General features: G+C 67.6%; 47 protein-coding genes (2 of these 47 cut by a window edge). 21 read left to right on the top strand and 26 right to left on the bottom strand.

All coding sequences use genetic code 11. From position 1 onward, the window contains the following. Positions 1-157: the end of a hypothetical protein gene (locus ACEF39_RS00700; RefSeq protein WP_500286608.1), read on the top strand. It extends 284 nt beyond the left edge of the window; the window shows 157 of its 441 coding nt (coding positions 285-441); its start codon lies off the left edge, out of view; the stop codon is at positions 155-157. A gap of 48 nt (positions 158-205) precedes the next feature. On the opposite strand, the gene ACEF39_RS00695 is transcribed toward ACEF39_RS00700, so the two are convergent. The 8 genes from ACEF39_RS00695 to ACEF39_RS00660 all read right to left on the bottom strand — a co-directional run bounded on the left by ACEF39_RS00695 (position 206) and on the right by ACEF39_RS00660 (position 9,410). After that, complete coding sequence (locus ACEF39_RS00695) at positions 206-826, bottom strand: superoxide dismutase family protein (RefSeq protein ID WP_500286607.1); 621 nt, start codon at positions 824-826, stop codon at positions 206-208. A gap of 33 nt (positions 827-859) precedes the next feature. Then, positions 860-1,429 carry a superoxide dismutase family protein gene (locus ACEF39_RS00690; protein ID WP_229980014.1) on the bottom strand — a complete coding sequence of 190 codons (570 nt, stop codon included), beginning with the start codon at positions 1,427-1,429 and terminating at the stop codon, positions 860-862. A 93-nt stretch (positions 1,430-1,522) separates the two neighbouring features. Then, positions 1,523-2,971 carry a nitrogen regulation protein NR(I) gene (gene ntrC, locus ACEF39_RS00685; RefSeq protein ID WP_500286606.1) on the bottom strand — a complete coding sequence of 483 codons (1,449 nt, stop codon included), beginning with the start codon at positions 2,969-2,971 and terminating at the stop codon, positions 1,523-1,525. Continuing rightward, positions 2,964-4,025, bottom strand: a complete 1,062-nt coding sequence (locus tag ACEF39_RS00680; protein WP_099819524.1) for a two-component system sensor histidine kinase NtrB — start codon at positions 4,023-4,025, stop codon at positions 2,964-2,966. The genes ntrC and ACEF39_RS00680 overlap by 8 nt, the downstream gene beginning before the upstream one ends. Before the next feature lie 110 nt (positions 4,026-4,135). Further along, on the bottom strand, positions 4,136-6,181 hold the full coding sequence (locus tag ACEF39_RS00675; RefSeq protein ID WP_500286605.1) for a TonB-dependent receptor: 2,046 nt from the start codon (positions 6,179-6,181) through the stop codon (positions 4,136-4,138). Positions 6,182-6,264: 83 nt separating this feature from the next. Then, the gene (locus tag ACEF39_RS00670) at positions 6,265-6,567 is read right to left on the bottom strand and encodes a hypothetical protein (protein ID WP_108266494.1); all 303 of its coding nucleotides are present in this window, start codon (positions 6,565-6,567) and stop codon (positions 6,265-6,267) included. Positions 6,568-6,676: 109 nt separating this feature from the next. Then, the gene (gene mltA, locus ACEF39_RS00665; protein WP_500286604.1) at positions 6,677-7,834 is read right to left on the bottom strand and encodes a murein transglycosylase A; all 1,158 of its coding nucleotides are present in this window, start codon (positions 7,832-7,834) and stop codon (positions 6,677-6,679) included. Positions 7,835-7,901: 67 nt separating this feature from the next. Next, positions 7,902-9,410: an alpha/beta hydrolase gene (locus tag ACEF39_RS00660; protein WP_500286603.1), complete on the bottom strand. Its 1,509-nt coding sequence runs from the start codon at positions 9,408-9,410 to the stop codon at positions 7,902-7,904. Between the two features lie 127 nt (positions 9,411-9,537). On the opposite strand from ACEF39_RS00660, the gene ACEF39_RS00655 reads away from it, so the two are divergent. Together ACEF39_RS00655 and ACEF39_RS00650 are read left to right on the top strand one after the other, a co-directional pair. After that, the gene (locus ACEF39_RS00655; RefSeq protein WP_500286602.1) at positions 9,538-11,247 is read left to right on the top strand and encodes a histidine kinase; all 1,710 of its coding nucleotides are present in this window, start codon (positions 9,538-9,540) and stop codon (positions 11,245-11,247) included. Then, positions 11,235-11,936 carry a LytR/AlgR family response regulator transcription factor gene (locus tag ACEF39_RS00650; RefSeq protein ID WP_500286601.1) on the top strand — a complete coding sequence of 234 codons (702 nt, stop codon included), beginning with the start codon at positions 11,235-11,237 and terminating at the stop codon, positions 11,934-11,936. Before ACEF39_RS00655 ends, ACEF39_RS00650 begins: the two co-directional genes overlap by 13 nt. Positions 11,937-11,966: 30 nt before the next feature. Here the strand turns inward: ACEF39_RS00650 and ACEF39_RS00645 are convergent, their stop codons facing one another. From ACEF39_RS00645 to glnA, 4 genes are all read right to left on the bottom strand, one after another. Beyond that, on the bottom strand, positions 11,967-12,713 hold the full coding sequence (locus ACEF39_RS00645) for an N-acetylmuramoyl-L-alanine amidase (RefSeq protein WP_500286600.1): 747 nt from the start codon (positions 12,711-12,713) through the stop codon (positions 11,967-11,969). A gap of 233 nt (positions 12,714-12,946) precedes the next feature. Further along, entirely contained in the window at positions 12,947-14,377 is a 1,431-nt protein-coding gene (locus ACEF39_RS00640; protein WP_353098198.1) for an ammonium transporter, read from the bottom strand. Between the two features lie 22 nt (positions 14,378-14,399). Beyond that, complete coding sequence (locus ACEF39_RS00635) at positions 14,400-14,738, bottom strand: P-II family nitrogen regulator (protein ID WP_004134334.1); 339 nt, start codon at positions 14,736-14,738, stop codon at positions 14,400-14,402. Between the two features lie 350 nt (positions 14,739-15,088). Beyond that, entirely contained in the window at positions 15,089-16,498 is a 1,410-nt protein-coding gene (gene glnA, locus ACEF39_RS00630) for a type I glutamate--ammonia ligase (RefSeq protein ID WP_099819516.1), read from the bottom strand. A 219-nt stretch (positions 16,499-16,717) separates the two neighbouring features. Here glnA and ACEF39_RS00625 point away from each other — a divergent pair, with 219 nt between their 5' ends. The 3 genes from ACEF39_RS00625 (at position 16,718) to ACEF39_RS00615 (ending at position 19,043) form a co-directional block, all read left to right on the top strand. Further along, positions 16,718-17,512, top strand: coding sequence for an undecaprenyl-diphosphate phosphatase (locus ACEF39_RS00625; RefSeq protein WP_500286599.1), 795 nt, complete (start codon positions 16,718-16,720; stop codon positions 17,510-17,512). A gap of 73 nt (positions 17,513-17,585) precedes the next feature. Beyond that, positions 17,586-18,410, top strand: coding sequence for an META domain-containing protein (locus ACEF39_RS00620; RefSeq protein WP_500286598.1), 825 nt, complete (start codon positions 17,586-17,588; stop codon positions 18,408-18,410). A 168-nt stretch (positions 18,411-18,578) separates the two neighbouring features. Beyond that, positions 18,579-19,043 carry an META domain-containing protein gene (locus tag ACEF39_RS00615; protein WP_500286597.1) on the top strand — a complete coding sequence of 155 codons (465 nt, stop codon included), beginning with the start codon at positions 18,579-18,581 and terminating at the stop codon, positions 19,041-19,043. 110 nt (positions 19,044-19,153) lie between these two features. Here ACEF39_RS00615 and ACEF39_RS00610 read toward each other — a convergent pair whose 3' ends face one another. From ACEF39_RS00610 to ACEF39_RS00570, 9 genes are all read right to left on the bottom strand, one after another. Next, positions 19,154-19,765: a YbhB/YbcL family Raf kinase inhibitor-like protein gene (locus tag ACEF39_RS00610; RefSeq protein WP_500286596.1), complete on the bottom strand. Its 612-nt coding sequence runs from the start codon at positions 19,763-19,765 to the stop codon at positions 19,154-19,156. Positions 19,766-19,775: 10 nt separating this feature from the next. Then, positions 19,776-21,854 (bottom strand): tetratricopeptide repeat protein, encoded by a 2,079-nt coding sequence (locus tag ACEF39_RS00605; protein ID WP_500286595.1) that lies wholly within the window; start codon positions 21,852-21,854, stop codon positions 19,776-19,778. Between the two features lie 56 nt (positions 21,855-21,910). Further along, positions 21,911-22,945: a YheT family hydrolase gene (locus ACEF39_RS00600; protein WP_500288067.1), complete on the bottom strand. Its 1,035-nt coding sequence runs from the start codon at positions 22,943-22,945 to the stop codon at positions 21,911-21,913. A gap of 7 nt (positions 22,946-22,952) precedes the next feature. After that, the gene (locus ACEF39_RS00595; protein WP_500286594.1) at positions 22,953-23,744 is read right to left on the bottom strand and encodes a lysophospholipid acyltransferase family protein; all 792 of its coding nucleotides are present in this window, start codon (positions 23,742-23,744) and stop codon (positions 22,953-22,955) included. A 119-nt stretch (positions 23,745-23,863) separates the two neighbouring features. Beyond that, entirely contained in the window at positions 23,864-24,298 is a 435-nt protein-coding gene (locus tag ACEF39_RS00590) for a hotdog fold thioesterase (protein WP_089241726.1), read from the bottom strand. Between the two features lie 10 nt (positions 24,299-24,308). Then, positions 24,309-26,366, bottom strand: coding sequence for a phospholipase D family protein (locus ACEF39_RS00585; protein ID WP_500286593.1), 2,058 nt, complete (start codon positions 26,364-26,366; stop codon positions 24,309-24,311). Beyond that, on the bottom strand, positions 26,363-26,980 hold the full coding sequence (locus ACEF39_RS00580; protein ID WP_500286592.1) for a YceI family protein: 618 nt from the start codon (positions 26,978-26,980) through the stop codon (positions 26,363-26,365). Before ACEF39_RS00580 ends, ACEF39_RS00585 begins: the two co-directional genes overlap by 4 nt. 4 nt (positions 26,981-26,984) lie before the next feature. Continuing rightward, on the bottom strand, positions 26,985-27,461 hold the full coding sequence (locus ACEF39_RS00575) for a SixA phosphatase family protein (RefSeq protein WP_032977995.1): 477 nt from the start codon (positions 27,459-27,461) through the stop codon (positions 26,985-26,987). Positions 27,462-27,498: 37 nt separating this feature from the next. Next, complete coding sequence (locus ACEF39_RS00570; RefSeq protein ID WP_500286591.1) at positions 27,499-28,128, bottom strand: ParA family protein; 630 nt, start codon at positions 28,126-28,128, stop codon at positions 27,499-27,501. A gap of 124 nt (positions 28,129-28,252) precedes the next feature. Between ACEF39_RS00570 and ACEF39_RS00565 the strand changes: the two genes are divergently transcribed. Next, positions 28,253-29,737, top strand: a complete 1,485-nt coding sequence (locus tag ACEF39_RS00565; RefSeq protein ID WP_500286590.1) for an AAA family ATPase — start codon at positions 28,253-28,255, stop codon at positions 29,735-29,737. 569 nt (positions 29,738-30,306) lie between these two features. Here ACEF39_RS00565 and ACEF39_RS00560 read toward each other — a convergent pair. Further along, a complete protein-coding gene (locus tag ACEF39_RS00560; RefSeq protein WP_500286589.1) occupies positions 30,307-30,942 on the bottom strand; it encodes a tetratricopeptide repeat protein in 636 nt (211 codons plus the stop codon). A 172-nt stretch (positions 30,943-31,114) separates the two neighbouring features. Here ACEF39_RS00560 and ACEF39_RS00555 point away from each other — a divergent pair, with 172 nt between their 5' ends. Beyond that, positions 31,115-34,801 (top strand): indolepyruvate ferredoxin oxidoreductase family protein, encoded by a 3,687-nt coding sequence (locus ACEF39_RS00555; protein ID WP_500286588.1) that lies wholly within the window; start codon positions 31,115-31,117, stop codon positions 34,799-34,801. Between the two features lie 88 nt (positions 34,802-34,889). Here the strand turns inward: ACEF39_RS00555 and ACEF39_RS00550 are convergent, their stop codons facing one another. Beyond that, a complete protein-coding gene (locus ACEF39_RS00550; protein WP_500286587.1) occupies positions 34,890-35,504 on the bottom strand; it encodes a DUF938 domain-containing protein in 615 nt (204 codons plus the stop codon). A 764-nt stretch (positions 35,505-36,268) separates the two neighbouring features. Between ACEF39_RS00550 and ACEF39_RS00545 the strand changes: the two genes are divergently transcribed. From ACEF39_RS00545 to ACEF39_RS00505, 9 genes are read left to right on the top strand one after another with little or no spacing between them, the layout of a single operon-like run. Further along, positions 36,269-37,900, top strand: a complete 1,632-nt coding sequence (locus ACEF39_RS00545) for a TldD/PmbA family protein (RefSeq protein ID WP_500286586.1) — start codon at positions 36,269-36,271, stop codon at positions 37,898-37,900. 27 nt (positions 37,901-37,927) lie between these two features. After that, complete coding sequence (locus ACEF39_RS00540) at positions 37,928-39,562, top strand: TldD/PmbA family protein (RefSeq protein WP_500286585.1); 1,635 nt, start codon at positions 37,928-37,930, stop codon at positions 39,560-39,562. Between the two features lie 21 nt (positions 39,563-39,583). Then, a complete protein-coding gene (locus tag ACEF39_RS00535) occupies positions 39,584-40,918 on the top strand; it encodes a TldD/PmbA family protein (RefSeq protein WP_500286584.1) in 1,335 nt (444 codons plus the stop codon). Then, positions 40,918-41,625, top strand: coding sequence for a DUF4159 domain-containing protein (locus ACEF39_RS00530; RefSeq protein WP_025876014.1), 708 nt, complete (start codon positions 40,918-40,920; stop codon positions 41,623-41,625). The genes ACEF39_RS00535 and ACEF39_RS00530 overlap by 1 nt, the downstream gene beginning before the upstream one ends. A gap of 13 nt (positions 41,626-41,638) precedes the next feature. Continuing rightward, positions 41,639-42,622, top strand: coding sequence for an AAA family ATPase (locus ACEF39_RS00525; protein WP_500286583.1), 984 nt, complete (start codon positions 41,639-41,641; stop codon positions 42,620-42,622). Between the two features lie 7 nt (positions 42,623-42,629). Then, positions 42,630-43,526: a DUF58 domain-containing protein gene (locus ACEF39_RS00520; protein WP_500288066.1), complete on the top strand. Its 897-nt coding sequence runs from the start codon at positions 42,630-42,632 to the stop codon at positions 43,524-43,526. Continuing rightward, positions 43,523-44,644 carry a BatA domain-containing protein gene (locus tag ACEF39_RS00515; RefSeq protein WP_500286582.1) on the top strand — a complete coding sequence of 374 codons (1,122 nt, stop codon included), beginning with the start codon at positions 43,523-43,525 and terminating at the stop codon, positions 44,642-44,644. The genes ACEF39_RS00520 and ACEF39_RS00515 overlap by 4 nt, the downstream gene beginning before the upstream one ends. After that, positions 44,641-46,806 (top strand): hypothetical protein, encoded by a 2,166-nt coding sequence (locus ACEF39_RS00510; RefSeq protein WP_500286581.1) that lies wholly within the window; start codon positions 44,641-44,643, stop codon positions 46,804-46,806. The genes ACEF39_RS00515 and ACEF39_RS00510 overlap by 4 nt, the downstream gene beginning before the upstream one ends. Continuing rightward, positions 46,803-48,608, top strand: a complete 1,806-nt coding sequence (locus ACEF39_RS00505) for a hypothetical protein (protein ID WP_500286580.1) — start codon at positions 46,803-46,805, stop codon at positions 48,606-48,608. Before ACEF39_RS00510 ends, ACEF39_RS00505 begins: the two co-directional genes overlap by 4 nt. A gap of 121 nt (positions 48,609-48,729) precedes the next feature. Here the strand turns inward: ACEF39_RS00505 and ACEF39_RS00500 are convergent, their stop codons facing one another. Both ACEF39_RS00500 and ACEF39_RS00495 read right to left on the bottom strand, forming a co-directional pair. Next, a complete protein-coding gene (locus ACEF39_RS00500; RefSeq protein ID WP_500286579.1) occupies positions 48,730-49,404 on the bottom strand; it encodes a hypothetical protein in 675 nt (224 codons plus the stop codon). Positions 49,405-49,441: 37 nt separating this feature from the next. Beyond that, complete coding sequence (locus tag ACEF39_RS00495; protein ID WP_500286578.1) at positions 49,442-49,972, bottom strand: hypothetical protein; 531 nt, start codon at positions 49,970-49,972, stop codon at positions 49,442-49,444. Positions 49,973-50,227: 255 nt separating this feature from the next. On the opposite strand from ACEF39_RS00495, the gene ACEF39_RS00490 reads away from it, so the two are divergent. From ACEF39_RS00490 to ACEF39_RS00475, 4 genes are all read left to right on the top strand, one after another. Continuing rightward, positions 50,228-51,316 (top strand): hypothetical protein, encoded by a 1,089-nt coding sequence (locus ACEF39_RS00490; protein WP_500288070.1) that lies wholly within the window; start codon positions 50,228-50,230, stop codon positions 51,314-51,316. 93 nt (positions 51,317-51,409) lie between these two features. Beyond that, a complete protein-coding gene (locus ACEF39_RS00485) occupies positions 51,410-53,899 on the top strand; it encodes a DEAD/DEAH box helicase (RefSeq protein ID WP_500286577.1) in 2,490 nt (829 codons plus the stop codon). After that, complete coding sequence (locus tag ACEF39_RS00480; protein WP_500286576.1) at positions 53,896-54,915, top strand: ribonuclease H-like domain-containing protein; 1,020 nt, start codon at positions 53,896-53,898, stop codon at positions 54,913-54,915. Before ACEF39_RS00485 ends, ACEF39_RS00480 begins: the two co-directional genes overlap by 4 nt. Before the next feature lie 89 nt (positions 54,916-55,004). Then, the gene (locus tag ACEF39_RS00475; protein ID WP_500286575.1) at positions 55,005-55,328 is read left to right on the top strand and encodes an I78 family peptidase inhibitor; all 324 of its coding nucleotides are present in this window, start codon (positions 55,005-55,007) and stop codon (positions 55,326-55,328) included. Positions 55,329-55,397: 69 nt separating this feature from the next. Here ACEF39_RS00475 and ACEF39_RS00470 read toward each other — a convergent pair whose 3' ends face one another. Then, a protein-coding gene (locus ACEF39_RS00470) for a M56 family metallopeptidase (protein WP_500286574.1) crosses the window boundary here: on the bottom strand, positions 55,398-57,205 show its 3' portion. 142 nt of this gene lie beyond the right edge of the window; 1,808 of the gene's 1,950 nt are visible here — the last part of the coding sequence; its start codon lies off the right edge, out of view; it ends in the stop codon at positions 55,398-55,400.

The following is a 57,205-nucleotide window of genomic DNA, read 5'->3' as shown; positions in this document are numbered from 1 at the left end:
GGCGCCTTCGGTGGTACGCATGCGCACGGCGATCGGCTGGGATCGCGAACACCCGTTTCGCCGCACCCGGAAGATAACCACGCTGTGTGAAGGCAGCGCGGCAACCTGTGATGCGTTGGCGGCGCAGGCCAAGCGATTGGCTGCGGCGCCTTTGTAGGACAGCGTAAAGAAAAAACGCCGGCTTGCGCCGGCGTTTTTTCATTTCTTACGGGGCCTTGTTGATCACCGCGCACGCCAGTCGCGCACCGGCGTTGCCGGTCGGCTGGGTCTTGTAGTCGTCCGCGTCGGCGTGGACGATCAGGCCGCGGCCGATGATGTCGAAATCATCACCCTTGCCGATGTTGACGTTGCTCGAGACCGGGCCATCGACAGTGGCTACGCCCTTGTCGTCGGCCTTGATGTTGGGCATGTCGCCACCGTGGTGCGGATCGGTGGCCACGTTGCCGTGGTCCTGCTTGCCCGGGTTGAAGTGACCACCGGCGCTCATGCCGTCCGGCGCGCTGCAGTCACCTTTCTCGTGGATGTGGAAGCCATGCTCGCTGCCCGGCTTCAGGCCGGTGATCTGGCCGGACGCGTGAACCTTGCCGTCGACCAGCTTGAAGGTGATCGAGCCCTTGGTTTCATTGCCCTGGGTCGGTGCCAGTTCGGCTGCAGCCGAGGTTTCGGTGGTTGCTGCCGTGGCTGCGGCCGGCTCAGCCGGGGCGGCCGTGCCTTCGGCCGGGGTGGCCGCCGGGGTTTCGGTGGTCGGTGCTGCCGGCTGCTGGTTGCAGGCGGCCAGGCCCAGTGCAGCGATGGCGGCGAACAGTGAAGTGTGGATCAGACGCATGGAAACTCTCCTTGGAAAATGCCGGTGGAGTGATCAGCGGGTTACCCGGATCACGCCGCAGGCGATGCGGACGCCGGCATTGCCGGCGGGCTGGCTGCGATAGTCGTCGGCCTTGGCATGCACCACCAATGCACGTCCGGCGATATCCGTGGCGGCACCTCCGCCCAGGGTAACGCCCTTCAGATGCACATCGATGTTGGCGCGGCCCTGCGCGTCGGCCTGCAGGTTGTCGATGTCGCCCAGATGGTGCTTGCCGCTGCCGGCACGACCGTGCGCGACACCGGCGGGATTGAAGTGGTTGCCGGCGCTGCTGGCGTCCACCGCGCTGCAGTCGCCGCGCTCGTGGATGTGGAAACCGGCCTGCTGCATCGGCTGCAGGCCTCCCACCAGACCGGTGAGGTGTACGCCACCGGGTTCCACCATCAGCGCCAGGCGGCCGCTGACGATGCTGGCCGAGGCAGGCGCCAGGTTGGCTTCGGCCTGCTTGGCGGTGCTGACCACCGTTGCCGGCGGCGGTGTGGGCTGCGGCTTCTTCGGCGCGCTGCCACAGGCAGACAGGAGCACGGCGGCGGACAGCGGCAGAAGGGCGAAGGACAAACGCATCGGGGACTCCTTGCAGGTAACACTACGGACGGCATCGTCCATGGAGGATCAACAGTTCGGCAAGCGGGTGCGAGGATCGCGTGCAGGCACCGTTCAATGCCCGCCGCGACGGCGACCGGCACCGAGTTTGCGGGTAAGTGTGTTGCGGCCGAGGCCCAGCCGCGCGGCAGCTTCGGCGCGACGGCCGTGGGTGATCTGCAGCGCGGCCTCCAGCAGGGCGTGGTCGACCCGTTCGCGTACCTGTGCGTGCAGGCCCTCGGTGCCTTCGGCCAGCTGCCGACGTGCCCATTCGGACAGCAGCGCTTCCCATTGGCCCGGATCACCTGCGGCCGCACTGCTGCGCCGGCTGCGGGTGCGGTTGAGCGCGGTATCGACATCGGCCACACCGATGGTATCGGCCGCGGCCAGTGCGGCCATGCGCCAGCACACGTTCTCCAGTTCGCGGACGTTGCCCGGCCAGTCGTGCTCGCGCAATGCCTGCAGGGCGGCCGCAGTGAGCCGCTTCGGCGGCGTGTCCAGCTTGCGTGCGGCAGCGGCCATGAACGTGGTGGCCAGTTGCGCGATGTCCTCGCGGCGCTCGCGCAGAGGCGGCAGCTGCAGGCGCACCACGTCCAGGCGGTGCAGCAGGTCGGCACGGAACTTTCCCTGCGCGACCAGGCCTTCCAGATCCTGATGGGTGGCGGCGACCACGCGCACATCGACACGGATCAGTTCGCGTCCACCCACGCGGAAGAACTCGCCCTGCGCGAGCACGCGCAGCAGGCGCGTCTGCAGCGGCAACGGCATGTCGCCGATTTCATCGAGGAACAGAGTGCCGCCGTTGGCCTGTTCGAAGCGGCCGATGTGGCGCCGCTGTGCGCCAGTGAATGCACCCGCCTCGTGACCGAACAGCTCGCTTTCCAGCAGCTCGGCGGGAATGGCGGCGGTGTTCAGCGCGACGAACGGATGCTGCGCGCGCGGTGATTCGCGGTGCAGCGCATTGGCCACCAGCTCCTTGCCGGTACCGGTTTCGCCGATGATCAGCACCGCCAGCGGTGCCTGCGCCAGGCGGCCGATGGCGCGGAACAGCGCGCGCATCGGTGGCGTATCGCCCACCAGCTGCGGCGGCTGGTCGCTGGCGGCTTCTGCGGCAGGCGTGGCCGCGGCCAGGGCCGGCGCCACTGCAGGCAGCACGCGCTGGGCCAGCGCCACTGCATCATCCAGGTCGAACGGTTTGGACAGGAACTCATGCGCACCACCGCGGAACGCACCGGCGGTACTGGCGACGTCGGTGTAGGCCGACATCACCACCACCGGCAGCTGCGGCAGCACAGCCTTCAGCTTGTCCAGCAGCACCAGGCCATCGTCGCCGGGCATGCGCACGTCGGTGAACAGCAGCGCAGGCGGCGGGCTTTCAGCCAGCGCCTGTAGTGCGGGTGCGGCGCTGTCGAAGTCGACCACCTGGTAGCCGGCCTCGCGCAGCGCGGTGCACAGCACGAAGCGCACGGCGCGGTCATCGTCGACCACCCAGATGCACGGCGCGGACGCGGAAGACTCAGACATCGCGCGGGGCCTCCTCGGCGGCGGCGGTGCCGTTGCCGATCGGCAGCAGCAGGGTGAATACGGTATGGCCCGGGCGCGACCGGTAGGTCAGCGTGCCGCGATGCTCGCGCGCGACCTGCTGGGCTAGCGCCAGGCCCAGGCCGGTGCCTTCGGCACGGCCACTGACCAACGGCAGGAACAGGTGTTCGGCCAGTTCTTCGGGCACGCCACGGCCGTCGTCGGCGATTTCCAGGCGCAACGCCAGGGTGTGCAGCTGTTCGGCGATGCGCACCCCGTGTTCAACGCGGGTGCGCAGGGTGATGTTGCCGGCGCCGGCCTGGATGGCATTGCGTACCAGGTTCCATACCGCCTGGGTGAGGCGGTCGGCGTCACCGTCAAATTCCGGGATGCTCGGGTCGTAATCGCGCTGCAGACGCACCGCCCAACCGGCCTCGTTCTCGGCCAGGCGCAGCACGCGCTCCAACGCGGCGTGGATGTTCAGCGCCGCATGCGGCGCGGCAGGTGCCGGTGACAGCAGCTGCTCCAGCAGGCCATTGAGCCGCTCGATCTCCGAGCCGATCAGATCGATCAGTTCGCGTTCGCTGGCGTCGCGCTGGGCCGCGCGGCGGGCCAGCAGCTGCGCGGCGCCCTTCAACCCGGCCAGCGGATTGCGCAGCTCATGCGCCAGGCCCTTCAGCGCCGCACTGAGCGCGCTGGGCAGGGCCTGGGTCGGGTCAAGCCCGGGGAACTCATCGACCGGATGCGCCTCCAGCAGCCAGCCGCCATCGTCGCGTCGGCTCATCCAGCCTTCGGCGAAACGCGCCGCCTCACCGGGCAAGGCCAGCGCCAGCCGGTTCAGACGCAGGCTGTCGCGCTCGTCGCGGGCCAGGAAATGGGCCAGCGCCTCGCCCTGCACTTCCAGCGCGGCCAACGGCTGGCCGAGCAGGCGCCGGCCGCTGACGCCCAGCCAGCGCGCGAAGGCCGGGTTGCAGCCGGCAATGCGGCCATCGGGTCCGGACCAGGCCAGCGGTGTACCGAGGGCATCGAGGGACGGCGGGGGTGCAGGGTCGGACATTGCACCAATGTAGTGCAAAACAGGGGCATGGGGTCAGCGCACTTTGCTGGCGTAACGGGATCTGACCCCTTGCGCAGGTCGAGCAAGCTCGACCACTACCAGCGTTGCGGTTACAGCTTCATGTTGAGGCCGACGAAGACCGCGCGGCCCGGGGCGGGCGAGAACATCGGCCGGGCGCTGTCCCAGAAGAAGCTGTCGTACCAGGCGTAGGCGTACTCACGGCCGGTGACGTTCTTCAGCTGCAGGTCCACGCTCCAGGCCGGGGTGATCTGGTACTTGGCGCTGAGGTCGAGCACGGCGAAGCCGCCAAACTTGCCGGTGACGTTGCGCTCTTCCAGGTAGTAGTCGCCCTGCGCGCGCGCCTGCAGGCCCAGCTGCAGGGCGTCGCTGGCCTGGTAGTCCAGGCCGAGGTTGCTGATGTGGCGCGGAGTGGCGGCCACTTCGCGCCCCTGCAGGGACACGCCTGGGGCGCGGTCGTCGCGGGTGATCTTCGCTTCCTGGTAGGCATGGGAAGCCCACAGCGTCCACGCCTCGCCCAGCTGCGCGCTGATCTGCGCATCCACACCGCGGCGGCGGGTCTTGCCCAGCGTGACCGTGGTGCCGGTGGCCGGCATGTTCGACACTTCGTTTTCCGCGTCCTGCTGCCATACCGCCAGACGGGCCTGGCTGCCGGCGAAGGGCTGGAATTTCAGGCCCAGCTCCATGCCGGTGTTGGTGGAAGGCTGCATCGGTGCCTGCCCCGGGGTGAGGTAGGCCGGCGCGGTGGAACCGGTCAGCACCTGGAACGTGCGGCCCCAGTTGGCATAGACGTGGGTGTGCTCACCCAGGCTGTGGATGACGCTCAGCTTGGGCTGGCCGATGCTGCCGTAATCCTGCAGGCGGCCGGTGATGCCGTTCATCAGCCGGGTGTGGCCGCTGAAACGGTCCACACGGTAGGCCGGCACGATCTTCCATGCGTCGGCTGGCTGGTAGATCGCCTGCACGTAGGCGCCCCGGTTGTCGAAGCTGTGGCGGTCGTTGTTCTGCACGCGTGCCGGAGGACGGCTGAAATCGGTGGGTTCGGCGAAGGCGTAGCGCTCGCGGATGTAGCCGTTGTCCTGCTGCTCGTAGTTCACCCCGCCTTCCACGGTGAGCATGGCACTGGCCTGCCAGGTGAGCGTGCCGAGCAGGCCCGCCTGGCGCTCGTCCCACACACGGCGCTGGCGCGGCAGATTGCCGGTGGGCAGGTCGCTGAAGGTCACCCGCCGGTCGTCTTCATAGCGGTTGTAGTACAGCCGCGTTCCGAAAGTCACCGCGTCGCTGAGCTTCATGTCCAGGTGCGCGGCGAACTGGCGCATGTCGCGGTCATCGCCGTCATTGGCGTTGCGCAGGTCGCTGTGGCGGCGCCCCGCATGCAGCTCTTCCGCGGTCATGAAACCGGGTTCGTCGGCGTCGTGATGGTAGGCGCGCGCGGTCAGGCCGATGCGCAGCCCCTCCTCCAGCGAGCCGAAGAACCACTTGCCGCCCAGCGAGTACTTCTTCGAGCTGTCGTGGTCGCGGTAGCCGTCGCTGGCCTGGGTGCCGACGAAGTAGTTCTGCGCGAAGCCGTTGGCTTCGCGGCCCACCGCCAGCTGCACATCGCGGGTGTTGTAGCTGCCGTAGGCCAGTCGTGCATCGGCGTAGGTACCGCCCTGGCGCGTACCGAAGTTCACGTTGCCGCCGATGTTGTGCAGGCCGTAGCGCGGGTCGTTGGTTCCACGCACGACTTCGATGTAGCTGATTTCCAGCGGAAACAGCATGTCGATGAAGCGCTGGTTGCCGCTGTTGACGTTGCTGGGGATGCCATCGATCAACGTCTTGATGGCATTGAGGTAGCCCTCGCCGTTGAAGGCGCGGAAGCTGACCTTGCCCGACTCGGCGCCCTGCCGGGTTTCCGTCAGCTGGATACCGGGCATCTGCCCGAGCAGTTCCCAGCTGTGCGACACGTTGCGGTTTTCGATCTGGTCCGCGCCCAGCACGTCCACCGAGGTCAGCACCTGGTGCGCGCTCAGTTGTCCCTCGCTGTGCTGGTGCACATCGACCTTGCCCAGGGTGAGCGCGGCGTCGGCGGACTGGGCGAATGCTTCAGGGGCGAACGGGGCGGCCGCAAGCGCGGCCACCAGCGTGGGAGTCTTCATGGGGAAGGGGGCGGGAGGCTGGAAATGAAACTTTATAACATTTCGATTCCACCAACCATCCGATGATTGCGGGCCCCTCGACCTTAAACGGGGTAGCCGGTGGCTTCCCGAGCCTTCTTCCAGGCAATTTCAAACTCGCGTGCGCTGATCTCGTCGTCTTCGTCGAAGTCCATGAACGACACCGGCTGGTCAGCCAGCAGGAAACGATCATCGCTGTGGGCATGCTCATCGGCCCAGACCATCTTGGTGCCGTAGATTTCGACCTGGCGCACGATCTTCTCGCCACGGGCTTCCATCAGCACGTTGCCCTTGCCCAGGCCCGATTCGGCCCAGTGCTTGTAGTACTTCTTCGTGGTGGATTTTGCGTTGTTCTTTGCGTATTTCATTGCATGGGTCCTGGCCGCATGCGCGACCGGAAAGTTCGGAATGACGCCATTATCAGGCATATGGGGGTCAGATCCCTTTCCTGCGGAAGGGGATCTGACCCCTGCTGACCTACTGCGGCAGCGCCACACCCTTCGGCCACAGCAGCCACAGGTTGCCCTGCTGCTTCATGTCGCCGGCCAGCTTGCCGGCGGCATCGCCGCTGCCCCAGTACAGATCGGCACGTACCTCGCCGGCAATGGCGCCACCGGTGTCCTGCGCGGCCACCGGGCGTACCACCGGCGTGCCGTCCGGGCGCGTGGTGGACAGCCACAGCAGGCTGCCCAGCGGCACCACGGTGCGATCCACCGCCACGCTGTAGCCGGCGGTCAGCGGCACGTTCAACGAACCACGCGGACCTTCCGGGCTGTCCGCGCTGCGCACGAAGAACACGTAGCTGGGATTGCTGCGCAGCAGTTCCGGTACGCGCGTCGGATGTGCCTTCGCCCACGCGCGGATCGCGTCCATGGTGACGTCTTCCTTCTTCAGCTCGCCCTGCTCCACCAGCCAGCGGCCGATCGCGCGATAGGGATGGCCGTTCTGTTCGGCATAGGCCAGCCGCACCTGCTTGCCATCGGCCAGGCGCACCCGCCCCGAACCCTGGATCTGCAGCAGCTGCAGGTCCATCGGATCGGTCAGCCAGGCCAGCACCGGCGCCTTGGCCCCCTTGCTGGCGATGCTGCCGGCATCGTCGTAGGGCTTGAGCACCTTGCCCTCCACGCGACCGCGCAGGCGCTTGCCCTTCAGTTCGGGATAGACACTGTCCAGCTGCACCACCACCAGATCATCGGGTGTGCCGTACACCGGCACGGTGGCCTTGTCGGTGCGGGTGAGGCTGCCCGGGTAGATGGGCTCGTAATAGCCGGTGATCAGGCCGTCGGCGCGATGGCCACCGGCGCGCAGGGAATAGACGTCGAGATCGCGCTGCAGGAATGCGCGGATCGCGCTGGCGTCCTTGTCGGACACGGTGCTGGCGGTCGCGCAGGGCTTGGCCCAGGTCGCATCGTTCTTCAGCCGGGTGCAGCTGCTGCGCCAGGCGGCGAAGCCTGCCTGCAGGTCGGCATCGGATACGGCCGGCAACGTCTTCCAGTCGACCTTGGCGTAGGTCGCGGCAGGCTTCATTGCGGCAGGCGCTTCGGGACGGGTGCCGGTGGTGGAACAGCCAGCAAGCACGGCAAGCGCAAGAAGGCTCCAGCACGTGCGGTTGAAGGGGGCGATGAGGTCAGTCATTGCCCCAATGTAGTGCAATCGGGCGTGGCGCAGGACCGGGATCGCATCCTGCGCCACACGATGGGCCCTATCGCTTGCCGCCCAGCAACTCACTGCTGCGGGTGGCGAACACCGGCGGCGGCACGTCCAGCACGGTATCGCGCACAACGCGACCGGCGAGGAAGTCGACGATGCTGCGGGCGATGGCCGGGTTGCCTGTCCACAACTCGTTGTGATGGCTTGCGTTGCGCACCAGCAGCGAGTGGCCATTGCTGAAGCCCGGCCGCAGTGCCTCGGCATTGGCCGGGGGCGTACGCCCATCCAGCGTGCCGCTGATGAACAACACCGGCACTTCACTGTGCAGCGGGCCGCGGAATCCCTCACCCAGATCGGCCAGACCGAGGCCATCGCCGATGGCCGGGAACGGGAAGTTCAGCCCGTCGCCGAACAGGCTCTGGCGTGCCTGTGCTTCGGCCAGCGCCCGGCGCTGCGGGCTCTGCCCGGAGGCGACGTCCATCGCCAGACCCATGGCCGGGAGCTGCGCGAACTGGGCGCGCCCGATCAGCACCATATCTGCCAGCGGGTCGTAGTTGCCCGTCTCGGCCTCGCGCAGCACCCAAGGCAGCCATTGCTGGGGGATGCGTTGCCCCAGCATGTTGGCGATGACGATCTGCGCGTCGTACAGGCCGATGCTGACCTGGCGGCCCTCATGCATGTGGCTGCGGCCCTGCCGCGGCTGCTCGCGCAGCGCCTGCAGCACGCGGGTGGTCGATCCGGCGAGATCGTCGAAGCCATCCTTGCGCGCAAGCACCGCCAACTCCTGCAGCAGCGCGTCGCTGCTCAGCGGCAGCTTCAGCGTATCGTCGGGACCTTCGGACCCCATCAGCACCACGCGCTCAAGACCGGCACCGTGCAGGCGCACCGTGGCCAGGGCCAGATGGGTGCCATAGCTCATGCCCCACAGGCTGATCTTAGGCACGTCCAGCGCGCGCCGCAGGTCGTCAAGGTCGCCGGCACTCTCGGCCGTGGTGTAGGCGCCAAGGTCGACACCGGCCTGCCGCCAGAACGCTACGCACTTCGCCGCCGTGGCCTGCACTGCGGCCAGGGCCGCATCGCGCTGCAGCGGTTGGGCGTCGTCGAAACGTGTTTCATGCGGACATTCCGGCGGCGGCTCGGACAGGCCAGCACCGCGCTGGTCGAGCAGTAGCACATCGGTTTCGCGGCGCACCTGGTCGAACACCGGCCAGCGCGGACCGCGCGCGGTATCGATACCAGAACCACCCGGACCACCGGCCAGGTAGACCACCGGTGCGGCGCGACCATTGCCGGCCGTTGCACGCAGGCGCACCACCTTCAGGTGCAGGCGCGGACCGTCCGGCTCACTGTGCCGTCGCGGCACCTCCAGCGTGGCGATCTCGGCGGGAATATCGCCATGGCCCTTGGTCTGCAGTGTGTAGGGCTCGAAGGCCAGCGCCGCCGGACCGGCCTGCGCGGGAATGGCGGCGGCGAGGGCCAGGCAGAGCGCGGCGAGGGCGACGGCCACGACGGGGCGACGAACCTGGAAACTACCGGAAGACGTAGAGGCGCTGCGGGTCATGTTGGGCTCCGATGGAAGGATGTGCGCCGCCAGCATCTGCTCCCGCGGAGCGCTGCGGACGCGTCCATCTGCCGAACGTCTCCAGACGCCGGTCCAATGTCTCCACGCAACCGATACGATGGCCGCCATGCAGATCCCACGAACCCTGGCTGTCCTTGCTGTACTGCTTGCGGCCGTGGCTGCCTGGCTGATCGTGTCGACGCCGCCACCGGAAATGAGGGTTGTGCAGGGAGCGCAGATGGCACCTGCGGATGTCGAGGCATCCGGCGGCCTGCCAACGCACCCACCGCAGAACCTGGCTTGGCGGCCGCTGGACCAGCAGCAGCTGGCGGAGTGGCATGGCCCGTACTGGCTGCGCTGGCAGGTGCCAGCGCCGGAAAGCGGCGCCGATCATGGACGTACAGTGAGGCTGTCGTTGCGCGCTGCCAGCCAGCTGTACTGGAACGGGATGCCATGGATCAGCAATGGCGCTGTTGGTCGCACGCCGGAAGAAGAGAAGCCGGGGCGCGTAGACGTCGTGCGCGTGCTACCGCCGCCGTCGGGCAACGCCACCAATGAACTGCTGGTGCTTGCATCCAGCCAGCAGCAGCGTTTCGCCCTGCATGGCGCAGATGCGATGGTGCTGATCGCGCCAGCCCCTGTGCTGTACGGCCAGATCATCCTGCCATGGCTGATCGCGGCCTTCGCCACCGGTGCGCTGGCAGCCGCATGCCTGTATTTCCTGGCGGTGCTGCGTGGGCAGACACGCACACCCGGCGCGCGCCTGCTGCTGGCACTGGGTGTGGTGGGTCTGGCACTGCCCGCGGTCGAGGCGTGGCGATCATTGCTGGGCTACACCTATCCTTGGCATGGTATTCGCCTGGTCGCGCTGCTGGCCCTGCATGTGGCCGCTGCAATGCTGCTACCGGCGTATCTCGCGCGTCGCTTTGAGGTGCCCGTGCCCAGGGCTGGTTGTTTCATCTATCTGGCGCTGATCATGGCAGCGGCCATCGTGCTGCCCGGCTTCGACACCCGCTCAGCGGCGGTGCTGCTGTTGAGCCTGCTCGCCTCGGCGTGGGTGCTGATGCGCGCGCCCGCCGACCAGGAAGACCGATGGCCGATCCTGGCGCTGCTGTCTGCGGGTCTGCTGGCGCTGCTGGTCGCACGCGGCGCCTTCCTTGATGGCCCTTACTTCCTGCTGCTGGCGGTGCTGATGGTGTTCCTTCTGCTGCGCCACGCTGCCCAGTTGCAGGCGCTGGACCGCCACAACGCCTGGCTGCGCGAAGAGCGCGCACGGCTTTCGTTGCAGTTGTTGCAACGGGGTATCCAGCCGCACTGGCTGATGAACACGCTGACCTGCCTGCAGGAACTGATCGAGCAGTCGCCGATGCGCGCCAGCCGCCTGGTGGAGTCGCTGGCCGATCAGTTCGATCGCCTGCGCGACAGCAGCAGCCGCCAGAGCATTCCCCTGCAGGACGAACTGGCGTTGTGCCGCAGCCATCTGGATATCGTCGGCCTTGCCCTGGACCAGCGCATGGTGCTGGAGGTTGATGGCGAGGATGCGGCGATTTCGCTGCCGCCAGGCATCCTGCACGCACAGGTGGAAAATGCACTGACCCATGCCGGCGCTGTTGCCTGCGCACGACACCCTTTCCGCCTGCACGTGCAGCGCGACAACGCGCGCTGGATACTGGAACTGCGCAGTGCGCGAGGCTCGGCCCCACACCGCGGCCGTGGCACCGGTACACGTTACATCGAGGCCAGCCTGGCGGCGGCGAGCCCCACCGGCTGGAGCTTCGTGCAGGGGATCGACGGTGACCATTGGTGTGGCCGGATCGAGCTGACATGCGCATCCTGATCGTCGAGGACGAACCCCTGGTGCGACAGCGCCTGCTGCGCATGTGCAGCGAGTTGGTCGGTGCACGCGCGCGTTTCGATGCGGTGGCCGATCTGGAAGCGGCCGGCGACCGCTTGCAGCGCAGCGTCTACGACGGCCTGCTGCTGGACCTCAACCTTGGCGGCGACGATGGCTTCGAGCTGCTGCGTCGCGCGGTGGCCGGGCGCTACCAGTGCGTGGTGGTGTCGGCACACCGCGAGCGCGCATTGCAGGCGTTCGAACACGGCGTGCTGGACTTCGTGCCCAAGCCGTTCTCACGCGAGCGCCTTGCCCAGGCGCTGGAGCGGCTGCTGGACACCGGTGGTGTCCGCGCCGGTCGCGCGCGTTATCTGGGTATCTGGCGCGCGCAGGGCACAGCGACCGTCGAACTGGCGGACGTGCTCTGGATTCGCGCCGACGGCGACTACAGCCAGGTGCGCCTGTGCGACGGCCGCAGTGAACTGCATGACAAATCCCTGACCGCGCTGGCCACGGTACTGCCTGCGGATTTCGTCCGCTGCCACCGTTCCTATCTGGTCAACCTGCGCCAGATCCGCACGCTGCATGCGGCCTCAGGCAGCCGATACTGGCTGGTATTGGGCGACGGCAGCGAGTTGCCCGTTGGGCGTGCTCATGTGGCGGCAATACGCGCTGCGCTGGGGATGGAGTGAGGTTGCCAGCCATGGGCTGGCACTACTGGGTCATGGCGTCTGCAGCAACAGCGAATGCAGAATGCGCGCGTCTTCGGCGTCGAGTGTTTTCGGCAGGGTGTCGCTGCCACGGAAACGGCGGTGGAACGCCCGTACCGCTGCTTCGCGGTTGTCGAGTGGATAGCCGAAGCGCGCCAGCGCGGCCCAGGCGTCGAAGCCTTCCGGCGCAGCACCGTCGGCCGCGCGCGGCCATACGCCGAAACCTGCTTCGGCCAACTGCTGCCACGGGAAGAAGCGGCTGGGATCTTCCTTGCGCGTCGGCGCCAGGTCAGCGTGGCCGATCACCTGCCGCGGTGGGATGTTCAGCCGTTCAGTGAAATCGCGCAGCAGCACGATCAGCGATTCGATCTGCGCGGGGCTGAAAGGCGTACGACCGTCATTGTCCAGTTCGATGCCGATGGACGCGGAGTTGAGGTCGGTGATGGTGCCCCAGCGCCCGGAACCGGCATGCCAGGCGCGGCGCTCATCGGCTACCAGCTGGTAGCGGTGGCCATCGGCGCCGATCAGATAGTGCGCACTGACTCGCCCGCCGCTGTTGGCGGTGCGCAGCGTATGCAGGCTCTGCTGCACCGATTTCTGCTCGGTGTGGTGGATGACGATGATCACCGGCGTGCGCGCGTTCTGATTCGGCGACGGCACCCAGGTGGCAAGCGGGTTGCGGGTTTCCTGCGGCGTGGAGGCACAGGCGGCCAGCAGCAGGCAGGCCGAGAGCATCAGGGAAGTGCGGATCGGGTGCATGCCCTGATTGTGCGTGATCGGGCGGGATGATGCAGTAGAGCCACGCCATGCGTGGCAGGGCGGCCGACCGTGCCGACCAACGGTCGGTACCCACCAGGGCAGGAGCAGTGCCAAGCAAGCTTGGTACCCACCAGAGCAGAGCAGTCCAGAGCAGGAGCAGTGCCAAGCAAGCTTGGCACCTACCAGAGCAGGTGCAGTGCCGACCAACGGTCGGCACCCACCATGTAGATGCATCAGGCCTCGTAGGCCGATTCACCGTGCGAGGTCACATCCAGGCCGGTACGCTCGGCCTCCTCGGTCACGCGCAGGCCGACCACCACCTTGACCAGCAGCAGGATGGCCGCGGTCACCACGGCCGACCAGACCACGGTGAGGCCGACGCTGACCACCTGCACCCACACCTGGTGGCCGATATCCAGATCGGCCTTGGTGCCGCCCAGCGACTGCGCGCTGAACACACCGGTGAGGATCGCGCCGACGATGCCGCCCACGCCATGTACACCGAACACGTCGGCGGTGTCGTCCACCTTCAGCAGGCGCTTGAGGCCGGTCACGCCCCACACGCAGACCACGCCGGCAACCAGGCCGATGACGATCGCGCCGAGCGGGCCGACGGTACCGCACGCGGGCGTGATGCCGACCAGGCCTGCCACCGCACCCGAGGCCGCGCCCAGTGCCGACGGCTTGCCCTTGCTGATGGCTTCAACCAGCGTCCAGCCCAGCACCGCTGCGGCCGTGGCCAGCACAGTGTTGAGGAAGGCCAGCGAGGCGACGGTGTCGGCGGCAGCGGCCGAACCGGCATTGAAGCCGAACCAGCCGACCCACAGCAGCATCGCGCCGATATAGGTGAACGGCACGTTGTGCGGCTTCAGTGCAGTCTGCCCGTAGCCCAGGCGCTTGCCGACGAACCATGCAGCAACCAGACCGGCTACGCCGGCGTTGATGTGCACCACGGTGCCACCAGCGAAATCGATCGCGCCCATTTCACCCAGGTAACCACCACCCCAGACGATGTGCGCCATCGGGATGTAGCTGAGGGTGAACCACAGCGCCGAGAACAGCAGCACCGCGCGGAACTTGATGCGCTCGGCGAAGGCACCGACGATCAGCGCAGTGGTGATGCCGGCGAAGGTCGACTGGAAGGCGACGAACAGGTAGTCCGGCAGGCCCTTGATCGGCGTGTTGCCCACCGACTCCGGGGTGAAGCCCTTGAGGAAGGCGAATTCGGTGAATGAGCCGAAGAACGGATTGCCGGCGCTGAACACTGCGCTGTAGCCATAGGCCACCCACAGCAGCAGCACCAGCGAGAACACCACCAGGATCTGGCTGAGCACCGACAGCACGTTCTTCGAGCGCACCAGGCCGCCGTAGAACAGGGCCAGGCCTGGTACCACCATCAACAGCACCAGCAGGGTGGAGGTAAGCATCCAGGCGACGTCGCCATGGTCGTAGGCGGGCGCAGCCACCGCTTCGGCAGCAGCCGTCGCAGCGGCAGTCGGGTCCTGCAGGGGCTCGACGGCCACGGCCTCGCTCTGCAGCGGCGTGACCTGGGCCTGGGCATGTGCACTGCCGGGCCAGATACCGGCGGCCAGCGCGCTGAGCAGCATCAGCAGGCACACCAGATGGAACCGGGCTTGCCACCCGGTGAGAAGGCGCATCTTCATGGGGGAGTCTCCGGAAGGGGGTTTACAGCGCGTCAGCGCCGATTTCGCCGGTGCGGATGCGGATGACCTGCTCGACAGCGGTCACGAAGATCTTGCCGTCGCCGATCTTGCCGGTGCCTGCAGACGACTGGATCGCTTCGATCACGGCGTCGGCACGCTCGTCGGTGACGACGGTTTCGATCTTGATCTTGGGCAGGAAGTCGACAACGTACTCGGCACCGCGATACAGCTCGGTGTGGCCCTTCTGGCGCCCGAAGCCTTTCACTTCGGTCACGGTGATGCCCGACACGCCTGCATCGGACAAGGCCTCGCGGACCTCGTCGAGCTTGAACGGTCGGATGATGGCGGAGATCAGTTTCATGCGCATGTCCCGATGGTGGATGGGGCCAGCGCGCCAACGCGCGATGGCATCAGGCAACCACGGGCCATCGTGGTGATGGCCGTGGCTGTTGCACCGGACACGAACCGGGCCGGGACAGCCGTGCCTCTCTCCTTGCACGGCCGACGCGGGAGGGAGGGCGGCCCATGTCGCGTATCCGGTCTCTCTCTTGCCCCTGGATCAGGGGTCCTTGGCGTGGGGTCAGAGCCCTTTCATGCATGAAAGGGATCCGACCCCGTGCAACGACCCCGATCTGACCGCGGCTCCCCAGCCGCAAAGACGGAGGCGATGGCGGTGGGTGGGAGGGGGTACCCACCGCCATCGCCAACCGGTCAGCTTGCGTAGTACAGCTGGTATTCCAGCGGGTGGGTCGCCGCGCGGAACTTGGTCACTTCCTGCATCTTCAGCGCGATGTAGCCGTCGATGAAGTCATCGCTCATCACGCCACCGGCCTTGAGGAACTCGCGGTCCTTGTCCAGTGCTTCCAGCGCCTGGTCCAGCGAGGAGCAGACCTGCGGGATCAGCTTTTCTTCTTCCGGCGGCAGGTCGTACAGATCCTTGTCGCTCGGTGCGCCCGGGTCGATCTGGTTCTTGATGCCGTCCAGGCCGGCCATCATCAGCGCGGTGAAGGTCAGGTAGCCGGACTGGATCGGATCGGGGAAGCGCATTTCAATGCGGCGCGCCTTCGGGTTGGACACCCACGGAATGCGGCACGAGGCCGAACGGTTGCGCGCCGAATAGGCCAGCATCACCGGGGCTTCGTAACCCGGCACCAGGCGCTTGTAGCTGTTGGTACCCGAGTTGGCGAAGGCGTTGATGGCCTTGGCGTGCTTGAAGATACCGCCGATGTACCACAGCGCCATCTGGCTCAGGCCGCCGTAGCCGTCACCGGAGAACAGGTTGGTGCCGCCCTTGGACAGCGACTGGTGCACGTGCATGCCGCTGCCGTTGTCGCCGACGATCGGCTTGGGCATGAAGGTGACGGTCTTGCCGTTGCGGTGGGCGACGTTCTTGATGACGTACTTCATCCGCAGCAGTTCGTCGGCCTTCTGCACCAGGGTGCTGAACTTGGTGCCGATCTCGCACTGGCCGGCGGTGGCCACTTCGTGGTGCTGCACTTCCACTTCGATGCCGACCTGTTCCAGGGTCTTGCACATCTCCGCACGCAGGTCGTGCAGGGTATCGGTCGGCGGCACCGGGAAGTAACCGCCCTTCACGCCCGGACGGTAGCCGCTGTTGGCGCCGTCGTACTTGGCGCCGCTGTTCCAGGCCGCTTCTTCCGAATCGACCTGGAAGAAGGTGTGGCCCATTTCATTGGCGAAGCGCACCGAGTCGAAGATGAAGAACTCCGGCTCCGGGCCGAAGAACGCGGTTTCGGCGATGCCCGAGGACTTCAGGTAGGACTCGGCGCGCTTGGCGATGCCGCGCGGGCAACGGCCATACGGCTGCATGGTGGCCGGGTCGAGGATGTCGCAGCTGATCACGATGGTCGGATCGGCGTAGAACGGGTCGACGTAGGCGCTGGCGGTATCCGGCAGCAGCACCATGTCCGACTCGTTGATGCCCTTCCAGCCGGCGATCGAGCTGCCATCGAACATCTTGCCTTCTTCAAACAGCGACGGCTCGACGATGCTGACCGGGAAGGTCACATGCTGTTCGACACCACGCATGTCGACGAAGCGCAGATCGACGAACTCGATCTGGTTGTCCTTGATCAGCTTCTCTACGGTTTCCACGGACATCGGTACGACCTCGGATGGGGATGAATGCCTGCTGAGGTACAGCAATGACCGTGCCAACTTTTTGGCCTTCACAAGTCGTTGATTTCAAAGCCACCGCCCCAGCGAGGTGCAGAACCATGCGCACCAAACGGGTGCGCCGATGACCAGGCGCACCCGTTTGGTGCGGCATGGATCGTCTATTCTTTCGAGCTTCTTCCGCCGCCCGCGCCCGCATTGTCCATGTCCGATCTGCTCTCCGCCCTGCTGCTGGGCATCCTCGAAGGCTTGACCGAATTCCTGCCGATCTCCAGCACCGGCCACCTGCTGATCGCCCAGCACTGGCTGGGCGCGCGATCGGATTTCTTCAACATCATCATCCAGGCCGGTGCGATCCTGGCCGTGGTGCTGGTGTTCCGCCAGCGCCTGCTGCAGCTGGCCACCGGCTTCGGCCAGCGCGAGAACCGCGAATACGTGTTCAAGCTCGGCGCGGCGTTCCTGGTGACCGCCGTGGTCGGCCTGGTGGTGCGCAAGGCCGGCTGGTCGCTGCCGGAAACCGTCAGCCCGGTGGCCTGGGCGCTGATCATCGGCGGCATCTGGATGCTGCTGGTGGAGGCCTATACCGCGCGCCTGCCTGATCGCGACCAGGTGACCTGGACGGTGGCCATCGGCGTCGGCCTGGCGCAGGTGGTGGCCGGTGTGTTTCCCGGTACCTCGCGCTCGGCCTCGGCGATCTTCCTGGCCATGCTGCTGGGCCTGAGCCGCCGCGCGGCCGCCGCCGAGTTCGTGTTCCTGGTCGGCATCCCCACCATGTTCGCCGCCAGCGCCTACACCTTCCTGGAACTGGCCAAGGAAGGAAGCCTGGGCAGCGAGAACTGGACCGACGTTGGCGTGGCCTTCCTTGCCGCAGCCATCACCGGCTTCGTCGTAGTGAAGTGGTTGATGGGCTACATCAAGTCGCATCGCTTCACGGCCTTCGCCATTTACCGCATCGCCCTGGGCGCTGCATTGCTGCTGTGGTTGCCGTCCGGCAGCTGAACAGCGCCGGGGCACGGGAACCCCGTTGCCGGCCCCGGTCCGTTTCCCCCTCGGTTCCCCAAGGAGAATCACCATGAACCGCAAGCTCACCCTGCTCCTCCCGCTGGCCCTGCTGGCCGCCTGCAGCCAGACCCCTGCCCCGGCCGGTACCGGCGGTGACGATCTGGCCCCGGCTGCGGCCAAGGCCGGCGACCAGAAGGCGCTGGCACACCTGGATGCGCAGCGCCTGCAGAGCCAGCACTGGCTGCTGCAGCAGGCCACCGCGGCCGATGGCAAGCGCATCGATGCGCTGTTCGCCCGCGAAGACAAGCCGGTCACCCTGGACTTCGTTGATGGCCGCCTGTCGGTCAGCAACACCTGCAACCGCATGGGCGGCGGCTACACCCTGGCCGATGGCAAGCTGAGCGTGAGCGCGATGGCCTCGACCATGATGGCCTGCACCGACAAGGCGCTGATGGCCCTGGACGAAGCGGTCTCCAGCCGCCTGCAGGGCGAACTGAAGGCCGAACAGGACGCCAACGGCGTGCTGACTCTGACCACCGCCAAGGGCGACGTGCTGGTGTTCAACCCGGAACCGACCGCTGAAACCCGCTATGGCGGCGCCGGCGAGACCGTATTCCTGGAAGTGGCAGCGAAGACCGAGAAGTGCTCGCACCCGCTGATCCCGGATTACCAGTGCCTGCAGGTGCGCGAAGTGAAGTTCGACGACAAGGGCCTGAAGCAGGGCGAGCCGGGCAAGTTCGAGAACTTCTACGGCAACATCGAGGGTTACACCCACGAAGACGGCGTGCGCAACGTGGTGCGCGTGAAGCGCTACGAAGTGAAGAACCCGCCGGCCGATGCGCCGTCGCAGGCGTACGTGCTGGACATGGTGGTCGAGTCGGCCATCGAGAAGTGATGTAGAGCCGACTACTGGTCGGCTGGCTCTTGAAGGGCGGCCGCGAGGTCGCCCTTCTTCGTTGTGGGGTAGTGCCGGCCGCTGGCCGGCAGCTGCACACAGCTCCGGCGCCATACGGAACATGCCGGCCAGCGGCCGGCACTACCCACATGCATCAGGGAGACCGACATGAAACGGACGTACATGATCGCACTGGCCTTGCTGGTCATCGGTTGTGGCAGCAGGGCATACGCCGCCAGCACACCCACCACCGACCAGCTTGAAGCCCGTCTGTGGCAGCTCGCACGCGCCACCGACGCGCAGGGCAAGCGCATCGACGCGTTGTTCGTCAGGGGCCGGGAGCCGTACACCCTGCGCTTCCAGCCCGGCTACATGAGCGAGTTGAACCTGTGCAACCAGGCCAGCAGCCATTACCACCTGCAGGACGACCGGCTGATCCTGGAGAACGGCATCCAGACCACCGCGCTGTGCATCAATCCCAAGGTGGATGCGCAGGAACGGCGAGCCGAAACGCTGTTTCACGGTCGCGATACCGCACCGACCCTAGCGTTGGACGACACTGGCGCATTGGTCGTGCGCAATGCCAAGGGCGAAGTGCTGGTGTTCAAACCCGCGCCGCTGCCGGCGAAATGAAGAGGGCGGCCACTGGCCGCCCTTCTTCGCTGGGGGGTAGAGCCGGCCGCTGGCCGGCTGCCACGTACAGCGGATGCCGGCCAGCGGCCGGCACTACCCGAAGGCTGTTATCAGGCCAACGCCGGATTCAACGTGTAGGTGCCGTGCAACGCCGCTTCGGCCAGTACGTGGCCGTGCATTGCACGGTACGCATCGGCGGCGGTGAAGCGTCCCGGCAACGACAGCGTGGCCACATCCAGCGCGAACACACGGAAGAAGTAGCGATGCACGCGCTCGTCGTTGAACGGCGGGTACGGGCCGTCGTAGCCGAGGTAGTCACCGGCCATGTCCGGATTGCCGGCGAACCAGCCGGTGAAATCGTTCAGGCCCTGGCGGCTGCCGGCCGGGCCGGCCGGCGCGGTCTTGCCCTTCACCACGAAGCCATCGCTGCAGCTGCCCGCGGCGATCTCCTGCACCGAGGCCGGGATGTCGGCCATCACCCAGTGCACGAAATCACAGCGCGGCTGATCGCGCGGCACGCTCATGTCATCGCGACCGACCGTCTCCGGCACTGTCGGTACGTCCGGGTCCACGCATACCAGCAGGAACGAACGGGTGCCGTCGGGCACACCGCTCCAGGCCAGGTGCGGGTTGCGGTCGGGGGCGAAGCCGTTGGCATCGCCGGCGGCGAACTCACGGTCGATCGGCGCACCGTTGACCAAGCTGTGACTGCTCAATTGCATCAGATGCTCCTCACTCTTCCGGGTAACCCAATCGCACCGCGACCGGGGTGAGCTGGGCAAACGCGGCGCCCATCACGTCGCGATACCTGCGCCAGTGGCCGGCAGGCAGGCGCGGCGCGCCCAGCTGTGCAGCCGGCGGCATCGGACGTCCGAACACGCGGCCCAGCAGGTCGGCCATCGCATGTGCATCGTTGCCGATGTCGTCGATGCGCAGCAGCACGTGCGGATACAGGTCTTCCTCGTGCAGTGCGGCGATCTGGGTCAGCGAACGCACCAGCCACTGGCTGGCTTCGGCCATCGAGGTCATCGCCAGCGGTGCAGCGGCACCATAGGCGATCCAGTCCAGCAACATGTCGCGCGGGTCGCGCAGCACCAGCAGCAGGCGACCCTGCGGCAGCTGCGGGCGCAATGCCCACAACAGCGCGTTGTCCCACCACAGCAGCCAGTCGATCACGGTGTCGTTTTCCAGGCCGCGCGCCGGCAGGTGTTCGCGCCAGCGCTCGACCAGGCGTTCCGGGCTCAGCACGCCCGACGCCAGGTCCTGCAGCGTGTTGTAGTTCTGGAAGGCATCGTCGGGTGGATTGGCGGTGTAACGATCACTGCGCAGTACCGGGCTGGCAGCGGCCAGGCCGGTTGCCACGCGCTCCACGCCCGAACCCGGGGCGCCCCACAGGAAGATCGGTGCCGAGCCACTGTCGCGCGTCGCTTCGTCGATGCTGGCCATCTCCGGCCAGCTCGGCGGCGCCTTGGCCTGCGGCGGCAGCGGCAGCCGCTGCGAGGCCTGGTCGGTCTGCAGCGCCATCCACGTACGCAGCGCTTCTTCCGGCTGCCCGGCGCGATCCTGGATTTCGCCCAGCCAGGTGCGCAGGTCGGCGCGGTGTCCCTCCGGTGCCTGTGCGATCAAGGCCTGCACGCGCTCCACGGCGGCGGCCGGGTCACGCTGCAGCAGACCCTCGACGCGACGGCTTTCACCGCTGACGCGACCCGGTTCCAGGGTGGTGATGCGCTCGGCGATGGCTTCGCCCTGCTCGTGCTCGCCGGCCATGTCATGCAGGCGCATGCGCGCTTCCAGCGCCGGCAGGTGGCTGGGCATCGCTGCCATCCAGCGCTCCACGACGGCCACGGCGCCGGCACTGCCGACGTCTTCCACGGCCAGTCGTGCCAGCCACAGGTCATGCAGCTGGTCATTGCTTTCCAGTGCGTCATCCAGGCGTGCACGGGCGTCATCTTCGCGGCCCAGGCGCTGCCAGGACATCAACAGCAGCTGCAGCACCTGGCGGTCACCCTGCAGCGATTCCAGCAGCGGCAACAGGTGCTCCAGCGCCTGCAGTGGCTGGCCACTGCGCAGTGCCAGTTCGCCGGCCAGGCGGCGCATCGGCGGCACGTCCAGCTCCGGCTGCTGCAGCGCCTGCTGCATTGCCTCAGCGGCGGCCTCGACGTTGCCCTGGCGCAATGCCAGCTGCACCACCATGCCGTGCAGCGAGGACATCTTCGGGTTCAACGCCAGCACGCGACGGAACGCCTGCTCGGCGAACGCCAGCATGTCCTTGCCCAGATAGGCAAAGCCCAGTGCGTACAGCACGCGGGTATCGTCCGGTAGCGCCTGGCTGGCCGCCGACAGCAGGGCCAGCGCGCGGTCCGCGTCGCCACGACGCAGCGCGACCATGCCATCGATGGTCAGCAGTTCCGGATGGTCCGGCTCCAGCCGCGATGCGAGGGTCGACAGCCGCTGGGCCTCGTCGAAATCGTTGCGGCCCACAGCCAGGTGCGCCTGCATCAGGTAGGCGGGGAAGGCGTTGGGGTCCAGCCCGGTGGTGCGCAGCAGGGCTTCATCGGCACCCTCGAACTGGCGCAGTGCCAGCAGCAGGCCGGCGTGCTGCAGGTGCAGCTGCGCGTCATCGGGCGCCAGCTGCAGCGCCTGCTGCAGCGCCTCCATCGCGGCCTCGGCCTGGCCCTGCTGCTGCAGCGCAAGCGCCAGCCAGCGGTGGGCCTCGGCCTTGCCGGGTTCGTCACGGGTCCACGCCTGGGCCAGCTGCACGGCCTGGCCGGCATCGTTCTGGCGCAACGCTTGGAGGATCTGGTCTTGCATGGCCGTCCGGTTCAAGGTCAAACCCGCATTGTAGCGGGCCGCGCGCCGGTGCCGGTTCAGGCCGGCAGGACCCGCCGCAGACGCTGTGCGACCCAGCGTTCGGAGAAACCATCGCCGCGCCAGTTTTCCAGGAAGCCACAGTGACCGCCCCAGCAGGCGGTTTCCAGCCGCGCCTGCTGCGGCAGCTGCCAATCGCGGAAGGTCGCGTAGGGGATCACCGGATCGTCCTGCGCCATCAGGATGTCGGCAGGTACCTGCAGCGTGGACAGGCGGTTGCCGGCGATGGAATAGCCATCGAAATAGGCCTGCAACGAACCAAACGTGGTGTGCCGCTCGACCAGCCAGGCGGTCAGCGAACGGATGTCCAGGTTAAGCACGCGGTCGTCGCAATCGCTCAGTTCGGGGAACAGATCGCGCTTGCGACGCAGCGAGCCGGCCCACTTGCGGCGGAAATACCAGTCGTACATCGCCGGGCCGTTCTCGATGTTCTCCATGGTCAGCCCCGGGTCCAGCACCGGGCAGACGGCGGCCACGTGCTGCAGCGGCACGCCCGCGGCCGGCGCGCGCAGGGCCAGCCGCAGCACGAAGTTGCCACCCAGCGAATAGCCGGCCGCAACCAGCGGCAGACCGGGCCAGCGCTGGGCGACATCGCCTGCGGCATGCACCACTTCGTCGATGAGGTTGGAGTGGAAGATGCCGGGATTGAGGTGATGGGTGTTGCCGTGGTCGCGGAAGTTCAGCCGCACCACGTCGAACCCCTGCTCCAGCATGCGGGCAGCGGCCATGCGCATGTAGCTGGATTCGGCGCTGCCTTCCCAGCCGTGCAGCAGCAGGGCGATGCCGCGCGGTTCGCGCCCTTCGACATGGCTGTGCCAGCCCTGCAGCCGCACACCTTCGCCACCATCGAGGATCAGCTCTTCGCTGACCGCGCCGGTGGCGGCCAGCAGCAGCAGGCCGCGCTGCAGGCGCATGCGGCTGGAACTGAGCATCGACTGCAGGTGCGGATTGCGCAGCCAGCGCGGCGGCTGATAGTCGGACGCGGTGAGCATCGGCGCATCAGCGTCGAGGGTCGGTGGCGGAAAAACGGCCACCATGGCCTCAGTCCCCGCTCATGGCCGCCACGATGCGCGCGCGCGAGGTTTCCGCGATGCGCCGACGGCCTTCCAGGTCCTGGGTGCCGATCGGCTCCAGGAAATGCACTTCGGTATGCCGCGCCGGCTCACCGAGCAGGCGCAGGAAATTGGCGAAGAAACTCTCGCCCGGGCCGAAGGCCACGATGGTCTGTGCATCCCCGCGCACGCCATAGACCAGCGCCACCGGCTGCACCGGCACGCTGGTTTCGACTGCCGCCTGGAAGATGCGCGCGTGGAACGGGCCAACGTCGTGGCCGCCGCGGGTACGCCCTTCCGGGAACACGCCCACGGCCTTGCCGGCGCGCAGGCGGTCGGCCATCACCTGCATCACCCCACCGAGTGATTCGGTGTTGCCACGCTGGTGGAAGATGGTCTGGCCGCGCGCGGCGAGCCAACCGACCACCGGCCAGCTGGCAATCTCACGCTTGGCGACAAAGCCCATCATGCGCTGGCTGTGCAGGATGGAGATATCGACCCAGCTGACATGGTTGGCGACGAACAGCACCGCGCCCGGCAGCGGCTGGCCGACACGCGACAGGCGGAAGCCGAAGATCCACATCAGCCCGCCCTGCCACCAGTTCACCACCTTGGCGCCGAAGGTAGCGTCGCCCACGCGCAGCTCGCCCCATGGCGGAAGCATGCCGATCAGGATCAGCGGCAGGAACACGGTGATGTGGACCAACAGCAGCGGTACGCGGTACAGGTAACGGCACACACGCGCCACGCCGCCGCGGGGGGCCGGAGTGGGGGAAGTCATCCGCGCACGATACCGGAGGGCTGCCATCGCTGCCAGCCGAATTCGGCCATAAGTCTCATTGACGGCGGCCATCGGCGGGGAACGCTGGGTTCCGCCGCCGTCACTGCTGCCGCCAAGGCTCAACCGTGCCCGGCCGCCACCACGGCCAGGGTCAGCCGCGAGATGCAGACCAGCCGGCCCTGCTCGTCCTCGATGCGGATTTCCCACAGCTGGGTGCTGCGGCCCACGTGCACCGCGCGCGCGGTGCCGGTGACCGTCCCCGAACGCACGGCGCGTACGTGGTTGGCGTTGATCTCCAGGCCCACGCAGATCTGCTTGGCGGTATCCACGCAGAGGTTGCCGGCGCTGCTGCCGAGGGTTTCGGCCAGCACCACCGAGGCACCGCCATGCAGGATGCCGTACGGCTGGCGGGTACGCTCGTCCACCGGCATGGTTGCCTGCAGCCAGTCCTCGCCAGCGGCACTGAAGACGATGCCCAGGGTGCTGATGGCGGTGTTTTGGCTGAGTGCGTTGAGCTGCTCGATGGAAACGGCTTCGCGGAATACCTGGGTCATGCGGCTACCTTCAGAGGATGGGAACGAGGCCGGCGCCGAATGCGGTCAGCATGCGCACCAGCAGCCACTTCGGCCCGACGTTGACCTCGGGGAAGTCACCCACTGCGACATAGCAGCGGTGGAAATCAGCGCTCTGCCGCGGCAGTGGCTGCGGGCAGTCCGGGCCCGGCTTGAACTCGTAGTCGGTGGCGTAGCGCCATGGCCAGAAATCGAGGATCGGCAGTGCCTCGGAGGCCTTGCCGACGCTGTAGTTCAGGCCGGACAGGACCAGCGGCTTGGCGCGCGGCGCCACCGTCCAGGAGTTCTGCGGATGGGTGTCGCGCAGGATGCTCTGCGCCAGCTGCTCGGCGAAGGCCGGATCGTCGATGATCACCGCGCCTTCGGTGTTGTAGTTCTCGCTGCGCGGATCGAAGTTGTGGGTACCGACCACGCCGATACGGCGGTCGACCACCAGCGACTTGGCATGCAGGCCCATGCGCGCGCCCTTGCGGGTGACCGGCAGCGGCTTGTTGACCGCCTTGCTGCCCAGGAACGAGGGGCGCGTTTCGGTACGCAGCAGGCGGGTCTCGACTTCGCTGCCGGCGGCACGCCGACGCGCACGACCGTTCTCATAGGCGCTGCCGGTACGCGGATGGATCACCCGCGGCTGCGGATCGCCCGCTTCCGCAGTGACCGCCACATCACCACCACCGCCGCCACCGGCGTTGCTGCCCGCCGCGCTGCCACCGATCAGCGGATTGCGGCCGGTATCGCTGCCCGGCGCCGCGATCGGGTCAGGCAGCAGGTTGCGGTAATCAACCGGGGCATCCAGCGGGAACGGCTTGAATTCAAAAATGTTGAAGCCAAGCTCGCGCATGTTGCGCCGCTTGTACTTGTACGACAGCGCATACACGATCGGGTTGTCGGTGGCGGCCAGGCTGTTGCTGGACACCACCACGCGCGGTGGCTGCGGGCGCTTGCGCAGCTCGCGGAACAGCTTCTGTGCCGGCTTGGACAGCACCAGGTAGGGCGTCTGCAGGATCACTTCGTGCTGCGCGCTGGAGATCAGTGCATCCAGCTGCGGCTCGGTGACATGCTGCCCGGCCAGCGGTGCGTCGGCGCGCTCACGCCGGTGTTTGCGCGGCAGATCGGCCACATAGCGCACCGAGGCGACCGGCAAGGCGGTGTCCACGAACGAGCGGGTGACGAAGTCGACGTCGTTGGCTTCCTCGCTGACTCGCTCCACCCGCTCGGGCCTGCGGAACTGCGCGGGCGGCAGCACCGGCACGCCCTGCTTGAGCAGGGTACGGCCGACATCGTTCAGGCGCTCGGCCGGTACGCTGCGCTGCGCGCGCCAGAAGGCATCGAAGTTGGCGGCCATCGCGCGTGCTTCGGGGCCGGCGATCAGCACATCGCGGTCGCGGAAGTTGTATTCGCGGTCCCAGTCGTAATAGTCGTCCTGGTAATTGCGCCCACCAACCACGCCGATCGCATCGTCGACCACCAGCAGCTTGTTGTGCATGCGCTGGTTGAAGCGGCGGAAGCAGCACAGCACGCTGCCAGCATAGTCGAAGTAATTCAGCCGAGCCTTGCCGAAGGTCGGGTTGTAGACCCGCAGCTGGAAGTTCTCGTGGGCGCCAGCCAGGGCGCCGAGGATCTGCAGGTCGGAGATCGCCGAAAGCTGGTCGATCAGCAGCCGTACCTTCACCCCGCGCCGCGAAGCCGCCAGCAGCTCGTCGATGACCAGGCGGGCGCTGTCGTCCTTGTCGAAGATGTAGGTCTGCAGGTCGATGCTGCGGGTGGCGCTGCGCAGCAGGTTCAGGCGCGCGACCAGCGCCCCTTCGCCCTCGTCCAGCAAGGTGGCGTAGTGCCGCGGCTGTTCCGGGGTCGATTCGCTGAACGCCCGGCCGGCCAAGGCCCGCAGGGGCGAGTCAAGTGCGCAGCGGTCGGCCTGCTGGCAATCGACCTGGGTCGAGCGCGCCTGCACGGCAATCGCCTCGGCGCGATCACGCTGGGCATGCGACAGCGACGCGCAGCCGCTGCCCAGCAACACTGTTGCCAGCGCCAGTACACGCAGCAAGGGATTCACGGTTTCGGCGCCTCGCTGAGGCGCGCACGCAATACGAAAGTCACTCGGTCACTCAAGGCAAGCTGCCAGCTGTCCATGCCATACCGACCTCGTTGCACGGTACCGCGGCTGACGACGTCGCAATCATAGCCGGGTCGGGCACATTCCGCCTTCTCGACCTTGAGCGTCTCCGGATGGCTGACCCCGCGCAGGGTCAGCCGACCGTCGATGCCGCCGCCCTCGGCGACCGTCTCCGGCCAGTACGGCAGCGAGTCGAACTCCACGAACGGGTAACGGCCGGCGTCGAAGAACTCGGGGCCGCGCATCCAACCGGTATAGCGGTCCTTGCCGGGGATCTCCACGGTGCGGGTGAACATCTTCAGGTGGACCTGATGACGGCCATCGGACAGCACCTCGATACGCCCTTCGAAACGTGGGAACACGCCCTCGATGCGCTGGCCGAAGCGGGTGCGGACTTCGAAACCGATCTGCGAGCGCACCACATCCAGCTGCAGCGTACGCGGCGACTCGGCCACGACCGCCGGCAGCGCGGTGGGTGGCGGTGCGGCGGCCCAGGCCGGGCCGATCGCCAGAACGACTGGCAGCAGGCAGCGGCCCGGCAACGCCAACCTCATCGGCTCACGGCCACCAGAAAGCGTTCAGGCTGGCCACGCCCGGCTCGATCGTTGCCTCGCGGGCGAAACCGAGCACGGCCACGCCGCCCGGCGGCATGCCGCGGTAATCACTGCTGGTGCCATCGGTCATCAGCGCCACCAGCTGCTCCAGCCCAGGGTTGTGGCCGACGATCAGCACGCGGTCCAGGTCACGGCGCTCGTCCACCAGCGCCGCCAGCGTGCCGGGGGTGGCCTCGTAGATGCGGTCTTCCAGGCGTTTTTCGACATAGCCGATGGCTGCCATCACCGCTTCCAGCGTTTCGCGGGTCCGCCGCGACGGTGAACACAGCACGCAGTCCGGCAGCAGGTTGTTCTCCTTCAGCCACTTGCCGGCGGCTTCGGCTTCAGCGAGCCCGACCGGCGACAACGGCCGGTCGAGGTCGGCCTGGCCGGTGGTGGCCGGTTCGGCGTGGGCGTGGCGGAGCAGGATCAGTTCGCGCATTGCGGGATTCCAATAAAGGGATGGAGACCTACGGCTCTTACAGTTTCAGCCAGGACAACAGGGGTTCCCAGTCGGCCTGGTGCTCGCGCACCTGGGCGGAGCGGTAATCGAAAAGACTGCGGCCCAGGCCGGTCATGACCACATAGCTCTGGCTGTCGCGCAGCTGGGCGACCACCGGATAGGGCCAGTCAGCCAGCATCTGCAGGGCCTGCTGCGAGGTCTGGGTCCAGGGCTTGGTCCGGTTCAGCACCAGCCCGACCGGCAACTTGCGGCTGTGCACGCGGGGTACCCGGGCCAGGCTGTTGAGGAAGCCCACGATGGCTTCGATGTCCAGTGCCGAGGGCAGCACCGGCACCACCACGGCATCGGCAGCGTCGAGGAAATGCGGGATATCGTCGGCCAGCGCGCCGGCCGGTGCATCGATCACCACGGTATCGGTACCGTCGGGCAGCTTCTGCGCCCATTGCTTCTTGCGGTACACGTCGATCGGCAGCACCGCGCTTTCCAGCCCGGCCCGGCGCTGTGCCCAGCGGGTGCTGGAGCCCTGCGGGTCGGCATCGGCGATCACCGTGGCCTTGCCTTGCAATGCCGCGTACGCGGCCAGGTGGGTGGCGATGGTGGACTTGCCCACCCCGCCTTTGGAACCGGCCACCAGGATCGTCTTCATGCCAGCCTCGCTTCCGGGTACGTGCCCCGAGCGTACACCGCCGATGGTGACGGAAGGTAGAGCCGTGCTGAACCCGTGCCCCCCGGCCTTTGCTATCGTGGCGCCCCCGAAGGATCGAACCGCCATGAGCGAACTGCAGGACCTGAGCGCACTGATCCGCGCCAACACGCCGTTGATCGTGGTCGAGACCCAGGATGAGGGTCGCATCGTCGAGCTGTTCCGGCAGACGCTGATGCATGTCTGGCGGGCCCTGCACCGCTGGTCCATCACCGAAGGCCTGCGCCGCATCGACCTGGAGCGCGAGGACGAGCCGGTCGGCCCGCCCGATGCCAGCGCCGCCCTGCAGATGATCCGCCAGGCCGACCAGCGCGGCGTGTACCTGCTGCTCGATTTCCACCCCTACCTGGGCTATGCCAGCCACCAGCGCGCGCTGCGTGACCTGATCCAGCGCCGCCACAGCGAACCGCACGTGCTGGTGCTGATCGGCGCCAAGGTGGAGCTGCCGGCCGAACTGGAAGCCTTGGCGGTGCGCTTCAACCCGCGCCTGCCCGACGCCAATGCACTGTTGAAGATGCTGCGCGAGGAAGCCGATGCCTATGCACGCGAACACGGCGGGCGCCGGGTGGAAGTGGACAGCGAAGCGGTCAAGAAGATCCTGAAGAACCTGCAGGGCCTGAGCCTGGTGGATGCGCGGCGCATTGCGCGGCAGCTGATCTATGCCGATGGCGCGTTGCGCGACGACGACCTGCCACAGCTGGCGCGGCTGAAGTTCGAGCTGCTCAACCGCAGCGGTCACTTGTTCTTCGAGCACGACAGCGCCCGCTTCGGCGACGTGGCCGGGGCCAACCGGCTGAAGCGCTGGATCAACCAGCGTCGCGTCGCCTTCATCGCCGGCTCGGCACCGGCTGGGCTGGACCCGCCGCGCGGCATGCTGCTGCTGGGCGTGCAGGGCTGCGGCAAATCGATGCTGGCCAAGGCCACCGCCGCCGGCTTTGGCGTGCCATTGCTGCGTCTGGACGTAGGCGCGCTGTACAACAAGTTCCACGGCGAGACCGAAGCCAACCTGCGCCAGGCACTGGCCTCGGCCGAGCAGCTGGCGCCGTGCGTGCTGTGGATGGATGAGATAGAGAAGGGCCTGGCCACCGGCACCGAGGATGGCGGCGTGTCGCGCCGGGTACTCGGCTACCTGCTGACCTGGATGGCCGAGCGCAAGGCGCCGGTGTTCATCGTGGCTACCGCCAACCAGGTGCACGAGCTGCCCGCCGAGCTGCTGCGCAAGGGCCGCTTCGACGAGATCTTCTTCGTCGACCTGCCCTCGGCTGATGTACGCGTGGAACTGCTGCGGCTGCATCTGGGGCGGCGCCAGCTCAATGCCGACGACTTCGCGCTGCCAGCACTGGCAGCAGCGGCCAACGGGTTTTCCGGTGCGGAAATCGAGCAGGCGATCGTGGCGGGGCTGTATTCGGCGCATGCCGAAGGCCGACCACTGGATACCGAGCTGCTGATGGGCGAGATACGGGCGACGCGGCCGTTGTCGGTGTTGATGGCCGAGCAGGTGGCGGCGCTGCGGGAGTGGGCGTCGGGGCGCACGGTGTCCGCGGACGATTGAGGGTTTCCTGCGAACGGCGCAGCCCCTCGTGGCTGCTGGTTGGCCGCGAGAATCAAAAGCCGCGCTTGGTCGGGCGGGATGGATTCGCGGGGGACGCCGTGAATCCGTCCCTGGAGGCTTGGCCGCGGCATCCATGCCGCGGACACCCCCGCGAACCCACCCCGCCCGACCTCTGACAGTTTCCGGGGGCGATCAGCCACGGAAAAGAAAAAAAGAAGAGCAAAAGCAAGAGCCGGTTTGCTGGCCGCTTTTTGTAGCGCCGAGCCCACGCTCGGCTGCATTTCGATCAGATATCGAATATTCGATTCCAATGCAGATTCATCCACGCATGGCGTGGATGTACGTGTCGACCAAGGTCGACACCTACCAACAGCAGCGGGAACCTGTCGAAGGCGGGGCACTGTGGGCTTGCGGGGTGTGAGCGCCATGGATGGCGCGACTAAGCCTCCATGGACAGGTTTACGGCGGCCCCGCAAACCCACAGTGCCCCGCCATCCCCCAGCAAACCCGCTTTGACTTTGGCCGTTGCCTCTGCGGGTGCCGGGTGCAACCCGGCCGAACCCCCACCCTCAGGGCCAGGCCGGTGGCGCGGCCGCCCAGGCCTGCTGTACTTCGGCCAACGTCGCGCGTTCGTCATCGCGCCAGCCCGGCAACAGCTGCGCGTAACGACTGTTATCACGCCATTGCCCCGGCTCGGTCCGTACGGCAGCGGCATACCACTTCACCGCCTCCTGCTGCTGGCCGGCCCGCCACAGCGCCAACGCATAGCTCGGCGGCACCCAGCCGGGATTGCTGCGCAGGGTGCTGGCAGCGGCCTGCCACTGTTCCAGGGCAGCCAGCGCCTGGCCCTGCCGCAACAGGTCCCAGCCATAGTTCCAGCGTACGCTGCGGCCGAGCGCGCTCTGCACCGGCGCTTCGGCCAGTGCCTCGCGATAGAGCTTGTCGCCCAGTTCCGCGCGCCCCTGCGCGATGGCCACCGACGCCAGCTGCGCCGTGGCCTCCAACCCCTTGCGGCCACGCTCGCGATGTTTCAGCAGCTGTGCCACCAGGTCGTCGCCTTCACCCTGCACCACCGTGATTGGTGCGGCAGCGGCGTCGCTGTCGAAATAGAACTCCTGCGGTGCCGGCAATGCCGGCGCGGCCCACACAGTGGCCGCTCCCGAAACCAGCAACACGCCGGCCAGGAACTGTCCTGCAACTGACATCCCAATTCCCCCAAGGTTGAAACACCAACCCTCCCTCTCTCTCCCCGATCCTAACCCCAGCACGGCCCCGGCGCGAGTGCCGGGGGGCCTTGGCCCCCCACTGTTACAATTCGCGCCTTTCCCGCCGCGTGCATCTGCGCGGCCGGTGCCAGCCGATCCTGACAGGCCAGCCATGACCAGTACCGCGCAACTCACCTCGCCCGCCTCCGCCGACCTGCTCGATCGTGATTACACGCTCGACCACAAGTACACCCGCAACGAAGGGCGGATCTACCTGAGCGGCGTGCAGGCGCTGGTGCGGCTGCCGCTGATGCAGCGCATGCGCGACGAGGCTGCGGGCATCGACAGCGCTGGCTTCATCAGCGGCTATCGCGGCAGCCCGCTGGGCGGCTTCGATCTGGAACTGTGGCGCGCGCGCAAGCATCTGGAAACGGCCAAGGTGAAATTCACCCCGGGCCTCAACGAGGACCTGGGCGCCACCATGGTGTGGGGTACCCAGCAGACCAACCTGTTCCCCGGTGCCAACGTGCAGGGCGTGTTCGGCATGTGGTACGGCAAGGGCCCGGGCGTGGACCGCTGCGGCGACGTGTTCAAGCACGCCAATGCCGCCGGCACGTCGCGCCATGGTGGTGTGCTGGCACTGGCTGCCGATGACCATGCCTGCCGCAGCTCGACGCTGCCGCATGGCAGCGAGGACGAATTCGTCAGCGCGATGATGCCGGTGCTGAATCCGGCCGGCGTGCAGGACATCCTCGACATGGGCCTGCTCGGCTGGGCGATGAGCCGTTACACCGGGCGTTGGGTCGGCTTCAAGACGATTGCCGAGACGGTGGAATCGTCGGCCTCGGTCGAGGTCGATCCGCTGGCCCGGCGCATCGTGCTGCCGGAGGACTTCGACATGCCCGCCGGTGGCCTCAACATCCGCTGGCCCGATCCGCCGCTGGACCAGGAGATGCGCCTGCACCGTTATGCGGTGAAAGCCGCGCAGGCCTTCGCGCGTGCCAATGGCATCGACAAGGTGGTGATGGACGCACCGCGTGCGCGGCTGGGCATCGTCACCACCGGCAAGAGTTACCTGGATGTGCTGCAGGCGCTGGAATACCTGGGCCTGGACGAGCAGGCCTGCGCTGACATCGGCATCCGCGTGTACAAGGTCGGCATGACCTGGCCGCTGGAACCGGAGGGCATCGCGCGCTTTGCGCAGGGCCTGGAAGACATCATCGTGGTGGAGGAGAAGCGTGCCTTCATCGAGCGCCAGATGAAGGAGCAGTTCTTCAACTGGCCGGCCAGCTGGGGCCAGCGCCCGTCCATCGTCGGCAAATACGACGAGGCCGGCGAGTGGATCCTGCCGTCCACCGGCGAACTTACCCCGGCCACCATCGCCGGCGTGATCGGTCGCCGCATCCAGAAGTTCTTCAACAACGATTCCATCGAGCAGCGCCTGCAGTGGATGCAGGAGAAGGAAGCCGAGCTTGCGTTGCCACGCGCCAGCTTCCCGCGCGTACCGCACTACTGCTCCGGCTGCCCGCACAACACCTCCACCACCGTGCCGGAAGGCTCGCGTGCGCTGGCCGGCATCGGTTGCCATTACATGGTGACCTGGATGGACCGCAGCACCGACACCTTCACCCACATGGGTGGCGAAGGCGTGACGTGGGCCGGGCAGGCCGCCTTCACCGATACCCAGCACGTGTTCCAGAACCTGGGCGATGGTACCTATTTCCACAGCGGATCGCTGGCGATCCGCCAAGCGATCGCAGCCGGCGTCAACATCACCTACAAGATCCTCTACAACGATGCGGTGGCGATGACCGGCGGGCAGCCGGTGGACGGCCCGCTGAGCGTGCCGGACATCGCAAAGCAGATGCGCGCCGAAGGCATCCACACCATCATGGTGTTGTCGGACAACATCGCCAAGTGGACGCGCCAGCGCGAGCATTTCCCCAGCGACGTGGAGTTCCACGACCGCAGCGAGCTGGATGCGGTGCAGAAGCGCCTGCGCGAAGTGAAGGGTGTCTCGATCCTGATCTACGAACAGACCTGCGCCACCGAGAAGCGCCGCCGCCGCAAGCGCGGCAAGCTGGAGGATCCGGCCAAGCGGGTGATGATCAACTCGCTGGTCTGCGAAGGCTGCGGCGACTGCGGCAAGAAGAGCTTCTGCGTGTCGGTGCTGCCGAAGGAAACCGAGTTCGGGCGCAAGCGCGACATCGACCAGTCCAACTGCAACAAGGACTATTCCTGCGTCAACGGCTTCTGCCCGAGCTTCGTCACCGTGCACGGTGGCCAGCCGCGCAAGGGCAGCAAGCGCGATGCCTCCACACTGCTGGACAACCTGCCGGCACCGGTGGTGCGCGGTACCCTGGAGCAGCCCTGGAACATCCTGATCACCGGCGTTGGCGGCACCGGCGTGGTGACCATCGGCGCCCTGCTGGGCATGGCCGGTCACCTTGAAGGCAAGGGCGCCTCGGTGCTCGACCAGACCGGACTGGCGCAGAAGGGTGGCGCGGTGACCACGCACATTCGCATCGCCCGCCGCCCGGACGACATCCATGCGGTGCGTATCGCCGCTGGTGAAGCCGATCTGGTGCTGGGCTGCGACATGGTGGTGGTCAACGACTACTGGGCGCTGTCGAAGGTACGCGCCGGCCGTTCGCAGGTGGTACTCAATACCTACGAAGCGATGCCGGGCACCTTCACCACGCGCCCGGACATGCAGTTCCCCGCCGCCGACATCATTGCCGGCGTGCGCGTGGCCCTGGGTGGCGAGGAACCGCTGCTGCTGGACGCAACCCAGCTGGCCACCGCGCTGCTCGGCGATGCGATCGCCGCCAACCTGTTCATCCTCGGCTACGCCTGGCAGCAAGGCCTGGTGCCGCTGTCGTTCGAGTCTCTGATGCGTGCCATCGAACTCAACGGCGCGGCTGTGGCGATGAACCAGCAGGCCTTCGCCTGGGGCCGGCTGGCGGTTGTCGACCCGCAGGCCGTGCAGCAGGCGGCAGGCGTGGTGCGCAACCGCCATACCGACACCGAGAACACGCCGGGCCCGCTGCATGCACTGCCGCCGGGCGAATGGGAAGGCAACGAGTGGGGCGCCACCGCAGCACCGCGTAACACCGGTGATGAGCGCGAGCTGCGTGGGTTGCCGACGCATGGTGGCGATGTCGCCTTCCTGCCGTTGGACGACGCGCGCCTGTCGCGCTCGCTGGACGAGATGATCGAGCGCCGCTCGGCATTCCTGACCGACTACCAGGATGCCGCCTACGCCAACCGCTACCGCACGCTGGTCGAGCGCGTCCGCGCCACCGAAGCCGAGCGCATCGGCGGTTCCACCGCGTTGACCGAAACCGTGGCCCGCTACCTGTTCAAGCTGATGGCGTACAAGGACGAGTACGAGGTGGCGCGCCTGTACACCAGCGGCGATTTCCAGCGCCGCCTGCAGCAGCAGTTCGAGGGCGATTACCAGCTGCGCTTCCATCTGGCACCGCCGCTGTTCGCCAAGAAGGACGAGCAGGGCCGGCTGCAGAAGAAGGAATACGGCCCATGGATGTTCAAGGCGTTCGGCCTGCTGGCGAAGCTGAAGTTCCTGCGCGGCGGCCCCCTGGATGTGTTCGGCCGCACCGAGGAACGCCGCATGGAGCGCCAGCTGATCGGCGATTACGAGGCAACCGTGCAGGTGTTGCTGGACGGGCTGGATGACGACCGCCTGGCGCTGGCGGTGGAGATTGCCAGCGTGCCCGAGCACATCCGCGGCTTCGGCCACGTCAAGGAAGCGCACTTCGAGAAGGCCAAGGCCCGCGAAGCGGTGCTGCTGGCGCAGTGGCGGAATCCGAAGGCGCTGCATATCGTGCAGGTGGCGTAATAGCAGCAGATGGTAGTGCCGGCCGCTGGCCGGCATCTGCCCTTCCCGGACAATGTGTTGCCGGCCAGCGGCCGGCACTACCGGTGATTCACCCCAACCGCCACAGCAGCAGGCGGTTGTTGGACGGCATCGCCACATCCCCCAGGCGGGTAAAGCCGTTGTCTGCGGCCAGCGCCTGCACCGCTTCGCTATCGCGGATGCCGCTGCACGGATCACGCGCCTTCAGCCAGGCATCGAACTGCGCGTTGCTGTCGCTGGTGTAGCGACCGCCGTAATTGAACGGGCCGTACACCGCCAGCAGCGCGCCGTGGCGCAGCAGTGATCGCAGTGCGGCGAACAGCGCCTGCACATGCTCCCAGCTCATGATGTGCAGGGTATTGGCACTGAAGGCAGCGTCGAACGTGGTGCCCTCCGGCAAGCTCAGGCCGGGCCCTGGCGGCAGTTCCACCTGCAGCGCCACCGGCGGCAGCAGATTCAGCAGTGCCGCCTCCGCGCGCCAGGCCTCGATGCCGGGCAGATGATCCGGATGGTCGCTGGGCTGCCAGCGCAGCCAAGGCCAGCGCTCGGCGAAGAAAGCAGCATGCTGGCCGGTGCCGCTACCGATCTCCAGCACCCGGTGGCGATCGCCCATCCACGGGTCGAGCGCAGCGGCGATCGGTTCGCGGTTGCGTTCGCAGGCTTCTGAATACGGCTTGCTCGACATCGAGACGGCGTCCAGGCGGGATCGGCCTCATTGTGCACGAGGGGGTTACTGAGCAGGGCTGCGCCCTGCACCCGCCGAAGCGGTAGTGCCGGCCGCTGGCCGGCAACATCAACAGCAAAAGCGGGCTTCCTGCGGGGTGGCGGGGTGGGTCCGGTGGCGGGGGACGCTGCAAGTACGTCCCTGTAAGCTCGGTCGCGCCTTGCTCGTGTCCGCTGTCCTGCGCACACGGCAAGACCGGGGTTGGGCGTCCTGCCCAACCCGCCGGAGGCATGCCTCCGGCCCGTGGCGCTCACGCCCCCGCAACCGGACCCACCCGCTTTCGACAGATTTCTGCGATCTGTTGGAACGGCTCTTGGGGTCAGATCCGTTTTCCTGCGGAAAACGGATCTGACCCCGGATTTATTTCGATACCTGACAGATGTGCCGACCAAGGTCGACACCTACCAACAGCCGCGGAGATCTGTCAGAGGTGGGGCGGTGTCGGATTGCGGGGTGTCCGCGGCATGGATGCCGCGGCCAAGCCTACAGGGACGTACTTGCGGCGTCCCCGCAATCCGACACCGCCCCACCATCCCACGGACAGCCCTCTTTTGACGTTGACGTTGCCCTGGTTTGAAGCAGGTGCAGGGCTGCAAGCCCTGCCAAAACCCTCCCCTACCATGACTGCAGTCACTTGCCCGAATGCCCGTTGATGGCGAAAGTCGAGGAGTTGACGTGATCGGATCGGTCCTTTGCCGGCCGCACGGAAGTGAGAGAGAGACGCTGTGCAACGACGTGAGTTCCTGGCATTTTCCGCTCTGGGCCTGGCGGGCCTGGTCCTGCCGCATTCGCGGCTGATCGCCGCCGAGCAGTTGCTGGCCCCGGTCGACCCGGCCAAGCGCCGACGTCTGGCCGAGGTTGCCCTTGCCGCCGCGCGCTCGGCCAAGGCCAGCTACTGCGACGTGCGCATCGGCCGCTACCTCAACCAGTCGGTGATCACCCGCGAACACCAGGTCGGCAACGTGACCAACCGCGAATCGTCCGGCGTGGGCGTGCGGGTGATCGTCAACGGGGCCTGGGGTTTCGCCGCCACCCACCAGCAGACCGAAGCGGCGGTGCGCACCGCCGTCGAACAGGCCACGGCCATCGCCCGCGCCAATGCCAGCATCCAGACCCGGCCGGTGCAGCTGGCGCCCACTCCGTCGGTAGGCGAGGTGCGTTGGCAGACGCCGATCCGCCGCAATGCGATGGAAGTGCCGATCCAGGACAAGGTCGAACTGCTGCTGGCGCTCAATGCGGCCGCGCTGAATGCGGGCGCCGACTACATCAATTCCACCCTGTTCCTGGTCAACGAGCAGAAGTACTTCGCTTCCAGCGACGGCTCGTTCATCGACCAGGACATCCACCGCATCTGGCTGCCGTTCACCGCCACCGCCATCGACAAGGCCAGCGGCAAGTTCCGCACCCGCGCCGGCCTGTCCTCGCCGATGGGCATGGGCTACGAATTCCTCGACGGGGACGCGCGTGGCAAGGTGCAGCTGCCCGGTGGCATCACCGCGTACCGCGATTCCTACGACCCGGTCGAGGACGCCATCGCCGCCGCCCGCCAGGCGCGCGAGAAGCTGAAGGCGCCCTCGGTGAAACCCGGCAAGTACGACCTGGTGCTGGACCCGTCCAACCTGTTCCTCACCATCCACGAGAACGTCGGCCATCCGCTGGAGCTGGACCGCGTGCTCGGCTACGAAGCCAACTACGCCGGCACCAGCTTCGCCACCCTGGACAAGCGCGATGCCGGTTTCCGCTGGGGCAGCGACATCGTCACCTTCTTCGCCGACAAGACCCAGCCGGGCAGCCTTGGTGCGGTCGGCTATGACGACGAAGGGGTGAAGACCCAGCGCTGGGATCTGGTGCGCGACGGCATCCTGGTCGACTACCAGGCCACCCGCGATGAGGCGCACATCCTCGGCCGCGACGCCTCGCATGGCTGCAGCTATGCCGACTCGTGGTCCAGCGTGCAGTTCCAGCGCATGGCCAATGTCTCGCTGGCGCCGGGCAGGAAACCGCTCAGCGTCGAAGACATGATCAAGGACGTCGAGAACGGCATCTACATCCACGGCCGTGGCTCCTATTCCATCGACCAGCAGCGCTACAACGCGCAGTTCGGCGGCCAGCTGTACTACCAGATCAAGAACGGAAAGATCACCGGCATGGTCGAGGATGCGGCCTATCAGATCCGCACGCCGGAGTTCTGGAACGCCTGCACCGCCATCTGCGATGAGCGCGATTTCCGCCTCGGCGGTTCGTTCTTCGACGGCAAGGGCCAACCCGGCCAGGTGTCAGCGGTCTCGCATGGTTCGTCCACCACCCGTTTCAACGGCATCAACATCATCAACACCGCGCGCAGTCTCGGCGCTTGAGCCACCCGTTCTTCATGGAGAGCAGCCTTGCACAGACGTGACTTCCTGGCCCTGACCGGGCTTACCGCTGGCGGCCTGATCGTGCCGTCGTTCTTCGGCAAGGCGATCGCCGCCGAGCAACTGCAGTCCAGCCTCGACCCGGCGCTGAAAAAGCGCCTGGCCGACGCCGCCCTGCAGGCCGCACGCAGCGCCGGCGCCACCTACTGCGACGTGCGCATCGGCCGCTACCTGCGGCAGTTCGTGATCACCCGCGAAGACAAGGTGCAGAACGTGGTCAACACCGAGTCCACCGGTGTCGGCATCCGCGTGATCGTCAACGGCGCCTGGGGCTTTGCCGCCACCAATGCGCTCAGCACCGCCGACGTGGCCCGTGCCGCGCAGCAGGCGGCGGCGATCGCCAAGGCCAACGCGGGCGTGCAGACCGCGCCGGTGCAGCTGGCCAAGGCGCCGGGCGTGGGCGAGATCAGCTGGAAGACGCCGATCCGCAAGAATGCGATGGAGGTACCGATCAAGGAGAAGGTCGACCTGCTGCTGGACGTCAACGCCGCGGCGATGGGCGCCGGCGCCAGCTTCGTCAATTCGATGCTGTTCCTGGTGAACGAGCAGAAGTACTTCGCCTCCACCGACGGCTCGTACATCGACCAGGACGTGCACCGCATCTGGGCACCGATGACGATCACCGCCATCGACAAGGCCAGCGGCAAGTTCCGCACCCGCGAAGGCCTGTCCGCACCGATGGGCCTGGGCTACGAGTACCTCGATGGCGCAGCGGCCGGCAAGGTGCTCACCCCCAATGGCGTGGTGAATTACGGTTCTTCCTACGACATGAAGGAAGACGCCATCGCGGCGGCCAAGCAAGCGCAGGAAAAGCTGAAGGCGCCGTCGGTGAAGCCGGGCAAGTACGACCTGATCCTCGATCCGTCGCACACTTGGCTGACCATCCACGAATCGATCGGCCACCCGCTGGAACTGGACCGCGTGCTTGGCTACGAAGCCAACTACGCCGGCACCAGCTTCGCCACCCTGGACAAGCGCGAGCAGCATTTCCAGTACGGCAGCGAACACGTGAACATCTTCGCCGACAAGACCCAGCCGGGCAGCCTCGGTGCGGTGGCGTACGACGATGAAGGCGTGAAGTGCAAGCGCTGGGATCTGATCAGCAACGGCAAGCTGGTCGACTACCAGACCATCCGCGACCAGGCCCACATCCTCGGCAAGACCGAATCCGATGGCTGCTGCTACGCCGACTCGTGGTCCAGCGTGCAGTTCCAGCGCATGGCCAACGTGTCGATGGCGCCGGGCAAGTCGCCGCTGAGCGTGTCGGACATGATCAAGGACGTGGAGAACGGCATCTACATCATCGGTGACGGTTCGTTCTCGATCGACCAGCAGCGCTACAACGCGCAGTTCGGCGGCCAGCTGTTCTACGAGATCAAGAACGGAAAGATCACCCGCATGCTCGAAGACGTGGCCTACCAGATCCGCACGCCGGAGTTCTGGAACGCCTGCAGCGCCGTCGCCGACGAGCGCGATTACCGCTTGGGCGGTTCGTTCTTCGACGGCAAGGGCCAGCCCGGCCAGGTATCGGCGGTCTCGCACGGGTCGTCCACCGCGCGCTTCAACGGCATCAACGTCATCAACACCGCGCGCAGCCTCGGCTGACCGGTCAGGAGCCTAAGAATCATGAGTATCTTCACCGAAGCACAAGCCAAGGCCATCCTCGACAAGGTCATCGCTCTGTCCAAGGCCGATGAATGCACCGCCGTGCTGGCAGGGTCGATCAACGGCAACATCCGATTCGCCCTGAACAATGTTTCCACCAGTGGCATCGTCGACAACACCGAACTGGCCGTTACCGTGGCCTTCGGCAAGCGCGTGGGCACCGCCTCGATCAACGAGTTCGACGACGCCGCGCTGCAGCGCGTGGTCCGCCGCGCCGAAGACCTGGCCCGCCTGGCCCCGGAGAACCCGGAGTTCATGCCGGCCATCGGCAAGCAGACCTACCGCCCCAGCCCGACCTTCAGCGAATCCACCGCCGCCATCGATCCGGCCTTCCGCGCCAAGGTCGCCGCCGATTCGATCGCGCCGTGCCGTGGCAACGGGCTGATCGCCGCTGGCTTCCTCGAAGACGGCCAGGGCTTCTACGCCACGGCCAACAGCAACGGCAACTTCGGCTACCAGCGCACCACCAACTTCGATTACACCTGCACCGTGCGCACTGAAGACGGCCGTGGTTCGGGCTGGGTGGGTCGCAACCTGAAGGATGCGGCCGACTTCAAGGCCGACCAGGACATCCGCATCGCGATGCGCAAGGCGACCGAGTCGCAGGAAGCCAAGGCGCTGGAGCCCGGCAAGTACACGGTGATCCTGGAGCCGGCCGCGGCTGCGGGCCTGATCAGCTTCATGATGAACTTCTTCAGCGCGCGCTCGGCTGACGAAGGCCGCAGCTTCCTGTCCAAGAAGGGCGGCGGCAACAAGCTGGGCGAGCAGGTCTACGATCCGCGCGTGAACATGCACGCCGACCCGTGGCATCCGGATGCGCCGGTGCTGCCGTGGGACAACGAAGGCATGCCGCGTGAGCGCATCGCCATCATCGAGAACGGCAAGGTCGCCAACCTCGACTATTCGCGCTTCTGGGCACAGAAGCAGGGCAAGACCGCCAAGGCCACGCCCGGCAACCTGCTGATGAGCGGTGGCGAGAAGAACACCGCCGAGCTGGTGCGCGGCACCCAGAAGGGCATCCTGGTCACCCGTACCTGGTACATCCGCATGGTCGACCCGCAGACCGTGCTGCTGACCGGCCTGACCCGCGATGGCACCTTCTACATCGAAAACGGGCAGATCAAGCACCCGGTGAAGAACTTCCGCTTCAACGAATCGCCGGTGATCATGCTCAACAACATCGAAGAGCTGGGCAAGCCGGTGCGCGTGGCCGGTGACGAGTCCAGCTTCGTGATGATGATTCCGCCGATGAAGTTGCGCGATTTCACCTTTACCTCGTTGTCCGACGCGGTCTGATGGATCGCCGGGCCTGCCTGCGCTGGTTGGCCGCTGCCGCTTCGGCGGCGGCGCTGCCGGCATGGGCGCAGGCAGGCCCGCGCAGTTCGCGCTACGACTTCTGGTTCACCCGCCTGCAGTACGACTCCGGCGACTGGGATGTGGACGCGCGCATGCCGTCCAACCTGATCACCTCGCTGATCGACTACACCTCCCTGCGGGTGGACCCGCAGGAACGCGTGGTGGCCTTGGCCGACCCGCGCATGCTGGAGGCGCCGTTCTGCTATCTGGCCGGGCACACCCTGGTCGAGTTCAACGCCGCCGAACGGCAGAACTTCGTGCGCTACGTGCGCAATGGTGGCTTTGTTTTCGTCGACGACTGCAACCACGATATCGACGGCCTGTTCGCCACCTCGTTCGAGGCGCAGATGGGCCGGCTGTTCGGGCCGAAGGCGCTGCAGAAGCTGCCCAACAGCCACGCGCTGTACCGCAGCTTCTTCCGCTTCCCCGACGGCCCGCCCGCGACCAGCTTCGAGCTCAACGGCTGGGGCGATGACCTGGTACACGACTACCTGAAAGGCATCGAGGTCGACGGTCGGCTCGGTCTGCTCTACAGCAACAAGGACTACGGCTGCGAGTGGGACTACGACTGGCGCAACAAACGTTTCCTGGCCGAGGACAACACCCGCTTCGGCGTCAACATCGTGATGTACGCATTGAACAATTGAACGGACCACGCCCATGACCTCCCCCGACCTCGATTCCCTGCTGCCGCGCCTGCACGATCTGCGCGCTGCGCTCGCCCACGCCGTGGTCGGCCAGCACACGGTGGTCGAGCAGTTGCTGATCGGCCTGCTGGCCGGTGGCCACTGCCTGCTGGAAGGCGCGCCGGGGCTGGGCAAGACCCTGCTGGTTCGCTCGCTGGGGCAGGCACTGGAGCTGCAGTTCCGGCGCGTGCAGTTCACCCCGGACCTGATGCCCAGCGACATCCTCGGCACCGAACTGCTGGAAGAAGACCACGGTACCGGCCATCGCCATTTCCGCTTCCAGCAGGGCCCGATCTTCACCAACCTGCTGCTGGCCGACGAACTCAACCGTACCCCGCCCAAGACCCAGGCGGCGCTGCTGGAAGCGATGCAGGAACGCACGGTCAGCTACGCCGGCACGACCTACACGTTGCCGGCACCGTTCTTCGTGCTGGCCACGCAGAATCCGATCGAACAGGCCGGTACCTATCCCTTGCCCGAAGCACAGCTGGACCGCTTCCTGCTGCACGTGCTGGTCGACTACCCCAGCGAAGAAGAGGAGCGGCAGATCCTCGAACAAACCACTGGCGGCGCCACTGAAAGCGTGCCGAAGGTGATGGATGCCGAAGCGGTGATCGCGCTGCAGGCGGCAGTGCGCCAGGTGCATGTCAGCCCCGACGTGCTGGCCTGGATTACCCGCCTGGTCCGCGCCAGCCGTCCCGGCGAGGGCGCACCGGCGGCGATCAACCAGTGGGTGAAATGGGGTGCGGGCCCGCGTGCCGGGCAGTCGCTGGTGCTGGCCGCCAAGGCGCGCGCACTGCTGCAGGGACGTTTCGCCGCCACCCGCGAGGATGTGCAGGCGCTGGCCGCACCGGTGATGCGCCATCGCCTGCTGCTGTCCTTCGCCGCCGAGGCCGAGCAGAAGCGGGCTGATGATGTGGTCGCCGCACTGCTGCAGGCCGTTCCATTCCCGGGTTGATCCACTGGTGACCGCCGGCACGCCGCTGCTGCTGCCACCCGACCTGCGTGCGCGGCTGCGTGCGCTGCGGCTGTGGCCACGCCGGGCCAGCGGTGCAAGCGGCATCGGCCAGCATGCCAGCCGCAGCCGCGGTGCCGGCCTGGAATTCGCCCAGTACCGCGCCTACGAACCCGGTGACGAACTACGCCAGATCGACTGGAAGTTGTACGCACGCTCGGACCGCTTCTTCGTGCGCGAATCCGAGCGCGAAAGCCCGATCACCGTCTGGTTGCTGCTTGATGCCACTGCCTCGGCGGGCCAGGCCGACCGCGCGGCACCGGCTCGCAGCCGCCTGGATCACATGCGGCAACTGGCAGCCTGCGTGGTCGAGCTGGCGCTGCAGCAGGGTGATCGCTTCGGCCTGTTGGCCATCGACGGCGAAGGCCTGCAGCTGGTGCCGGCCGCACATGGCGCGCGCCAGCGCGACCGCGTGCACCTGCAACTGCATGCCCTGCAGGCGCGTGGCGGATGGCCGGCCGCCGAGCGCCTGCGACCGTTGTGGGAGCGCGTGCGCCCCGGCGATCTGCTGCTGGCCATCGGCGATGGTTTCGATGACGCGGGCATCGTGCTGCTGGAGCAGCTGGCCAGCGCGCGCCGCGAGGTGATGCTGCTGCAGGTGCTGACCGCCGACGAACGCGATTTCCCCTTCGACGCAGGCCATCGTTTCCGCGATCCGGAAACGAGCGAGGAACTGCTGGGTGATGGCGCCGCGATCCGCGCCGACTACCTGCAGCGCTTCGCCGAGGCCCGCGTCGCGCTGCAGTCGCGGTTGCAATCCAGTGGCATCGCCATCGCCACCGGTTGGCTCGACCAGCCGCTGGATCAGCCGCTGCAGGCGCTGTTCGGCCGCAGGGGCGGCGCATGAGCCTGCTGTTCCCGCTGGGCCTGGCCGCGCTGGCCGCATGGCTGTTGCCACTGCTGATCCACCTCGCCCGTCGTCATCCCTATACGCCGCTGGATTTCGCTGCGCTGCGCTGGCTGCGCGCCCAGCTACGACCGCGCCAACGCATCCGCTTCGATGATTGGCCGCTGTTGCTGGTGCGCCTGCTGTTGCTGGCCGCATTGGCCCTGCTGCTGGCACGCCCGGCGCTGACCGGTCCTGCACCGGTGCCAGCAGCGTGGACGGTGGTGGCACCGGGCCTGGACGCGACCGCACTGCGCGGCAACGCTGATGCGCGCAACTGGCATTGGCTGGCGCCGGGCTTTCCACCCATCGACCAGCCCACGCCGATGGACTCGGCTTCGCTGCCCAGTCTGCTGCGCGAGCTGGATGCGCAGCTGCCCGCCGGCACCGCGCTGACCGTACACGTACCCGATCCCTTGCCCGGCCTTGATGGCGTCCGCCTGCAATTGTCGCGCGAGGTTCAGTGGCAACCACACACGCTGGCCGTCACCGCAGCGCCGCGCACCTCCGTGGCACCACGCCTGCGTACGCGCAGCGATGCACCGGCGGCTGCGCAGCACTGGCTGGGCGCGTTGCAGCGCGCGTGGAGCGCGCAAGCGCTTGCGGCTCCCCTGGCCGACGATGCGTTGCCGGGTCACGGCGAGATCGGCGTATGGACCGGCAGCGATGCGCTGCCTGGCACCTGGCAGCGCTGGCTGCAGCAGGGCGGCACGGTGCTGACCGCTGCCAAGCCGCCAGCGGGTGCGGCCGTCCTGCTGCGTGATGCAGACAATGCACCGCTGCTGTGGCAGCAGCGCATCGGCCAGGGCCGCCTGCTGCATCTGCCCGGCGAATGGAACGTGGCCCGCAACCGTACACTGCGCGATGGCGGCCTGCCGCGCGACCTGTTGCAGGCCCTGCAACCGCCATCGACCCCGCACCTCGGTGATGCGCAGGACCAGGCGCCACGTCGCGCGACGTTGCCTGCGGCAACGCCGCCCCTGCGTGAACCGACCTCCTGGCTGCTGCTGATGGTCGTGCTGCTGTTCGCGCTTGAGCGCTGGATGGCGAGCAGCGCGCGACGCAGGGCTGCGCCATGAAGACGCTGCAACAGGCATGGCAGCGCGCACGCCGACGCCACGCGGCGATCACCCTGCTGCTGGGCCTACCGTGGGCGCTGGCATCAGCGGTACTCGCGCTGCGCCTGTCCGGTTTCGATATCGCCTGCGTCGTGGCGACCGTGGCCCTGCTCTTCATTGCGGCCGTGGCAACGACCCGCGCCCGGCAGCTGGACCGGCGCTGGCTGCAGCGCAGGCTGGATGCCAGTGGTGCCAGCGAAGACAGCGCCGACCTGCTGTTCGCCGATGTCGCTGCGCTCAACCCGTTGCAGCAACGCCAGCGCACGCACGTGCTGGCGGCGCTTGAACGCAATCTCCCCGAGCTGCGACCACGCTGGCCGCGCAGGGCAGTGGCGGCGTGCTGGATCGGCGGCATCGCCGTCGCTGTGCTGGCACTGGGTTGGCCGCACAACACGGTACCGCGCACTGCCGCCCTTGCGACACCGCAAAGCAACGCCAAGGCCGGTCCGCTGCGCCTGCAGTCCACCCGCCTGCGCATCGATGCACCGGCCTACACCGGCCAACCCACGCGTACGCAGAACGCGCTCGACGCGAAGGTCGACGCCGACAGTCGCCTGTCCTGGTCGCTACGCTTCGACCGTAAGCCCAGCAAGGCCTGGCTGCAGTTCCACGATGGCCGTCGCCTGCCATTGCGCGAGCACGACGGCGAGTGGCAGGCACAGGACGTGGCGCGCACCCCGCTGCTGTATCGCGTGGTCAGCGAACCGGTGCTGGCCGACACCCGCCTGCATCGGCTCGACGTGGTCGCCGACCGTGCACCCACGGTGCGCGTGATCGACCCTGCTGCCAGCCTGGTGCTGGGCAGCCCCGGACAGCGGCAGTGGGCGCTGCGCTTCGAGGCCAGCGACGATCATGGCGTCCTCCCGCAGGCGACGCTGTCGATCACCACCACCCAGGGCAGCGGCGAGAACATCACCTTCATCCGGCGCAGTGTGACCCTCAACGGCAGCGGCGAGGCCACGGCACGGCGCTTTGCCCACACCCTCGACCTAGCCGCTCTGGGCGCACAGCCCGGCAACGATGTGATCGCCCAGCTGGAAGTGCGCGACAACCACGCGCCGACAGCACAGGTCGGCCGCAGCAGCAGCGTGATCCTGCGCCTGCCCAGCACGGAGGCGGTGCTCGGTGCCGAACTGGAAGGCCGCATCAAGAAGACCCTGCCTGCATACTTCCGCAGCCAGCGGCAGATCATCATCGATGCCGAGGCGTTGATCCGCGAACGCCGGAGCGTGGTCGCCGATACCTTCGTCAAGCGCAGCGATGCGATCGGCGTCGACCAGCGCATCCTGCGCCTGCGCTACGGCCAGTTCCTGGGCGAGGAAAGCGAGGGTGCGCCGAAGCCTCCGCCGACCAGCGACCTGCCTACCAGCGATACGCCCGCGACCGACGCACACGATGACGAGCATGAGCACGATCACGAGGCGCAGGCCGGCGCGCACGACGAGCACGGGCACGACCACGGCGGCGCGGCCAGCGGCAGCGACACGCCACCGGTGTTCGGCAGCGCCACCGACGTGCTGTCCGAGTACGGGCATACCCACGACCACGCCGAGGCGGCGACGCTGCTTGACCCGCAGACGCGCGCCACGCTGAAGGCGGCACTGGACCAGATGTGGTCGGCCGAGGGCGAGCTGCGCCAGGGGCGCCCCGAGCAGGCGCTGCCGTTTGCCTACAAAGCGCTGGCGTTCATCAAGCAGGTGCAGCAGGCCGAGCGCATCTACCTGGCGCGCGTCGGCCCGGAGCTGCCGCCGATCGACGAGAGCCGACGCCTGAGCGGCGACCGTGCCGGGCTGGCCAGCCGCGCATTGCCGCTGGCCGCGCGCACGCCCCTTGACCCGGCCGTCGTCGAGGCCTGGCAGCGATTGGGCGACGATGCCAGCACGCCCGACCTGGACATGCTGGCCGCCTGGCAGCAGCGCAACAGCGCGTTCCTCCCCGATGCACTGGACCTGGCTGCCGCCATCGAGCAACTGCGCATCGAACCGGGCTGCGCCGAGTGCCGGCAGCGCCTGCGTGCGCAGCTGTGGCGCGCACTGCAGCGGCCACTGCCGCAGGTGATGCGACGCAGTGCAGCCGATGTCATGGGGCAGCGCTACCTCGACGCGCTGGAGGCACAGCCATGAGCACACCGGCATTGAACGTATGGATCGCGGTCGCGCTGGGGCTGATCGTGCTAGTCACCAGTGCGCGCCAGCTGCGTTCGCCCACGCGGGGTCGCGGCCATCTGATCGCCGTACTCACGCTGCAGGCCGCGGCCGCTGCGCTGCTGTACGTCTGCCTGCTGCCGCCATCACAACGCGTTGCCCTGACGGGCCTGGTGGTGATCGGCGCCGAGGCCGACAAGGCGGGTGCACTGCCGGCCGGCGCCACCCAGGTGCTGCTGCCGGAAGCAACGGACGTGGCCGGTGCAGCGCGCGTGCCGGACCTGGCCACCGCATTGCGCCGTTATCCGTCCTCCACGGTGACCCTGGTCGGTGCCGGCCTGGCCGCGCGTGATCGCGATGCCGCACTGCCCACCGACACGCGCTGGCAGGCAGCCCCTGCACCCATTGGGTGGATCGCTCTGCAGCCGCCTGCGAACGCAGCTCCCGGTGCGCGCTTCGATGTGCACGCACAGGCACGCGGTGTGGAACGTGCGCAGGCCGAGCTGCTGGACCCTGCCGGCGCGGTGGTCGATCGTGCACCACTGGCGGCCGATGGCCGTGTTCAGCTTAGCGGCGTCGCCCGCGCCGAAGGCCGTAGCGTGTTCCAGCTGCGCCTGCTGGATGCGCAGGGCCATGTTGCCGACAGCGTGCCGGTGCCGCAACAGACGCTGGCCGCCGCTCCGCTGCGCCTGCTGGTGCGTTCTGCCGCACCGGGCGCCGAACTGAAGTACCTGCGTCGCTGGGCCACCGATGCCGGCATCCGCATGCAGCTGCAGGCCGAGACCGGTGCGGGCCTCAGCTTGGGCGACGGCAACGTGGCGTTGGACGCGTCCACGCTGGCACGCAGCGACCTGCTGCTGCTCGACGAACGCAGCCTGGCCGCGCTCGGCACCGGCCAGATGGCGGCCGTGCGCCAGGCCCTGCGCGACGGCCTTGGCCTGCTGGTACGCAGTACCGGCGCGCCATCGGCCAGCGCACGGCAACGCCTGCGCGATCTTGGCCTGCCCTTGCAGGGCGATGCCGGCAGCCAGATCGCGGCGATGCCCGCCGAAGGTGACGCCACGATGCTGCAGGCACGTCGCGGGCCCCTTGCCGCCGGCACCCTGCCCACCGGTGATGGCGAAGAAGCGGACCGCGCGTCCCACGCAGCAGCACTGCCGGCGCTGGAGTACCTGGCACTGCAGGCTGACGACAGCCGCGCCCTGCTGCGGGATCGCGACGGCAAGGCCATCGGCGGCTGGCGCGCCGTCGGCAAGGGTCGAACCGGGGTACTGCCGATCACTGACAGCTGGCGCTGGGTACTGGCCGGTCGCGAGGATCGCCATGGCGAGTTGTGGAGCTCAGTGTTCGCCACCTTGTCACGCGCGCAGGCTGGTACCGAAGGCCCATGGTCGCCACAGGCACTGGCCTGGGCAAGCGAACGCCAGTCGCTGTGTGGCGTGCAGGCGCCGCTGCAAGCCTTCGACACACACGGCAAGGGCGTGCCGCTGATCGTCGACAGCGGTACCGGCGCGGCGCGATGCGCAGGCTGGTGGCCGCGCCAAGCCGGTTGGCAGCGCCTGCAGTATGGCGACCGCACGCACTGGCGCTACGTGTTTGATCCGAAGCAGGCCTCGGCGCTGCACCGGCAGGCGATGATCGATGCCACCGCGCAGCGGCTGGCTACATCCGCACCGGCTACCGCGCAGGCGGACCAGCGCGTGCCGGGGTCGCGCTGGCCGTGGTGGTTGGCGTTCGTGCTGTGCGCATCGCTGCTGTGGTGGTTGGAGCGACGGCGTTGATCCCGGGGTCAGAGCGCTTTCGCATGCGAAAGGGATCCGACCCCACCGATTGGGTCGCAGACACCCTCCACGCATGGCGTGGATCTACTGACGCCATGCGTGAATCGACGGAATGCGCCGTTCAACGTTTCGCCGCGCGCCGGTACACACCATTGAAGCGCACGTTCATGCCGCCGCACTCGCTGTTGTCGGCCACGATCAGCACGTCCCCCAGCAGCTGCGCGTGCACCGTGCAGGTGTCCTCCACGAAGTCGACCTGGGCACCACGCGGCGCCGCCTGCGCGCTCACCGCGCCGATGTTCGGGCCGCCCGGGCGTTCGGCCAGCGTCGGGTTGGCCGAGGGCCAGTAAGCATCGCCTTCCACGTGCAACTGGCCGTCACGCACGCGGATGCGCAGGCCGTTGTCACTGTCCTTCCAGTCTCCCGACCAGGCCTGCAGCGAGGGCGCGGGCACCCGAACCGCCTGCAGCTTGCTGCGATCCACCCAGCCTGCGCTGCCACCCACCTTGTTCGGGAAGAACGCGCAGCGGTAGCCGCCAAGATCGCGCCCGGTCACCACCGTATCGCCGCTCACCACGTAGCTGCGCTGGCGGCATGCGGGTTCGCCTTTCGCGGGGCAGCCGTCCATGTCACCCAGCAGGTAAAGGCGCGGCGTGCCGATCACCTTGGCGAGGGCGAAGCCCGATTGCTCCGAAGGAAACGCGCCATTGCGGCAGGAACCGCCATCGGTCAGGTCGCTGGCCAGCGCAGCAAGCGGGCTCAGCGTGGCAAGCAGGAACAGGGAACGCAGCAGCATCCGGGCAGCCTCGAAGGGAAGGCCCGCAGGATACCGCCTACTTCTCCGGCGGTGCGCCGCAACCGTCCTGCTGCGCGCAGAACTGCAGCGCGCGCCGTTGCTGCTCCGCGCTCAGTTGCGGTGGCGGCCGCGCGATGGCCGACTGGATCTGGTCCGGTCCGCCGGTAATTTTGTTCAGACCCTTGGCCGCTGCCATCACGCCCTTGACCACGCCCATCATGATGTAACCGCCGCCCATGCTGACCTGCTCGGGCGAGGGCGGCTCACTCCAGTCGCGGCTGAAGCGGTTGTTCTCCGCGCGCATCGGGTTCTTGAAGCGGTACAGGTCCAGCGGCTGGTCGTCTTCGGGCTTGAGCGCACGCACTTCGCCCAGCGTGGTGACGTTCCCCTGCGCAGGCGGGGCGACCACGCGCGCGTCATCAGCAGCGGGCGGCACGGCAGGCGCCGGTACGGGATCAGGCGTGGGCACGGGCACGGCCGCCGGCGTCGTCTGCTGCGCGTGCGCGATGCCCGCCAGCAGCATGCCGGCCAGAAGTGCTCCCTGCGTTGCCCGTTTTGCCACAGCCATGATCCTTGCCTGTTGCGTCCAGGTGTCGAGGATACGGGTGCGGGCTTCAGATTTCGTTGGAGGCGCCGCCGGCGTTCAGGGAGTGTCCCGCATCACCGATGCGCGGCCAAGGCGCCGAAGTTTGCAACGAACTTCATTCCCCCAGCCAGGGCGGGGCCTGCATCCTGAGGCATTCCGGATACGGCAGCCAGCCATGACAGCTTCCTCCACAGTCCCACCGCTGCAGCCGGCTGCCTGATGATGTCACACGCAGCCGTGCTGATCGGTCTGGCAGTCCTGTTGGTGATGGTCCTCGCGGCCGTTGCCGAATGGGCATCACGCGTACGCACAGGCTTGGCCTCGCTGCGCCGGAGCAGCACCCTGCGGACGCTCGACGCCGACGAACACTGCGCACTGGCAACGCTGCGCGCGCTGACCGGTTGCGTGCATGACGACCAGGTGAAGCGGCTGCGCGGGGCGTTCACCGGGGGGGCGTGCTGGAACAACTTCCCGGTCGGCGACGGCCTGCTGGGTGGAGTTCCCGTGCTGGTTCCAAGGCGGGCATGGCCATACCTCTCGGAAGACAACCAAGCCGAAGTGGTGCTGGACGAACGCGTGGCGGTGGTGGTGCGTCTCAATGGCTTCAATATCACTGCTGCACGGCCGGATGCAGCCACCAGCCGAGTCTGTGGCGAGCGCATGGAGACACCGGAAGAAGTTTCGATGCGACGGGGTCCCGGCCTGCGCCCTTCCCCGCTGGTGATTGCCGCACTGGCGCTATGGGCCGCCGCCGACGTCCCGGGCCTGCTCGCCACGCCATTGCTTGCCATCGCCGGTCTTGCGGCCTGGCTGGGCCGCCCACGCCGCAACGGCCCTGCGACGGCGCAGCGCGTACTGCGGGTCCGCGGCCGTCTACTCGTGTACCGGCGCACTGCTCAGGCATCACAGGTGTGGCTCTTGGGTAATGACCGGCGCGTGCAGCTTCCGGCGGAATGGGAGCACGCCGGGGGATTCTCCCGCGGGCGCTCGATGTTGCTGGATGTGCGCACCTGCGATGGGAGGGTGCTGGGCGCTGGCACGGCATGGTGCCTGGCCAGCGACCGACGGCGCTATCCGCCCACGGGCGGGTTCTGGCATCTGGCCTGGCTGGGCCTGCTGCTGTGCGTTCTGATGTTCGGCGCCGCCTGGATGCCGTTGTCACAGCGTCTGGAACTGGGCTGGCCGGTTGCATCTGTCTGGCAGGCACTGGCAATGCTGGCGTTGGGCTGGCACACGGTACGGCTTGTGGTCTGCATCGTGCAGTCCCTCCGCCGCAGTGAGGCGTTCGACGCGGAAATCGCGCGGCGTCCCGACCCGGGGCAATGAATGGTTCACGCCCTTCGCGCGCGATGTCTCACATCCTGAGACGCGAATGTGGTGCCATGTGACCCCTCGAAAAACGTCCCGGCTCCATCTTCCATGGCCTACGAACTCGCCAAGCGCACTGCCGATGCGGAGCAGCAGCTCGCCACCCGCGACGGCCTGCCCGCCCGCGATGGCGCCCTGCTCAGCGCACGCCTGCAGCGCCGCTACCAGGATCGCATCACCGGCAGCTTCGCCATTCCCGGCCGCGAAGGCCGCTATGCGCCGATTCCCGCTTCGGTGCCGCCGGCGCTGGCCACCGCGCTGAACGCACGCGGCATCGAGCAGCTGTACAGCCATCAGGCCGAGGCCTGGGAGGCCAGCCAGCGTGGCGAGCACGTGGCCATCGTCACCCCCACCGCCAGCGGCAAGTCGCTGTGCTACACCCTGCCGGTGGTCAGCGCTGCCATGCAGGACAAAGCCAAGGCGCTGTACCTGTTCCCGACCAAGGCACTGGCACAGGACCAGGTGGCCGAACTGCTGGAGCTCAACCGCGCCGGCGACCTCGGGGTGAAGGCCTTCACCTTCGACGGCGACACCCCCGGTGATGCACGGCAGGCGATCCGCCTGCATGGCGACATCGTGGTCTCCAACCCGGACATGCTGCACCAGGCGATCCTGCCGCATCACACCAAGTGGGCACAGTTCTTCGAGAACCTGCGCTACATCGTCATCGATGAAGTGCACACCTATCGCGGCGTGTTCGGCAGCCACGTCACCAACGTGCTGCGCCGGCTCAAGCGCATCTGCGCGTTCTACGGGGTGCAACCGCAGTTCATCCTGTGCTCGGCCACCATCGGCAACCCGCAGGCGCATGCCGAGGCACTGATCGAAGCCCCGGTCACCGCCATCACCGAATCCGGCGCGCCCAGCGGGCCGAAGCAGGTGCTGCTGTGGAACCCGCCGGTGATCAACCCGGACCTGGGCCTGCGCGCCTCGGCGCGCTCGCAGAGCAACCGCATCGCCCGCATCGCGATCAAGTCCGGGCTGAAGACGCTGGTGTTCGCGCAGACCCGGCTGATGGTGGAGGTGCTGACCAAGTACCTGAAGGACATCTTCGACCACGACCCGCGCAAGCCACCGCGCATCCGCGCGTACCGCGGCGGCTACCTGCCCACCGAGCGCCGCGAGACCGAGCGTGCGATGCGTGCCGGCACCATCGACGGCATCGTCAGCACCTCGGCGCTGGAACTGGGCGTGGACATCGGCAGCCTGGACGTGGTGATCCTCAACGGTTATCCCGGCAGCGTGGCCGCTACCTGGCAGCGCTTCGGCCGCGCCGGCCGCCGCCAGCAGCCTGCACTCGGGGTGATGGTGGCTAGCTCGCAGCCGCTGGACCAGTACGTGGTGCGGCATCCGGACTTCTTCGCCGAGGCGTCGCCGGAACACGCTCGCATCGCGCCCGACCAGCCGTTGATCCTGTTCGATCACATCCGCTGCGCGGCATTCGAACTGCCGTTCCGGGTGGGCGATGGCTTCGGCCCGATCGATCCGGAAGTGTTCCTGGAAGCACTGGCCGAAACCGAGGTGATCCACCGCGAAGGCGAGCGCTGGGAATGGATCGCCGACAGCTATCCGGCCAACGCGGTCAGCCTGCGTGCGGTGGCCGATGGCAACTTCGTGGTGGTCGACCGCAGCGATGGCCGCCAGCAGATCATCGCCGAGGTCGACTATTCGGCTGCCGCGCTCACCCTGTACGAAGGCGCCATCCACATGGTGCAGTCCACCCCCTACCAGGTGGAAACCCTGGACTGGGAAGGCCGCAAGGCCTATGTCACCCGCACCCACGTGGACTACTACACCGACAGCATCGACTTCACCAAGCTCAAGGTGCTGGACCGTTTCGATGGCGGCGTGGCCGGCCGGGGTGATTCGCACCATGGCGAAGTGCACGTGGTGCGCCGCGTGGCCGGCTACAAGAAGATCCGCTACTACACCCACGAAAACATCGGCTACGGCCCGGTCAACCTGCCCGACCAGGAACTGCACACCACCGCAGTGTGGTGGCAGCTGCCGCAGGCGCTGCTGCTGCGCGCCTTCGCCAGCAAGCAGGATGCGCTGGATGGTTTCCTCGGCGCCGCCTATGCGCTGCATATCGTCGCCACGGTGGCGGTGATGGCCGATGCACGCGACCTGCAGAAGTCGGTGGGCAACGGCGATGGCACCTGGATCGCGATTGCCGACCAGAGCGGGCGCGGCCAGCTGCGTGGCAGCGATGGCGAGCCGGGCGCGGTGGAACTGCTGCAGGAATTCGTGCCGACCGTCTACCTGTACGACAACTTCCCCGGTGGCGTCGGCCTGAGTGAGCCGCTGTGGCAGCGCCAGGCCGAGCTGGTGCAGCGCGCGCGCGAACTGGTACAGCGCTGCGACTGCAGGGCGGGTTGTCCGGCCTGCGTCGGCCCGGTGCTGGCCGCGCAGGAAGAAGATGAAACCTCGCCGCGTGCGTTGGCGCTGCGCGTGCTCGACCTGTTCGATGCGCAGGCCTGCCAGCATGTCGCTGACGTGGTGGTGAGCACGCGCGACCCCGTGGAGCTGATTGCCCCGTGAGCCTGAGTCTGGACAAGCTGCGCCTGCTGCGGAAGCAGGCCGGTGACCCGAAAGCGGCCACGCCTGCCGCGCCGGCGCGGGACACGCCACCGGCACCGGTGGCCGCCAACGATGCGCGGCAGCCACCGGCCGAGCGTTCGGTGTTTGCCTGGGTGGAACAGGAGATCCGTCACAAGCCGACCGGCACCGCCACCACCGCGCCTGCGCCGCCAGCACTGCGACGGCCCGAGGTCGGCAGCCTGCATCGCCTGCTCGGCATGCGTTCGCGTGGCGGACCTGCGCCGGCACGCGCCAGCGCGCAGGACCGGCGGCTGCCCGGCGAAGAGATCGCGCCCGGCCTGTTCCTGATCGAGTCACTGCAGCCACAGGCCATTCCCACCGCACCGCTGTCGCTGGCGTTCGCCAAGCGCGAAGACCAGCACGTGGCTGCGCATGACCTGTTGTTCTTCGATACCGAAACCACCGGCCTGGCCGGCGGCACCGGCACCCGTGCCTTCATGATCGGCGCTGCCGACTGGCACGTGTGCCCACGGCGCGGCGAGGGCCTGCGCATTCGCCAGTTGCTGATCTCCACGATGGCTGCTGAAGAAGCGATGCTGACCACCTTCGCCAGTTGGCTGCAGCCGCATACGGTGTTCTGCAGCTACAACGGCCGCAGCTACGACGCACCGCTGCTGAAGACGCGTTACCGGCTGGCCCGGCAAGCCGATCCCATTACTGCACTGGACCACGTCGACCTGCTGTACCCCACCCGCCGCCGTTATCGCGGTACGTGGGAGAACTGCAAGCTGTCCACCATCGAGCGGCAACTGCTGCGTGTGGTGCGCGAGGATGATCTGCCCGGTTCGGAAGCCCCCGCTGCGTGGCTGCGTTTCCTGCGCGGCGGCGATGCGGTGAATCTGCGCCGGGTGGCCGACCACAACCACCAGGACGTGGTGACCCTGGCGCTGCTGCTGCAGCGGCTGGTGCGGGAAGAGCAGCGCGAACGGGAGACGCTGGCGCTGGTAAGCGGATGATCGGAGAAGACAGATTCAGGCCGCGTTGACATTGCTGACACACGTCCCGGCGACACTTCCGTTACTGAACACCACCCAGGAGTACTTCCATGCGTCGATCCTCCCTGTTGCTGCTTGCGGTCATCCTGCCGCTGGCGGCCTGCAGCCATGCCGGTGGCAACACCTCCGCCGAGGTCGGCAGTCTGCCGGCCAAGGTGTCTGACGGCCCCCAGGAATGCAATCCTGAAAAGCTGGAGAGCTTTACCGGCAAGGTCGCCGACGAAGCGACGATCAAGAAGCTGGTGGCCGACAGCGGCGCGCGCAATGCACGCGTGGTCAAGCCCGGCATGGCCGTCACCATGGACTTCCGCCAGGACCGCGTGACCGTGCAGGTGGATGCGCAGAACCGTATCGAGCGCGCCAGCTGCGGTTGATCGGCCCGGGGTAGTGCCGGCCGCTGGCCGGCACCCCCACATTGCCGGCCAGCGGCCGGCACTACCGGTTCAGAGCCGCTCGGCCTTGCCGCTGGCCAGCGCACGGGCGATGACCTGCTCTGCCTGCTTCGCGGCCTGCACCTGCAGCCGCGCCTGGCGCTCACCCAATGCCGCCTGCTTGCTGCCCAGCACGGCCTGCTGGCTTCCCAGCGCAGCCTGCTGACTGGCGAGACGGCTCATTTCGCGGCTGCGCTCGGACTGCAGTGCCTGGTTGCGGGCAACCTGTGACGCGCGCTGTGCTTCGGCCGCGGCCTGCCGTGCAATCGCCACATCATCCGCCGCGCCACGGGTGGCCCGCGCCGCTTCGGCGGCCGCTTCGCGGTTGATGTCGCGATCGTTGATCGCACTGCGTGCAGCGCGCGCGGCGGCGAGGGCGAGCTCACGCGCTTCTTCGCCCTGCAACCTGCCCAGCTCGCCCTGCTCGCGGCCGAGCTGGCCCTGCTGACGACCCAACACACTCTGCTGGCGCCCCAGTTCACTCTGCTGGCGGCCCAGATCGACAGCACCGGCGTAGGCACGCTGCAACGACTGGATCAGCATCGGATCGCGCACGACGTAGCGCTTGTCGCCCTGACGGAACCACAGCGCCGGGCCGTCACCAATCCGGCTGCGCGCCTGCATCACATCGTCCATGCCGGCGTTGGCGAATGCCTGGCCGTGATCGACGAGTACGAAGGCCTGCCGCGGCGGCGTACCCAGATCGAGCTGGCCATGGGTGACGATGGTCATTGCCGCATCCACGTCCACATCCACGTTGAGGTCAGCAGTCTCCTCAGAGCTGGCGGGCTCGGCAGGTTCCTCCTCCTCGGCCCAGTCGGCCGGTTCTGCAGGTACCGCTGCGGCGGGCGGTGCTGCCGGTGCCGAGGGTGCCGCCGGTGCCGAGGGTGCTGCGGGCGGTTGCGGCGCAGGCACAGCGCGCGGCGGTGCCGGCGGCGCAGGCGGGACCGGCGCGGCCACCAGGCGCATCGGCGCCACACCCACGGCCAACACGACCAGGGTCAGGCCAACGGCCAGCAGGCGCGGGCACGCCCGGTGCGACTGCAGCGAGAGCAGGCGGCGCTTGAGGCTGGTGGTGCTGGGCGCTGCGCTGGCCACGCCGAGGTGTGGCTGCGGCGCCACACCCAGCTGCAGCAGCAACCGGCCATAGGCATGGCGGCTGGCACCATGCTGGCCGACCACGGCCGCATCCACCGCTTCCTCGCGGGCCTGGGCATATTCGCGCACGGCCAGGCGCAGCAGCGGATTGAAGAAGAACAGATGCTGGGCCAGGGCCGGCAGCAGTCCCCATTGCAGATCACGACGCTGCAGGTGCTGCAGTTCGTGGGTCAGCGCCAGATCCAGCGCATCGCCCTGCAGCGCGTTCATTCCCGCCGGCAGCAGCAGCACGGGACGGAACGGCCCGACCAGCTGCGGCGCGTCGACCTGGTCGCTCATCCACAGGCGCGGCGCGCGGCGCAGACCGTGCGCATCCGCGGCCAGCTGCAGCGCCTGCACCAGTGCCTGGTCCTCGCACGGATACGACGCAGCCAGCAGCGCGCGGCAACGGCGCCATTCGCCGAAGGTCCGCAACGCCATCAGCAGTACGCCGGACATCCACAGCGCGGCCAGTGCCAATGCCCACCAGGCCACCGGTGTACTGCCGACATCGCCCATCGGCGTGTTCGCCAGCAAGTGCGCCGATGCCTCCGGTGCCATCGTGTACATCGCGTCCGCGGCAAGATCCACGGTCGTCATTGCCACCGCATCGGGTGCGGGCAGCCAGGCCAGCTGCAGCGGTTGGCTCCACAACAGGCCGACCACCGCCTGCAGCGACACCA

The sequence above is a fragment of the Stenotrophomonas indicatrix genome, assembly GCA_041545745.1.
Lineage (GTDB): Bacteria > Pseudomonadota > Gammaproteobacteria > Xanthomonadales > Xanthomonadaceae > Stenotrophomonas > Stenotrophomonas indicatrix_A.
This window is presented reverse-complemented; position numbering and strand designations above follow the sequence as displayed.

What these genes read in the sequence shown, in the direction of transcription:
- ACEF39_RS00510 (WP_500286581.1), top strand. Translation starts at nt 44,641, where the DNA reads ATGAAGACGCTGCAACAGGCATGGCAGCGCGCACGCCGACGCCACGCG.
- ACEF39_RS00530 (WP_025876014.1), top strand. Translation starts at nt 40,918, where the DNA reads ATGGATCGCCGGGCCTGCCTGCGCTGGTTGGCCGCTGCCGCTTCGGCG.
- ACEF39_RS00515 (WP_500286582.1), top strand. Translation starts at nt 43,523, where the DNA reads ATGAGCCTGCTGTTCCCGCTGGGCCTGGCCGCGCTGGCCGCATGGCTG.
- ACEF39_RS00655 (WP_500286602.1), top strand. Translation starts at nt 9,538, where the DNA reads ATGCAGATCCCACGAACCCTGGCTGTCCTTGCTGTACTGCTTGCGGCC.
- ACEF39_RS00645 (WP_500286600.1), bottom strand. Translation starts at nt 12,713, where the DNA reads ATGCACCCGATCCGCACTTCCCTGATGCTCTCGGCCTGCCTGCTGCTG.
- ACEF39_RS00565 (WP_500286590.1), top strand. Translation starts at nt 28,253, where the DNA reads ATGAGCGAACTGCAGGACCTGAGCGCACTGATCCGCGCCAACACGCCG.
- ACEF39_RS00615 (WP_500286597.1), top strand. Translation starts at nt 18,579, where the DNA reads ATGAAACGGACGTACATGATCGCACTGGCCTTGCTGGTCATCGGTTGT.
- ACEF39_RS00475 (WP_500286575.1), top strand. Translation starts at nt 55,005, where the DNA reads ATGCGTCGATCCTCCCTGTTGCTGCTTGCGGTCATCCTGCCGCTGGCG.
- ACEF39_RS00590 (WP_089241726.1), bottom strand. Translation starts at nt 24,298, where the DNA reads ATGACCCAGGTATTCCGCGAAGCCGTTTCCATCGAGCAGCTCAACGCA.
- ACEF39_RS00535 (WP_500286584.1), top strand. Translation starts at nt 39,584, where the DNA reads ATGAGTATCTTCACCGAAGCACAAGCCAAGGCCATCCTCGACAAGGTC.
- ACEF39_RS00670 (WP_108266494.1), bottom strand. Translation starts at nt 6,567, where the DNA reads ATGAAATACGCAAAGAACAACGCAAAATCCACCACGAAGAAGTACTAC.
- ACEF39_RS00675 (WP_500286605.1), bottom strand. Translation starts at nt 6,181, where the DNA reads ATGAAGACTCCCACGCTGGTGGCCGCGCTTGCGGCCGCCCCGTTCGCC.
- ACEF39_RS00575 (WP_032977995.1), bottom strand. Translation starts at nt 27,461, where the DNA reads ATGCGCGAACTGATCCTGCTCCGCCACGCCCACGCCGAACCGGCCACC.
- ACEF39_RS00525 (WP_500286583.1), top strand. Translation starts at nt 41,639, where the DNA reads ATGACCTCCCCCGACCTCGATTCCCTGCTGCCGCGCCTGCACGATCTG.
- ACEF39_RS00500 (WP_500286579.1), bottom strand. Translation starts at nt 49,404, where the DNA reads ATGCTGCTGCGTTCCCTGTTCCTGCTTGCCACGCTGAGCCCGCTTGCT.
- ACEF39_RS00595 (WP_500286594.1), bottom strand. Translation starts at nt 23,744, where the DNA reads ATGACTTCCCCCACTCCGGCCCCCCGCGGCGGCGTGGCGCGTGTGTGC.
- glnA (WP_099819516.1), bottom strand. Translation starts at nt 16,498, where the DNA reads ATGTCCGTGGAAACCGTAGAGAAGCTGATCAAGGACAACCAGATCGAG.
- ACEF39_RS00580 (WP_500286592.1), bottom strand. Translation starts at nt 26,980, where the DNA reads ATGAGGTTGGCGTTGCCGGGCCGCTGCCTGCTGCCAGTCGTTCTGGCG.
- ACEF39_RS00610 (WP_500286596.1), bottom strand. Translation starts at nt 19,765, where the DNA reads ATGCAATTGAGCAGTCACAGCTTGGTCAACGGTGCGCCGATCGACCGT.
- ACEF39_RS00680 (WP_099819524.1), bottom strand. Translation starts at nt 4,025, where the DNA reads ATGTCCGACCCTGCACCCCCGCCGTCCCTCGATGCCCTCGGTACACCG.
- ACEF39_RS00625 (WP_500286599.1), top strand. Translation starts at nt 16,718, where the DNA reads ATGTCCGATCTGCTCTCCGCCCTGCTGCTGGGCATCCTCGAAGGCTTG.
- ACEF39_RS00560 (WP_500286589.1), bottom strand. Translation starts at nt 30,942, where the DNA reads ATGTCAGTTGCAGGACAGTTCCTGGCCGGCGTGTTGCTGGTTTCGGGA.
- ACEF39_RS00550 (WP_500286587.1), bottom strand. Translation starts at nt 35,504, where the DNA reads ATGTCGAGCAAGCCGTATTCAGAAGCCTGCGAACGCAACCGCGAACCG.
- ACEF39_RS00690 (WP_229980014.1), bottom strand. Translation starts at nt 1,429, where the DNA reads ATGCGTTTGTCCTTCGCCCTTCTGCCGCTGTCCGCCGCCGTGCTCCTG.
- ACEF39_RS00570 (WP_500286591.1), bottom strand. Translation starts at nt 28,128, where the DNA reads ATGAAGACGATCCTGGTGGCCGGTTCCAAAGGCGGGGTGGGCAAGTCC.
- mltA (WP_500286604.1), bottom strand. Translation starts at nt 7,834, where the DNA reads ATGACTGACCTCATCGCCCCCTTCAACCGCACGTGCTGGAGCCTTCTT.
- ACEF39_RS00660 (WP_500286603.1), bottom strand. Translation starts at nt 9,410, where the DNA reads ATGACCCGCAGCGCCTCTACGTCTTCCGGTAGTTTCCAGGTTCGTCGC.
- ACEF39_RS00635 (WP_004134334.1), bottom strand. Translation starts at nt 14,738, where the DNA reads ATGAAACTGATCTCCGCCATCATCCGACCGTTCAAGCTCGACGAGGTC.
- ACEF39_RS00555 (WP_500286588.1), top strand. Translation starts at nt 31,115, where the DNA reads ATGACCAGTACCGCGCAACTCACCTCGCCCGCCTCCGCCGACCTGCTC.
- ntrC (WP_500286606.1), bottom strand. Translation starts at nt 2,971, where the DNA reads ATGTCTGAGTCTTCCGCGTCCGCGCCGTGCATCTGGGTGGTCGACGAT.
- ACEF39_RS00495 (WP_500286578.1), bottom strand. Translation starts at nt 49,972, where the DNA reads ATGGCTGTGGCAAAACGGGCAACGCAGGGAGCACTTCTGGCCGGCATG.
- ACEF39_RS00640 (WP_353098198.1), bottom strand. Translation starts at nt 14,377, where the DNA reads ATGAAGATGCGCCTTCTCACCGGGTGGCAAGCCCGGTTCCATCTGGTG.
- ACEF39_RS00605 (WP_500286595.1), bottom strand. Translation starts at nt 21,854, where the DNA reads ATGCAAGACCAGATCCTCCAAGCGTTGCGCCAGAACGATGCCGGCCAG.
- ACEF39_RS00505 (WP_500286580.1), top strand. Translation starts at nt 46,803, where the DNA reads ATGAGCACACCGGCATTGAACGTATGGATCGCGGTCGCGCTGGGGCTG.
- ACEF39_RS00620 (WP_500286598.1), top strand. Translation starts at nt 17,586, where the DNA reads ATGAACCGCAAGCTCACCCTGCTCCTCCCGCTGGCCCTGCTGGCCGCC.
- ACEF39_RS00695 (WP_500286607.1), bottom strand. Translation starts at nt 826, where the DNA reads ATGCGTCTGATCCACACTTCACTGTTCGCCGCCATCGCTGCACTGGGC.
- ACEF39_RS00485 (WP_500286577.1), top strand. Translation starts at nt 51,410, where the DNA reads ATGGCCTACGAACTCGCCAAGCGCACTGCCGATGCGGAGCAGCAGCTC.
- ACEF39_RS00650 (WP_500286601.1), top strand. Translation starts at nt 11,235, where the DNA reads ATGCGCATCCTGATCGTCGAGGACGAACCCCTGGTGCGACAGCGCCTG.